This is a genomic window from Streptomyces sp. NPDC002577 (genome assembly GCF_053594815.1).
This window is the reverse complement of the sequence record NZ_JBSFWK010000001.1, coordinates 738,626-793,897: the sequence shown is the minus strand read 5'-3', so window position 1 is coordinate 793,897 and position 55,272 is coordinate 738,626. Positions and strand designations below refer to the sequence as shown.

55 protein-coding genes and 1 pseudogene (1 of these 56 running past the window's edge) are annotated in these 55,272 nt (G+C 70.6%); 26 read left to right on the top strand and 30 right to left on the bottom strand.

The genetic code is table 11. The features are described 5' to 3' along the window. Positions 1-519: 519 nt before the first annotated feature. On the bottom strand, positions 520-1,170 hold the full coding sequence (locus tag ACWD4J_RS03615; protein ID WP_451393580.1) for a DNA-3-methyladenine glycosylase: 651 nt from the start codon (positions 1,168-1,170) through the stop codon (positions 520-522). A 200-nt stretch (positions 1,171-1,370) separates the two neighbouring features. Here ACWD4J_RS03615 and ACWD4J_RS03610 point away from each other — a divergent pair, with 200 nt between their 5' ends. The 3 genes from ACWD4J_RS03610 to ACWD4J_RS03600 all read left to right on the top strand — a co-directional run bounded on the left by ACWD4J_RS03610 (position 1,371) and on the right by ACWD4J_RS03600 (position 3,480). Further along, positions 1,371-2,153, top strand: coding sequence for a sporulation protein (locus ACWD4J_RS03610; RefSeq protein ID WP_451393579.1), 783 nt, complete (start codon positions 1,371-1,373; stop codon positions 2,151-2,153). Between the two features lie 40 nt (positions 2,154-2,193). Further along, complete coding sequence (locus tag ACWD4J_RS03605) at positions 2,194-2,733, top strand: YbhB/YbcL family Raf kinase inhibitor-like protein (protein ID WP_451393578.1); 540 nt, start codon at positions 2,194-2,196, stop codon at positions 2,731-2,733. Positions 2,734-2,973: 240 nt separating this feature from the next. Then, on the top strand, positions 2,974-3,480 hold the full coding sequence (locus ACWD4J_RS03600; protein ID WP_451393577.1) for an HNH endonuclease: 507 nt from the start codon (positions 2,974-2,976) through the stop codon (positions 3,478-3,480). 83 nt (positions 3,481-3,563) lie between these two features. Here ACWD4J_RS03600 and ACWD4J_RS03595 read toward each other — a convergent pair whose 3' ends face one another. From ACWD4J_RS03595 to ACWD4J_RS03585, 3 genes and pseudogenes are all read right to left on the bottom strand, one after another. Next, positions 3,564-4,511: an SPFH domain-containing protein gene (locus tag ACWD4J_RS03595; RefSeq protein ID WP_451393576.1), complete on the bottom strand. Its 948-nt coding sequence runs from the start codon at positions 4,509-4,511 to the stop codon at positions 3,564-3,566. A gap of 175 nt (positions 4,512-4,686) precedes the next feature. Continuing rightward, positions 4,687-5,115: an NfeD family protein gene (locus tag ACWD4J_RS03590; RefSeq protein WP_451393575.1), complete on the bottom strand. Its 429-nt coding sequence runs from the start codon at positions 5,113-5,115 to the stop codon at positions 4,687-4,689. Positions 5,116-5,498: 383 nt separating this feature from the next. Beyond that, a pseudogene (locus tag ACWD4J_RS03585) lies at positions 5,499-6,023 on the bottom strand (ABC transporter ATP-binding protein); the annotation flags it as partial. Between the two features lie 121 nt (positions 6,024-6,144). Here ACWD4J_RS03585 and ACWD4J_RS03580 point away from each other — a divergent pair. Next, entirely contained in the window at positions 6,145-6,927 is a 783-nt protein-coding gene (locus ACWD4J_RS03580; protein WP_451393574.1) for a hypothetical protein, read from the top strand. Positions 6,928-6,988: 61 nt separating this feature from the next. On the opposite strand, the gene ACWD4J_RS03575 is transcribed toward ACWD4J_RS03580, so the two are convergent. From ACWD4J_RS03575 to ACWD4J_RS03560, 4 genes are all read right to left on the bottom strand, one after another. Next, positions 6,989-7,228: a chaplin family protein gene (locus ACWD4J_RS03575; protein WP_451393573.1), complete on the bottom strand. Its 240-nt coding sequence runs from the start codon at positions 7,226-7,228 to the stop codon at positions 6,989-6,991. Between the two features lie 230 nt (positions 7,229-7,458). Further along, positions 7,459-7,704 carry a chaplin gene (locus ACWD4J_RS03570; RefSeq protein WP_451393572.1) on the bottom strand — a complete coding sequence of 82 codons (246 nt, stop codon included), beginning with the start codon at positions 7,702-7,704 and terminating at the stop codon, positions 7,459-7,461. A gap of 196 nt (positions 7,705-7,900) precedes the next feature. Continuing rightward, complete coding sequence (locus ACWD4J_RS03565) at positions 7,901-8,542, bottom strand: response regulator (RefSeq protein ID WP_451393571.1); 642 nt, start codon at positions 8,540-8,542, stop codon at positions 7,901-7,903. Then, positions 8,535-9,680: a GAF domain-containing sensor histidine kinase gene (locus tag ACWD4J_RS03560; protein WP_451393570.1), complete on the bottom strand. Its 1,146-nt coding sequence runs from the start codon at positions 9,678-9,680 to the stop codon at positions 8,535-8,537. The genes ACWD4J_RS03565 and ACWD4J_RS03560 overlap by 8 nt, the downstream gene beginning before the upstream one ends. Before the next feature lie 213 nt (positions 9,681-9,893). Here ACWD4J_RS03560 and ACWD4J_RS03555 point away from each other — a divergent pair, with 213 nt between their 5' ends. The 3 genes from ACWD4J_RS03555 to ACWD4J_RS03545 all read left to right on the top strand — a co-directional run bounded on the left by ACWD4J_RS03555 (position 9,894) and on the right by ACWD4J_RS03545 (position 12,754). Continuing rightward, on the top strand, positions 9,894-10,619 hold the full coding sequence (locus ACWD4J_RS03555) for an SDR family NAD(P)-dependent oxidoreductase (protein WP_451393569.1): 726 nt from the start codon (positions 9,894-9,896) through the stop codon (positions 10,617-10,619). Positions 10,620-10,651: 32 nt separating this feature from the next. Continuing rightward, positions 10,652-11,722 carry an S-adenosylmethionine:tRNA ribosyltransferase-isomerase gene (locus tag ACWD4J_RS03550; protein WP_451393634.1) on the top strand — a complete coding sequence of 357 codons (1,071 nt, stop codon included), beginning with the start codon at positions 10,652-10,654 and terminating at the stop codon, positions 11,720-11,722. A 300-nt stretch (positions 11,723-12,022) separates the two neighbouring features. After that, on the top strand, positions 12,023-12,754 hold the full coding sequence (locus ACWD4J_RS03545) for a transglycosylase SLT domain-containing protein (RefSeq protein WP_451393568.1): 732 nt from the start codon (positions 12,023-12,025) through the stop codon (positions 12,752-12,754). Between the two features lie 119 nt (positions 12,755-12,873). Here ACWD4J_RS03545 and ACWD4J_RS03540 read toward each other — a convergent pair whose 3' ends face one another. Continuing rightward, positions 12,874-15,408: an FHA domain-containing protein gene (locus ACWD4J_RS03540; protein WP_451393567.1), complete on the bottom strand. Its 2,535-nt coding sequence runs from the start codon at positions 15,406-15,408 to the stop codon at positions 12,874-12,876. Between the two features lie 265 nt (positions 15,409-15,673). On the opposite strand from ACWD4J_RS03540, the gene ACWD4J_RS03535 reads away from it, so the two are divergent. Together ACWD4J_RS03535 and serB are read left to right on the top strand one after the other, a co-directional pair. After that, positions 15,674-17,518, top strand: a complete 1,845-nt coding sequence (locus tag ACWD4J_RS03535; RefSeq protein ID WP_451393633.1) for a streptophobe family protein — start codon at positions 15,674-15,676, stop codon at positions 17,516-17,518. Positions 17,519-17,632: 114 nt separating this feature from the next. Then, positions 17,633-18,838, top strand: a complete 1,206-nt coding sequence (gene serB, locus ACWD4J_RS03530; RefSeq protein WP_451393566.1) for a phosphoserine phosphatase SerB — start codon at positions 17,633-17,635, stop codon at positions 18,836-18,838. Between the two features lie 141 nt (positions 18,839-18,979). On the opposite strand, the gene ACWD4J_RS03525 is transcribed toward serB, so the two are convergent. The 4 genes from ACWD4J_RS03525 to ACWD4J_RS03510 form a co-directional block, all read right to left on the bottom strand. Next, positions 18,980-19,501 carry a SixA phosphatase family protein gene (locus ACWD4J_RS03525; protein ID WP_451393565.1) on the bottom strand — a complete coding sequence of 174 codons (522 nt, stop codon included), beginning with the start codon at positions 19,499-19,501 and terminating at the stop codon, positions 18,980-18,982. Between the two features lie 156 nt (positions 19,502-19,657). Next, positions 19,658-19,873: a hypothetical protein gene (locus ACWD4J_RS03520; protein ID WP_451393564.1), complete on the bottom strand. Its 216-nt coding sequence runs from the start codon at positions 19,871-19,873 to the stop codon at positions 19,658-19,660. 178 nt (positions 19,874-20,051) lie between these two features. Continuing rightward, positions 20,052-20,168, bottom strand: coding sequence for an SGM_5486 family transporter-associated protein (locus ACWD4J_RS03515; protein WP_451393563.1), 117 nt, complete (start codon positions 20,166-20,168; stop codon positions 20,052-20,054). A gap of 66 nt (positions 20,169-20,234) precedes the next feature. Further along, a complete protein-coding gene (locus ACWD4J_RS03510) occupies positions 20,235-21,566 on the bottom strand; it encodes a CynX/NimT family MFS transporter (protein ID WP_451393632.1) in 1,332 nt (443 codons plus the stop codon). A 214-nt stretch (positions 21,567-21,780) separates the two neighbouring features. Between ACWD4J_RS03510 and ACWD4J_RS03505 the strand changes: the two genes are divergently transcribed. Then, positions 21,781-22,521: a FadR/GntR family transcriptional regulator gene (locus ACWD4J_RS03505; protein WP_451393562.1), complete on the top strand. Its 741-nt coding sequence runs from the start codon at positions 21,781-21,783 to the stop codon at positions 22,519-22,521. Here ACWD4J_RS03505 and ACWD4J_RS03500 read toward each other — a convergent pair. The 3 genes from ACWD4J_RS03500 to fabG form a co-directional block, all read right to left on the bottom strand. Beyond that, positions 22,505-22,825, bottom strand: a complete 321-nt coding sequence (locus ACWD4J_RS03500; protein ID WP_451393631.1) for a hypothetical protein — start codon at positions 22,823-22,825, stop codon at positions 22,505-22,507. The genes ACWD4J_RS03505 and ACWD4J_RS03500 overlap by 17 nt on opposite strands. A gap of 410 nt (positions 22,826-23,235) precedes the next feature. Then, on the bottom strand, positions 23,236-24,003 hold the full coding sequence (gene fabI / locus ACWD4J_RS03495; RefSeq protein WP_451393561.1) for an enoyl-ACP reductase FabI: 768 nt from the start codon (positions 24,001-24,003) through the stop codon (positions 23,236-23,238). Between the two features lie 5 nt (positions 24,004-24,008). Then, entirely contained in the window at positions 24,009-24,728 is a 720-nt protein-coding gene (gene fabG / locus ACWD4J_RS03490; RefSeq protein ID WP_451393560.1) for a 3-oxoacyl-[acyl-carrier-protein] reductase, read from the bottom strand. Positions 24,729-25,027: 299 nt separating this feature from the next. On the opposite strand from fabG, the gene ACWD4J_RS03485 reads away from it, so the two are divergent. From ACWD4J_RS03485 to tyrS, 3 genes are all read left to right on the top strand, one after another. Further along, positions 25,028-26,551 (top strand): TldD/PmbA family protein, encoded by a 1,524-nt coding sequence (locus ACWD4J_RS03485; RefSeq protein ID WP_451393559.1) that lies wholly within the window; start codon positions 25,028-25,030, stop codon positions 26,549-26,551. After that, complete coding sequence (locus tag ACWD4J_RS03480) at positions 26,548-27,948, top strand: metallopeptidase TldD-related protein (RefSeq protein ID WP_451393558.1); 1,401 nt, start codon at positions 26,548-26,550, stop codon at positions 27,946-27,948. The genes ACWD4J_RS03485 and ACWD4J_RS03480 overlap by 4 nt, the downstream gene beginning before the upstream one ends. A 79-nt stretch (positions 27,949-28,027) precedes the next feature. Continuing rightward, positions 28,028-29,296, top strand: coding sequence for a tyrosine--tRNA ligase (tyrS, locus tag ACWD4J_RS03475; protein ID WP_451393557.1), 1,269 nt, complete (start codon positions 28,028-28,030; stop codon positions 29,294-29,296). Between the two features lie 100 nt (positions 29,297-29,396). Here tyrS and ACWD4J_RS03470 read toward each other — a convergent pair whose 3' ends face one another. Continuing rightward, positions 29,397-29,669 (bottom strand): GlsB/YeaQ/YmgE family stress response membrane protein, encoded by a 273-nt coding sequence (locus ACWD4J_RS03470; RefSeq protein WP_451393556.1) that lies wholly within the window; start codon positions 29,667-29,669, stop codon positions 29,397-29,399. 244 nt (positions 29,670-29,913) lie between these two features. Between ACWD4J_RS03470 and ACWD4J_RS03465 the strand changes: the two genes are divergently transcribed. Both ACWD4J_RS03465 and ACWD4J_RS03460 read left to right on the top strand, forming a co-directional pair. After that, positions 29,914-30,351 (top strand): DUF3099 domain-containing protein, encoded by a 438-nt coding sequence (locus tag ACWD4J_RS03465; protein WP_451393555.1) that lies wholly within the window; start codon positions 29,914-29,916, stop codon positions 30,349-30,351. Between the two features lie 208 nt (positions 30,352-30,559). After that, complete coding sequence (locus ACWD4J_RS03460) at positions 30,560-30,826, top strand: hypothetical protein (RefSeq protein WP_451393554.1); 267 nt, start codon at positions 30,560-30,562, stop codon at positions 30,824-30,826. A gap of 3 nt (positions 30,827-30,829) precedes the next feature. Here the strand turns inward: ACWD4J_RS03460 and moaA are convergent, their stop codons facing one another. From moaA to ACWD4J_RS03445, 3 genes are all read right to left on the bottom strand, one after another. Next, the gene (moaA, locus tag ACWD4J_RS03455) at positions 30,830-31,819 is read right to left on the bottom strand and encodes a GTP 3',8-cyclase MoaA (RefSeq protein WP_451393553.1); all 990 of its coding nucleotides are present in this window, start codon (positions 31,817-31,819) and stop codon (positions 30,830-30,832) included. A gap of 196 nt (positions 31,820-32,015) precedes the next feature. Next, on the bottom strand, positions 32,016-33,647 hold the full coding sequence (locus ACWD4J_RS03450; protein ID WP_451393552.1) for a solute symporter family protein: 1,632 nt from the start codon (positions 33,645-33,647) through the stop codon (positions 32,016-32,018). After that, positions 33,644-34,012, bottom strand: a complete 369-nt coding sequence (locus ACWD4J_RS03445) for a DUF485 domain-containing protein (protein WP_451393551.1) — start codon at positions 34,010-34,012, stop codon at positions 33,644-33,646. The genes ACWD4J_RS03450 and ACWD4J_RS03445 overlap by 4 nt, the downstream gene beginning before the upstream one ends. Before the next feature lie 356 nt (positions 34,013-34,368). On the opposite strand from ACWD4J_RS03445, the gene ACWD4J_RS03440 reads away from it, so the two are divergent. From ACWD4J_RS03440 to ACWD4J_RS03430, 3 genes are all read left to right on the top strand, one after another. Then, positions 34,369-35,922, top strand: coding sequence for a S8 family peptidase (locus ACWD4J_RS03440; protein WP_451393550.1), 1,554 nt, complete (start codon positions 34,369-34,371; stop codon positions 35,920-35,922). Positions 35,923-36,010: 88 nt separating this feature from the next. Beyond that, the gene (locus ACWD4J_RS03435) at positions 36,011-37,465 is read left to right on the top strand and encodes a CoA transferase (protein ID WP_451393549.1); all 1,455 of its coding nucleotides are present in this window, start codon (positions 36,011-36,013) and stop codon (positions 37,463-37,465) included. Positions 37,466-37,702: 237 nt separating this feature from the next. Next, entirely contained in the window at positions 37,703-38,671 is a 969-nt protein-coding gene (locus tag ACWD4J_RS03430) for a CopD family protein (protein WP_451393548.1), read from the top strand. A 50-nt stretch (positions 38,672-38,721) separates the two neighbouring features. Here the strand turns inward: ACWD4J_RS03430 and ACWD4J_RS03425 are convergent, their stop codons facing one another. The 7 genes from ACWD4J_RS03425 to ACWD4J_RS03395 form a co-directional block, all read right to left on the bottom strand. Further along, positions 38,722-39,765, bottom strand: a complete 1,044-nt coding sequence (locus ACWD4J_RS03425; protein ID WP_451393547.1) for a zinc-dependent alcohol dehydrogenase family protein — start codon at positions 39,763-39,765, stop codon at positions 38,722-38,724. 100 nt (positions 39,766-39,865) lie between these two features. Then, positions 39,866-40,564: a lysoplasmalogenase gene (locus tag ACWD4J_RS03420; protein WP_451393630.1), complete on the bottom strand. Its 699-nt coding sequence runs from the start codon at positions 40,562-40,564 to the stop codon at positions 39,866-39,868. A gap of 29 nt (positions 40,565-40,593) precedes the next feature. After that, positions 40,594-41,505 carry a sterol desaturase family protein gene (locus ACWD4J_RS03415; RefSeq protein WP_451393546.1) on the bottom strand — a complete coding sequence of 304 codons (912 nt, stop codon included), beginning with the start codon at positions 41,503-41,505 and terminating at the stop codon, positions 40,594-40,596. 296 nt (positions 41,506-41,801) lie between these two features. Continuing rightward, on the bottom strand, positions 41,802-43,064 hold the full coding sequence (locus ACWD4J_RS03410; protein ID WP_451393545.1) for an amidohydrolase family protein: 1,263 nt from the start codon (positions 43,062-43,064) through the stop codon (positions 41,802-41,804). Beyond that, positions 43,061-44,353, bottom strand: a complete 1,293-nt coding sequence (locus ACWD4J_RS03405; protein ID WP_451393544.1) for an amidohydrolase family protein — start codon at positions 44,351-44,353, stop codon at positions 43,061-43,063. Before ACWD4J_RS03405 ends, ACWD4J_RS03410 begins: the two co-directional genes overlap by 4 nt. A gap of 13 nt (positions 44,354-44,366) precedes the next feature. Next, positions 44,367-45,251 carry an SDR family NAD(P)-dependent oxidoreductase gene (locus tag ACWD4J_RS03400; protein ID WP_451393543.1) on the bottom strand — a complete coding sequence of 295 codons (885 nt, stop codon included), beginning with the start codon at positions 45,249-45,251 and terminating at the stop codon, positions 44,367-44,369. Further along, positions 45,251-46,060, bottom strand: a complete 810-nt coding sequence (locus ACWD4J_RS03395) for an acetoacetate decarboxylase family protein (RefSeq protein ID WP_451393542.1) — start codon at positions 46,058-46,060, stop codon at positions 45,251-45,253. The genes ACWD4J_RS03400 and ACWD4J_RS03395 overlap by 1 nt, the downstream gene beginning before the upstream one ends. 204 nt (positions 46,061-46,264) lie before the next feature. Here ACWD4J_RS03395 and ACWD4J_RS03390 point away from each other — a divergent pair, with 204 nt between their 5' ends. From ACWD4J_RS03390 to ACWD4J_RS03375, 4 genes are all read left to right on the top strand, one after another. After that, positions 46,265-46,891, top strand: coding sequence for a TetR/AcrR family transcriptional regulator (locus ACWD4J_RS03390; protein WP_451393541.1), 627 nt, complete (start codon positions 46,265-46,267; stop codon positions 46,889-46,891). A 239-nt stretch (positions 46,892-47,130) separates the two neighbouring features. Further along, complete coding sequence (locus tag ACWD4J_RS03385; protein WP_451393540.1) at positions 47,131-48,111, top strand: DEDDh family exonuclease; 981 nt, start codon at positions 47,131-47,133, stop codon at positions 48,109-48,111. 83 nt (positions 48,112-48,194) lie between these two features. Continuing rightward, positions 48,195-48,428 (top strand): hypothetical protein, encoded by a 234-nt coding sequence (locus ACWD4J_RS03380; protein WP_181659364.1) that lies wholly within the window; start codon positions 48,195-48,197, stop codon positions 48,426-48,428. Positions 48,429-48,577: 149 nt separating this feature from the next. Continuing rightward, on the top strand, positions 48,578-49,372 hold the full coding sequence (locus tag ACWD4J_RS03375) for an SURF1 family cytochrome oxidase biogenesis protein (protein ID WP_451393539.1): 795 nt from the start codon (positions 48,578-48,580) through the stop codon (positions 49,370-49,372). 177 nt (positions 49,373-49,549) lie between these two features. Here the strand turns inward: ACWD4J_RS03375 and ACWD4J_RS03370 are convergent, their stop codons facing one another. The 3 genes from ACWD4J_RS03370 to ACWD4J_RS03360 all read right to left on the bottom strand — a co-directional run bounded on the left by ACWD4J_RS03370 (position 49,550) and on the right by ACWD4J_RS03360 (position 52,281). Beyond that, positions 49,550-49,744: a YbdD/YjiX family protein gene (locus ACWD4J_RS03370; protein ID WP_451393538.1), complete on the bottom strand. Its 195-nt coding sequence runs from the start codon at positions 49,742-49,744 to the stop codon at positions 49,550-49,552. 11 nt (positions 49,745-49,755) lie between these two features. Next, positions 49,756-51,951 (bottom strand): carbon starvation CstA family protein, encoded by a 2,196-nt coding sequence (locus tag ACWD4J_RS03365; protein ID WP_451393537.1) that lies wholly within the window; start codon positions 51,949-51,951, stop codon positions 49,756-49,758. 108 nt (positions 51,952-52,059) lie between these two features. Continuing rightward, on the bottom strand, positions 52,060-52,281 hold the full coding sequence (locus ACWD4J_RS03360) for a DUF3311 domain-containing protein (RefSeq protein ID WP_451393536.1): 222 nt from the start codon (positions 52,279-52,281) through the stop codon (positions 52,060-52,062). A 168-nt stretch (positions 52,282-52,449) separates the two neighbouring features. On the opposite strand from ACWD4J_RS03360, the gene ACWD4J_RS03355 reads away from it, so the two are divergent. The 4 genes from ACWD4J_RS03355 to ACWD4J_RS03340 form a co-directional block, all read left to right on the top strand. Continuing rightward, positions 52,450-54,012: a sodium:solute symporter family protein gene (locus ACWD4J_RS03355; protein WP_451393535.1), complete on the top strand. Its 1,563-nt coding sequence runs from the start codon at positions 52,450-52,452 to the stop codon at positions 54,010-54,012. 143 nt (positions 54,013-54,155) lie between these two features. Then, positions 54,156-54,662, top strand: a complete 507-nt coding sequence (locus tag ACWD4J_RS03350; protein ID WP_451393629.1) for a SigE family RNA polymerase sigma factor — start codon at positions 54,156-54,158, stop codon at positions 54,660-54,662. Beyond that, positions 54,659-55,000 carry a hypothetical protein gene (locus ACWD4J_RS03345; RefSeq protein WP_451393534.1) on the top strand — a complete coding sequence of 114 codons (342 nt, stop codon included), beginning with the start codon at positions 54,659-54,661 and terminating at the stop codon, positions 54,998-55,000. The genes ACWD4J_RS03350 and ACWD4J_RS03345 overlap by 4 nt, the downstream gene beginning before the upstream one ends. 152 nt (positions 55,001-55,152) lie before the next feature. Further along, positions 55,153-55,272 carry the 5' portion of a glycoside hydrolase family 15 protein gene (locus ACWD4J_RS03340; protein WP_451393533.1) on the top strand. Its footprint extends 1,668 nt past the window's final position, so the window shows 120 of its 1,788 coding nt (coding positions 1-120); the start codon lies at positions 55,153-55,155; its stop codon lies off the right edge, out of view.

Below are 55,272 nucleotides of genomic sequence, written 5' to 3'. Positions count from 1 at the left end.
GAGACGGGGTATCAACATATCTGGCGTTGATTTTTGGCACGCTGTTGAGTTCTCAAGGAACGGACGCTTCCTTTGTACTCACCCGAGAGACTCTCTCAGGCTTTCCTCCGGGCGCTTCCCTTCGGTCTTGCGTTTCCGACTCTATCAGATCTTTCCGACCCGATTTCCTCGGTGCTTTCCAGGTTCTCGCTCTCGCGTTTCCCTTTCCGGCGTTTCCGACTCTATCAGACTCTTTCGGGCCTGATCCCCGGTCGGCGGGGCATCCCGCAAGCGGGATATTCACTCTTCGTCTTTTCGGCCTCGCGGCCTTTCGACATTCACTACGCTAGCTGATTCTCCCGGCTGCTCATAATCGAGCTTCACGAGTTCAGATTTCGGCATGCAAAAGGCACGCGAAATAAGCACCCGCTGATGGGGAGTCCTTGCTGAGTAGTGGGGTTTGGCCACTTCCGGCTGCTGACTGAACGCAGTACCCGGTTCAAGCGGCTCGGGCTACGTTACGCGTCCCCCAGGGGCGAGTCAAGTTCGGCGCCGGCGTGGCGTGTGGGCCCGATAGGGGCTGACCGTGGGGTCGTTGGCGATCCAGTAGCGCCAGGGGTGCGCCTCTCCGTCGCCTCCGTCGCCGGCCACTCCGGTGCGGGGACCATTGCGGATCTGGTCAGGACGGACCGGCGTACCCGTGAGGATGCTGAGCGGGGCGTCCCGGCCGGCGCATATGTCGCTGCCGTCGAGTGCTCGGTCGACACCGAGAGCCGTCGCCAGGCGAGCCGGACCTTTGGCCAGTTCCTTGTCGTTGCGGGCCGAGAGTCGGCGTCTGCGGGCGAGGTCGGCGCCCTCCGTGATCTCGCCGGCGCGGAGCAGGACCGCGCTCGCCCTGTCTTCGGGCCCGCACACCAGGTTCATGCAGTGCCACATGCCATAGGTGAAGTAGACGTACACATGGCCGGGCGGACCGAACATCACGTCGTTTCGGGGGGTGCGGCCGCGATACGCATGGGAGCCGGGGTCGTCCGGACCCGCGTACGCCTCGACCTCCGTGAGACGGAGTTCGATCGGGCCGTCCGGGGTGTTGCGCACGAGGATGCGGCCCAGGAGGTCCGGTGCGACCTGCAGGACGGGGCGGTCGAAGAACTCCCGGCTGAGGGGCGTACGGTCAGGGGCCGTGATCACGGCGTACGAGCGTAGTGCAACCGGTGTGCACGCGCGGGTGGCCATGGGCCCTTCTGCTTGCCAGGGTGTGGGCGCGGAACCGGCCGGGGGCCGACCGCGTTTCTAAGGATCAAGGATCAGAGGATCAAGGGCCCGAGGATCAGGGATCAGAGTGATCAGGGACGCGTCTGGCTGACGGGCGCGTCCTGGGGAGGAGAGATATGGGGTTCAAGAGGCTGCTGGCGAGCCTGGGAGCCGGTGGGGCGTCGGTGGAGACGGTCCTGACCGAGGCCAACGTGGTGCCGGGCGGTGTCGTCCAGGGCGAGGTCCGGATCCAGGGCGGATCCGTCGACCAGGAGATCGAGGGGCTCTCGGTCGGTCTTCAGGCCCGGGTCGAGGTCGAGGGGAACGACCAGGAGTACAAGCAGGACATCGAGTTCACCAAGGTTCGGCTCGGTGGTGCCTTCTCGCTGCAGGCAGGCGCGGTGCACGCGGTGCCGTTCGGGCTCGCGATCCCCTGGGAGACGCCGATCACCAGCTTCGCCGGGCGTCAGCTGCACGGCATGAACATCGGTGTGACGACCGAGCTGCAGATCGCGCGAGCCGTGGACTCCGGTGACCTGGACCCGATCAACGTGCATCCGCTGCCGGCGCAGCAGGCGATTCTGGACGCCTTCGGGCAGCTCGGGTTCCGGTTCAAGAACGCCGACATGGAGCGCGGTCACATCCGGGGTACGCGGCAGCAGCTGCCGTTCTACCAGGAGATCGAGTTCTTCCCGCCGGAGCAGTACCGCGGCCTGAACCAGGTCGAGTTGAGCTTCGTCGCGGACGACCGGGAGATGGACGTCATCCTGGAGATGGACAAGAAGCCCGGGCTCTTCAGCGAGGGCAGCGACTCGTACAAGGCGTTCAGGGTCGGGCTGCACGACTTCCAGGCGACCGACTGGGCGGCGTACCTCAATGAGTGGCTGTCCCAGGTCGGCAGCCGTCGTAACTGGTTCTAGGCTCGGAGCGGGAGACATCACCGATCCAGGAGGTTCCGACGTGACCGAGCTCAAGAGGGCACCGCTTCCGCATGACTTCCATCCGCCGGTGCCCTCGTTCACGGTCGTGAGCGATGACATCGAGCCGGGCGCGGTGCTGAAGGACGCTCAGGTCTACGCGGCCGGGAACACCTCGCCGCAGCTGCGGTGGGAGGGATTCCCGCCGGAGACCAAGAGCTTCGCCGTGACGTGCTTCGACCCGGACGCCCCGACGGGCAGCGGGTTCTGGCACTGGAGCGTGTTCGACATCCCGGCCTCCGTGACGGAGTTGCCCGTGGGTGCGGGCAGCGGCAAGTTCGAGGGGCTGCCCGAGGGCGCGATCCAGGTGCGCAACGACTACGGGACGAAGGACTTCGGGGGCGCCGCGCCGCCGCCCGGGGACCCGGCGCACCGGTATGTGTTCACCGTCTATGCGGTGGACCAGGAGAAGCTCGGTCCGGACTCCGACGCGTCGCCCGCCGTGGTCGGGTTCAATCTGCGTTTCCACACGCTGGCGCGTGCGCAGCTGATCGGTGAGTACGCATCGGGCGCCGAGGGATAGGCGTCCAGATATCCGCCGAGCATCGAACTGGATGTTCATGGAACGTTTGCCCGTCTCTGGTCTTGGAAGTGATCAGGGGCGGGCATTTTTGTTGCCGGGGGTCCCGGGGATCTGCGACGGAGTGGTGAGGTCGCATCGCCTCGGGAGGCACAGATATTGCGTTGTCCATCTCGGCGTGCCCGGCCAGAGTTGATCCCAGCCCGCCATGGGGGTGGGCCGGTGGCACGGGAGGTGGGCTGGATGCGGGACACGCTGGTACTGAACGCGAGCTTTGAGCCGCTGTCGACGGTGACGTTGAACCGAGCCGTCGTTCTGGTGCTCCAGGACAAGGCCGTTGTCGAGCAGGCCCACCCCGATCTCCGTATGCGGGCTGCCGCGGTGGATCTTCCCGTGCCGCGGGTGATCCGGTTGTGCAGGTATGTGAGGGTGCCGTTCCGAAGACAAGCACCGTGGTCGCGGCGCGGTGTTCTCGTACGGGACGGGCACAGGTGCGCGTACTGCGGGAAGCGGGCGACGACCGTGGACCATGTGGTGCCGCGGTCGCGGGGTGGCGCGGACAGCTGGCTGAACACGGTGGCCTCGTGCGCGGAGGACAACCACCGCAAGGCGGACCGTACGCCGGAGCAGGCGGGTATGCCGCTGCTGAGGGAGCCGTTCGAGCCGACGCCTGCCGATGCGATGCTGCTGGCGCTCGGGCACGACGACTTGGACGCCCTTCCTGAGTGGATGGCGCAGCCGGCTGCGTGACCGCACCGGTAGGACGACATGAAGGTGCCCCACCTCCTCTGGAGGTGGGGCACCTTCATGTCCTGGGGGGGCACCTTCGGGTGCTAGTCGATGCGCGGCTGCTCGCGGCGCTCGGTGCCGCTGCCATTGCCGCTGTGGCCGCCCGAACCCCCGTTCGCCGGGCCGAAGTTGCCGATGGCGCCGGACAGGCCCTTGAGGGCGTCGCCGATCTCGCTGGGGACGATCCAGAGCTTGTTGGCGTCGCCCTCGGCGATCTTCGGCAGCATCTGGAGGTACTGGTAGGAGAGCAGCTTCTGGTCGGGGTCGCCGGCGTGGATCGCCTCGAAGACCGTACGGACGGCCTGGGCCTCGCCCTCGGCGCGCAGGGCGGCAGCCTTGGCCTCACCCTCGGCGCGCAGGATCGCGGACTGCTTCTCACCCTCGGCGCGGAGGATCTCGGACTGCCGGACACCCTCGGCCTGGAGGATGGCGGCGCGCTTGTCACGGTCGGCGCGCATCTGCTTCTCCATCGAGTCCTGGATGGAGGTGGGCGGCTCGATGGCCTTGAGCTCGACGCGGTTGACGCGGATGCCCCACTTGCCGGTGGCCTCGTCGAGGACGCCGCGCAGGGCCGCGTTGATCTCCTCACGGGATGTGAGGGTCCGCTCGAGGTCCATGCCGCCGATGATGTTGCGCAGGGTGGTGACGGTGAGCTGCTCGATCGCCTGGATGTAGCTCGCCACTTCGTAGGTCGCGGCACGGGCGTCGGTCACCTGGTAGTAGATGACGGTGTCGATGTTGACGACCAGGTTGTCCTGGGTGATCACCGGCTGGGGCGGGAAGGGTACGACCTGCTCGCGGAGGTCGATGCGGTTGCGGATGGAGTCGATGAACGGGACGACGATGTTGAGTCCCGCGTTCAGCGTTCTCGTGTAGCGGCCGAAGCGCTCGACGATGGCGGCGCTCGCCTGTGGAATGACCTGGATCGTCTTGATCAGGGCGATGAAGACCAGCACCACCAGAATGATCAGGACGATGATGATCGGTTCCATCGTGGCTCCCCGTACCCTTCTTGACTCGTCATTTCCGTTGGATCCCGGGGGTGTTGGGACACCTCGGGCTCCTGGAGATCTTGCTGGTCGAGTCTGTCAGACCACCGCCTGCATCGGGAGGAGTTCGGTCGCATGACGTGACATCACCTACGAGATCATGCCCCGGATCCCCGCTTCACATGACGACGGCGGTGGCCCCGTCGATGTCCACGACATCCACCTCCTGGCCCGCCTCGTAGGCCTGTCCTGGGTCGAGTGCGCGTGCCGACCAGATCTCGCCGGCGAGTTTGATACGCCCTCCGGCCCCGTCCACTCGTTCGAGTACGACGGCTTGTCTGCCCTTCAGCGCCTCGACGCCCGTTGCCAATTGGGGGCGCTGGGCCAGGTGCCGGGCGGCGACCGGGCGTACGACGGCGATCAGAGCGACCGAGACGACGGCGAAGACGAGAACCTGGAGAACGATGCCGCCGTCGAGACTCGCGGTCACGGCGGCGGCGACGGCACCCACGGCAAGCATGCCGAATTCGGGCATCGCGGTCAGTACGAGCGGAATTCCCAGTGCAGCAGCGCCGATGAGCCACCACACCCACGCATCGATGTCCACATGGTCATGGTAAGACCGCGAGTCCGTCCGCGGACAGGGGTCCGATCCGGCCGCGCGGCCGGACGGCCCGGTCACGTCGGTCGGGCGGCCCGGTCGGGACGGTCAACGGAAGGGGGTCAGGACAGAGGCAGGCCCTGCGCCGTCCAGCGGTCGCCGTTCTGCTCGACGACCAGCGGAAGGCCGAAGCAGTGGGAGAGGTTGCGGGAGGTGAGCTCCAGCTCCAGCGGACCCGCGGCGATGACCTTGCCCTGGCGGATCATGAGGACGTGGGTGAAGCCGGGGGCGATCTCCTCGACGTGGTGCGTGACCATGATCATCGAGGGGGCGATGGGGTCCTTGGCCAGGCGGCCGAGGCGGCGTACGAGGTCCTCGCGGCCGCCGAGGTCCAGGCCCGCCGCCGGCTCGTCGAGGAGGAGCAGCTCAGGGTCGGTCATCAGGGCGCGGGCGATCAGGGTGCGCTTGCGCTCGCCCTCGGAGAGGGTGCCGAACTTGCGGTCCAGGTAGTCGCTCATGCCGAGGCGGTCGAGGAAGGCGCGGGCGCGCTGCTCGTCGACGTCCTCGTAGTCCTCGTGCCAGCCGGCGGTCATGCCGTAGGCCGCGGTGAGCACGGTCTGCAGGACGGTCTGGCGCTTGGGGAGCTTTTCGGCCATGGCGACGCCGGCCACGCCGATGCGCGGGCGGAGCTCGAAGACGTCCACCTTGCCGAGGGTCTCGCCGAGGATGGTGGCGGTGCCCTTGCTCGGGAAGAGGTAGCTGGACGCGACATTCAGGAGGGTCGTTTTCCCGGCACCGTTCGGGCCGAGGATCACCCAGCGCTCCCCCTCCTTGACCGACCAGGAGACCTGGTCCACCAGAGCCCGGCCCTCGCGGACCACGGATACGTCCTCCAGCTCCAGTACATCGCTCATGAGCGCACTGTCTCCCATTGCAGTCTCGGCTGTCGCGTGCGCCTGTGGGCGCAGCCCCCAGGGAAAACCTACGCCACCGGTCGCGCGCTCCGGCCGCTAGGCCGGTCCTTAGGCTGGGCGCATGCTCTCGGAACCACGCTCAGGACGGCTGGCCGCATGGGGAAACGCCCTTTTGGCCGGGTTTGCTGCACCCGACGATGCCGCGGAGGCCATCGTCGGCGATGATGCGATCCACCGGGTGGAGGGGCTCCCCGGGGAGACTGCTCCGGTCGGGTTGACGCTCGCGCTGGGGCGGTTGCGTGCCCTGGGGACGACGGGCCTGCGGGTCGCGTTGCCCGCGCCCGGGCATCCGCTGGGGTTGAGCGGCCCGCCCGAGTTCAACGCGCGGGCGCTGGAGGCGGAGGAGGCGGTCGTCTGCCAGGGCGCTGCGCTGGGGCTCGTGCCGGAGGTGCACGAGGTGGGGCCCGAGGGCGACGTCCATGTGGAGGTCGTCTGGCACTGCCTGCCCGTACGGGAGGCCCCACCGGCCGATGTGCCGTCGCTCGGTGAGGCCGAACGGGAACTGGCAGAGGCGTTGCGGGAGGCGACGGCGGTGCTGTCGCGGCTCGACGTCGCCGCGTCGGGCCCGGTCGCGGAGGCGGCGATCGACGCGTACCGGGCGCGGGCCGAGCAGGGCGGCGAGGTGCTCGCGCCGGGCTACCCGCCGAGGGCGGTGCGGGTCCTGGAACTGGCGCAGCGCGTGGGGCTGCTGATCTCGGTGGCGTACGAGAACGGGCAGGGCGGGGCCGTGAGCGCTTCGGAGATGGCGGCGCGGGCCGAGGCCCTGCGTCCTGTGGAACGCACCGCGCGCCGGGCGCAGGTCGCCGCCTACAACGCGTACGTGGAGGAGCGGGAGCGGGGGTAGACGCGAGGGGCCCCGCGAACCCGCTGAGGTTCGCGGGGCCCGAGACCCGAGACCGGGGGCGTCAGCTGTTCGACCCCGAGTTGTCGGAAGCCGGATTGCCCACACCGATCACGTTGACGGTGTTGCCGACGACATTGACAGGCACGTGGACCGGGACCTGAACGAGGTTGCCCGAGAGGATTCCGGGCGACCCGCTGGTCGTCCCGCCGGCGTTGGCGTCCGCGACCGCGGCGCCTGCGGAGGCGCCCGCGGCGATACCGGCGACGGCGAGGGTCAGGGCTGCCTTCTTGGCGATGTTCATGGGAAGCGTTCCTCCTGCTGAGCGTTCCGACCCCGTATCCACGGGGGCCGCATGCACTGGGGAACGGCACCGGTCGGGCCGATGGCACGGGGTGCACGGCCGATGTACCCATAAGGCGCACACATGGGCACGGATCAGACCAATGAGCAGATCATCCGATCCCGGGGAACGCGGACCGGCCCTCGGGGTACCCCGAGGGCCGGTGGTCGACGATGGACCCGAGGCGCTTGTCAGCCGTTGAACCCGGAGTTCCCGAAGGCCGGGTTCAGGGCACCGACGACGCTCACGGTGTTGCCGACCACGTTCACCGGGACGTGGACCGGCACCTGGATCAGGTTGCCGGAGCCGATGCCCGGCGAGTGGCTGGCGCTGCCGCCCGCGTACGCACCGTCGGTGGCCGAGGCCATACCAGCACCGGCGGCAACCAGACCCCCCGCCACCATCGTGACGGCCATGACCTTCTTCAGGTTCTTCACTTTCCTGGACCCTCCTAGCGATCACTGCGGCGAAGTGCCGCAGCACGCCTGGAGAACGGCCGGGGCCTCACACGGGATGCGCCATCAGAGGGGCATCTACACGACAGTATGAATCTCACTCCGGAACGGAACCTTCCGCGTCACCGCCCGCTCCGCGTGCCCTGTCAGCTGGAGTCAGGGCGATCAGCTGCGGAGATCAGCCGGTCACACCGTGTCGCACGGCCCACAGCGCGGCCTGGGTGCGGTCCGCGAGGTCGAGCTTCATCAGGATGTTCGACACGTGCGTCTTGACCGTCTTCTCGGAGAGGACGAGGGCGCGGGCGATCTCCCGGTTCGAGCGCCCGTCCGCGATCAGGCCCAGCACCTCGCGCTCGCGCTCGGTGAGCGAGCCGCCCCTCCCCTGCCCGCTGCCGGTCTCGTCCTGGGACAGCAGGGCACCGGCGACCTCCGGCTGCAGCAGCACATGGCCGGCGTGGACCGAGCGGATGGCTCCGGCGAGGGCGTCCGGGTCGATGTCCTTGTATACGTACCCGGCGGCGCCCGCCCGGAGAGCGGGGACGACCGTGCGCTGCTCGGTGAAGCTGGTGACGACGAGCACACGCGCGGGGTTGTCGAGCTCGCGGAGTTTACGCAGGGCGTCTATGCCGTCCATGCCGGGCATCTTGATGTCCATCAGGACGACGTCCGGCTTGAGCTCCTCGGCCAGGGCGATCCCTGCGGCGCCGTCGGCCGCCTCCCCCACGACCTCGATGTCGTCCTGCACCTCGAGGAAGGTACGCAGGCCGCGACGGACCACCTGGTGGTCGTCGACGAGCAGCACCCTGATCGGTTCAGCCACCGGGGACCTCCATCTCGATCGTGGTGCCCTTGCCGGGCGCCGACTCCACCGTCAGTGTGCCGCCGACGCCGCTTGCCCGGTCGCGCATGGACACGAGGCCGAGGTGGCGCCCCGCGCGTCGTATGGCCTTCGGGTCGAAGCCGCTGCCGTCGTCGGTGACGCGGAGCACCGCGCCGGGGCCGTGCTTGGCGAGGAGGACGTTCACGCGCCCGGCGCCGGAGTGGCGCAGCGCGTTGTGCAGGGCTTCCTGGGCGACCCGCAGCATGGCCTCCTCCTGTGCGGCGGGCAGGGCGCGCACCCCGCAGGCATCGAAGGCGACCCGCGCGGAGTGGGCGCGGTCGAGGACCTGGACCTGCGTGCGCAGCGTGGCGACCAGGCCGTCCTCGTCGAGGGCGGCCGGGCGCAGCTCGATGACGGCGGCGCGCAGTTCGTCCGCGGCCTCCGCCGCGAGCGCCGCCACGTGCTGCAGCTCGCCCTTGGCGCGTGACGGGTCGCGGTCGACGAGGGCGGTCGCGGCCTGGGCGGTCAGGCGCAGCGAGAAGAGCTTCTGGCTGACGGCGTCGTGCAGCTCATGGGCGAGGCGGGAGCGCTCCTCGGCGATGGTGAGCTCGCGGCTGCGCTCGTACAGCCGGGCGTTGGTGAGGGCGATGGCGGCGTGCTGGGCGAGGATCGACAGCAACTCCTCGTCCTCCTCGGTGAAGCCGCAGCCGCCTTCGGGTTTGGGGCACCTCTTGTTGGCGAGGAAGAGGGCGCCGATGGTCTCGTCACCGTCGCGGATGGGGAGGCCGAGGAAGTCGGACATGTCCGGGTGGGCGGCGGGCCAGCCCTCGAAACGGGGGTCGTTGCGTACGTCGGCGAGGCGCTGAGGCTTCGCCTCGTGCAGCATCGCCGCGAGGATGCCGTGCTGGCGCGGGAGCGGGCCGATGGCCCGCCACTGTGCGTCGCTGACTCCGTCGACCACGAACTGCGCGAAACCGCCGTGGTCGTCCGGGACGCCGAGCGCCGCGTACTCCGCGTCGAGCAGCTCGCGGGCCGAGGCGACGATCGTCTTGAGGACGTCGCGCACCTCGAGGTGCCTGCTCATGGCCAGCAGCGCGGAGCTCACCGCGTACAGGCCGGACCGGGGGCCGTGACTCATGGCTTCACCGTACCGGCGGGGTGTGGCACGGCGTATCGGTCCTGTGGCGGCGGCGGACTAGTGCGCGGGGCTTAGGGCGAAGGGCCCTCACGTTCCCCGGCCCGCGGACGAGGTGCCGGGAGCGGGTCCGTTCCTACGTTGAGGGCGGCCGGGGAGCCGGCCGGAGGCAGCCGCCGGTACGGCGGTGCCCGGTGCGATGAGGGGACGGATGTCATGCCGGTGGCGATCGTTACGGGTGCTTCGAGGGGTTTCGGGCGTGCGCTGGGTGCAGCCCTGGCGGAGCGGGGCTGGGATCTCGTACTGAGTGCGCGGTCCGCTGGGCCGCTGGAGAGGACGGCGCGGGAGGTGGGCGGGCATGGAGTCCGGGTGGTGGCCCTGGCGGGGGACGTCACGGACGGCGGACACCGTGCTGAGCTGGTGGCCGCCGCACGCGGGCTCGGCGGCCTCGATCTGCTCGTGAACAATGCGGGGATCCTGGGCGCGGAGCCGCTGGTACGCCTCGGCAGCCAGCCGCTGGACGGATTCAGGGCCGCGCTGGAGACCAATGTGGTGGCGCCTCTCGGGCTGCTGCAGGAGGCGCTGCCGCTGCTGCGTGCGGCGCCCGCCGGTGCCGTGATCAATCTGAGCTCCGACGCGGCGGTGGAGGCGTACCGGACGTGGGGTGCCTACGGAGCGACGAAGGCGGCCCTGGACCAGCTGTCGGCCGTACTGGCGGTGGAGGAGCCGGAGCTGCGGGTCTGGTGGGTCGATCCGGGCGGAATGCGTACGGACATGCTGGCCGCGGCGGAACCCGACGAGGATCTGTCGCAGACGCCCACGCCCGAGGAGATCGCTCCTGTCTTCCTGCGGCTGCTGGACGGGCGGCCGGCGAGTGGCCGGTACACCGCTTCCTCCCTTGTGGAGACACCCTCGGCCGTCGAGACACCCTCGGTGCGGTGACGGCCGTGGCTGCACGAACGACGACCGTGGCGATGGTGCCGGAGGAGCTGTCGGCGCGGGTGCCGGCCGAGCAGCGCGGGCCCGGACTCGACCGGGACGCGGTGCGGCTGCTGGTGTCGCGCGGCACGGAGGTGTCGCACCACGGCTTCGTGGATCTGCCGCGGCTGCTGCGCGCGGGCGATCTGCTCGTCGTCAACACGTCGCCGACGCTGGCCGCCGCCGTCGACGGTCGGATCGGGCACGCGCGCGTGGTGGTGCACTTCTCGACGCGGGGCGACGACGGCCGGTGGGCCGTGGAGCTGCGCGATCCGGACGGCAGGGGCACCACGCGCGCGCGTGCCGGCGGGCCCGCGGGAACAGTGGTGGAGCTGCCCGGGGGCGCGCACCTCGTATATGAGGAGCCGCTGAGCCCGGGGAGCGGGCGGCTGTGGTGGGCCCGGCTGCCGGGAGATGAGGTGCCCGCGCTGCTGCGGCGGCACGGCCGGCCCATCCGCTACTCCTATACGGAGCGGGACCAGCCGCTCTCCGCGTATCAGACGGTGTTCGCACTGCCGTCGGCCGACGGGTCGGGGAGCGCGGAGATGCCGAGCGCGGCCCGGCCCTTCACCGCGCGTCTGGTCGTGGAGCTGGTGAGCAGGGGCGTTCAATTCGCACCTATCACTTTGCACACGGGAGTCGCGTCGGCGGAGGTGCACGAACCGCCGTATCCGGAGCGGTTCACGGTGCCGGAGACCTCGGCCCGGCTCATCAACGCGGTGCGGCAGGCGGACGGGCGGGTCATCGCGGTCGGCACCACGGCCGTGCGCGCGGTGGAGTCGGCGACCGGCCCCGACGGGGTCGTCCGGGCGGCGTCGGGCTGGACGGACCTGGTGGTCACGCCGGAGCGCGGCGTGCGCGCGGTCGACGGCCTGCTGACCGGACTGCACGAGCCTCAGGCCTCTCACCTGCTGATGCTCGAGGCGATCGCCGGGCGGCGGGCGATCGGCCGTGGTTACGGGGAAGCACTGCACCACGGCTATCTGTGGCACGAGTTCGGCGACACCCACCTCCTGCTGCCCGAAATGTCCCACCACGGAGAGCGTCGCGGCGGAAGCGCTGAGTGAGAAACACATGGGCGCCATGTGAGCCCGCGCATAGGGCGCACATCACGTACGAAGAGGGGTAGTAGCGGGCGAAAACGCCCATCACTGGCGTAAGAGGGGTTTTACCGCGATCCGCCCGTTTCGTGATCCACTACCGCGGATCGTACGTCACACCTTTGCCCCGGGATTTTGCGGCCGCTAAGAATGGCTGCCGTCGCCTGGTGCCGCGGAAAAGCAACGGAGCTTACCCGCGGCGCTTGTGCCGGAAACCCGTCCCACCGGCCGAGAGCGACTCCAGCTACTCGAAGAGGTCCTACACCCATGTCGATCTTCCATGCCAAGTCCGGTGATCGCCGTCTGAAGAAGTCCCAGAAGTTCGCCCTCGCCGGTGTCGCCACGCTCGGTGCCGCGGCCATGGCCTTCACCGTCGTACCCGCCTCCCACGGCGAGGTCCAGGAAGCCCAGGCGGTCGCCGCGACGACCCCGGTCGGCCTGGTCGCCGCCGGCGCCACCAAGGACATCAAGGCGAGCGTCACCGACCAGCTGGCGAACGCCAACCTGAAGGCCCAGGACGCCGCCGCCCGCCTGAAGGCGCAGCAGGAGGCCGCCGCCAAGCAGAAGGCCGAGGCCGAGGCCAAGGCGGAGGCCCAGCAGGAGCGCAACATCGCCCCGGCCGTGAGCCGCTCGGCGGAGCGCACCGCGGTGGCCACCCCGATCGCGGTGAAGACCTACGCCAACAACCTCGACGGCTGGATCCGCCAGTCCCTCGACATCATGAAGAAGCACAAGATCCCGGGCACCTACAACGGGCTGTACCGCAACATCATGCGTGAGTCCTCGGGCAACCCGATGGCCATCAACAACTGGGACATCAACGCCATCAACGGTGTCCCGTCGAAGGGTCTGCTCCAGGTCATCCAGCCGACCTTCAACACGTACCACGTCTCCGGCACGTCCTGGGACATCTACAACCCGGTCGCCAACATCACCGCTGCGGCCAACTACGCGGCCCACCGTTACGGGTCGATCGACAACGTCTTCAGCGCCTACTGAGTCTCTTCGGGACCTCTGGGCCTCAGTAAGACGCTGAAGTAACGCCGAAGGGCGGCACCCCCGCGGGGTGCCGCCCTTCGCGTTGTGCGACCCGTGGTCCGGGCAGGTGCGGCAGGCACCTACTTGCGCATGACCTCCGGCTCGTGGCGGCGCAGGAAGCGGGCCACGAGGAAGCCGCACAGCACGCCGAGGGCGAGCAGCGCTCCCATGTCGACGAACCACTGGGACGCCGCGTGGTCCCACAGCGGGTCCGTGCTGCCCGGGTCGTCGGTGTTGGGGCTGACGAGGTTGAAGTCGAGCGTCGCGCCCGCGGCCGCCACCGCCCAGCGGGACGGCATCAGATACGAGAACTCGTTCACACCGGGACTGCCGTTCAGGATGAAGAGGCAGCCGGTGAAGACGACCTGGACGATCGCGAACATCACCAGCAGCGGCATGGTCTTCTCAGCCGTCTTCACCAATGCGGAGATGATCAGGCCGAACATCATCGAGGTGAAGCCGAGCGCCATGACCGGCAGAGACATCTCGAGGAGCGTCAGCTTGCCGAGGACCAGGCCCTCCTTGGGGATCTCGCGGGGCGTGAAGCCGATGCCGCCCACGATCGCGCCCTGGATCACGGTGATCATGCCGAGGACGATGACCTTGGACATCAGGTACGCCGATCGGGACAGGCCGGTGGCGCGCTCCCGCTCGTAGATCACGCGTTCCTTGATCAGCTCACGGACGGAGTTGGCGGCGCCGGCGAAGCAGGCGCCCACGGCGAGGATCAGCAGGACGGTGGTGGCCGTGCCGTTGGGGACGAGGGTGCCGTTGGCACGCGGCGGGTTGGGCAGCAGACCCTGGTCGGGGTCGATGAGCAGGCTGACCGTGCCGAGCACCGCCGGCAGGGCCAGCATCAGCGCCATGAAGCCCTTGTCGGACGCGATCACCGAGGTGTATCGGCGGACCAGGGTCCACAGCTGGGACCCCCAGCTCTGCGGCTTGGGCGGGCGGACGGCCTGGGGCGGCGGCGCCTGCATCGACTGCGGGGCGACGGCGTCGATGTCCGCGGCGTACATCTGGTAGTGCTGCGAGCCTTTCCAGCGGCCCGCCCAGTCATAGTCGCGGTAGTTCTCGAAGGCGGAGAAGACGTCGGCCCAGGTGTCGTAGCCGAAGAAGTTCAGCGCCTCCCCGGGCGGGCCGAAGTAGGCGACCGCGCCGCCCGGGGCCATCACCAGCAGCTTGTCGCAGAGCGCCAGCTCGGCGACGGAGTGCGTGACGACCAGGACCGTACGGCCGTCGTCGGCGAGGCCGCGCAGCAGCTGCATGACGTCGCGGTCCATGCCCGGGTCGAGACCGGAGGTCGGCTCGTCCAGGAAGATCAGGGACGGCTTGGTCAGCAGCTCCAGGGCGACCGAGACGCGCTTGCGCTGGCCGCCGGAGAGCGAGGTGACCTTCTTGTCCTTGTGGATGTCCAGCTTGAGCTCGCGCAGGACCTCGTCGATACGGGCCGAGCGCTCGGCCTGCGTGGTGTCCGCGGGGAAGCGCAGCTTGGCCGCGTACTTGAGGGCCTTCTGGACGGACAGCTCCTTGTGCAGGATGTCGTCCTGCGGGACGAGACCGATGCGCTGGCGCAGCTCGGCGAACTGCTTGTACAGGTTCCGGTTGTCGTAGAGGACGTCTCCCTGGTCGGCCGGGCGGTAACCGGTGAGCGCCTTCAGGAGCGTGGACTTGCCGGAGCCGGACGGGCCGATGACCGCGACGAGGGACTTCTCCGGGACGCCGAAGGAGACGTCCTTGAGGATCTGCCTGCCGCCGTCGACGGTGACGGTGAGATGGCGCGCGGAGAAGGAGATCTCACCGGTGTCGACGAACTCCTCGAGGCGGTCGCCGACGAGGCGGAACGTCGAGTGGCCGACACCGACGATGTCGTTCGGGCCGAGGAGTGCGGAGCCGCCCTTGGGGATCGGCTGGCCGTTGACGTATGTGCCGTTGTGGGAGCCGAGGTCGCGTATCTCGAAGCGGCCGTCGGGCGTCGCGTGGAACTCGGCGTGGTGGCGCGAGACCTGGAGGTCGGCGACGACCAGGTCGTTCTCGAGCGCACGGCCGATGCGCATCACGCGGCCGAGTGCCAGCCGGTGGAACGTGGTGGGGCTGCGGTCGCCGTAGACCGGTGGGGCGTCCGCGCCCCCGGCCCCCGGTCCCTGCTGGTGCGGGATCCCCGGGGCTGCCTGCTTCGGCTGCGGCCATGCCTGCTGGGGAGCCTGCTGCTGCGGAAACTGCTCCTGCGGGGCCTGCTGGGCCCAGCCCGGGCCGCCGGCCGGCGACTGCTGCGCGGGCTGCTGGGCCTGCTGCGGCGTCGCCATGGCGGCGGCACCCTGGACGTTCAGCCGCGGGCCGTCCGTCGGGTTGCCGAGGTGCACGGCAGAGCCCGGGCCTATCTCCATGTGGTGGATGCGCTGGCCCTGTACATAGGTGCCGTTCGTGCTGCCGTGGTCCTCGATGACCCAACTCCGGCCACCCCAGCTGATCGTGGCGTGACGCCAGGAGACGCGGGCGTCGTCGAACACGATGTCACCCTGCGGATCGCGCCCGAGGGTGCAGGGCCTGGACGAATCGAGCGTCCAGGTTTGTCCGTTCCGTTCCAGTACGAGTTCAGGCGCTCCATACCCCACTGATTGTCCCCCCGATTTCCCCGAGTTGCCCCGTCTATGGCGAGTCTAGGGATGTCTAACATCGTGAGGAACTATTCCAGGCTGAGCGGTCCGTCCGAAACCCGGCTCTTGTGAGGAGTGCGCATACCCCTCCCCGGTCGCCCGGTTGACGGGGCAGATACCGGCCCGGAGAGTGGTAAGCGCCTACGAGTGCACACGGATCATGATCATCCTGAGCGAACTGGGCATCGCTGTACAGATCGGCGGTACGGATCGGGGGGTCCTGATGGAGACCGGCGGGCGTAAGAGCGATGTCAACGGCCCCAGGGGAAGCGTGCGTTGGGCGGACGTGCTCCTCTCCGCGACAGCTGCCGTGAGCTGGGCCTTGATCGGTATGGCGGTCACAGCGGCACTCGGGCTGCATCTGCTGGGCGCCGATGCGGCGGGGTCGCTCGGGCCGATGACAGCTGCCGTGGTGGCGCTCGCCTCGGGCGGGTCGGTCACGCCGTCCGGGGACGTGTCGGCGTTCGGGCTGGAGGGCGCTCAGGCGGACACGGCCATCGATATCACGCCACTCGGCGTGGGTCTGGTGGGTGCGCTGCTGCTGGTGCATTTCTTTCTGCGGTCCTTGCGGGGAGCGGGGGTTGTGATCTCCCCCGCCGAACTCCTCGCGCGCGTGGGGACGGTCGCCGTGCTGTTCCTGGCGATGCTCGGCGGGCTCGCCTGGGCGGGTCATGACGTCATCACGATCGACGGCGGCGCGCTCGGTCTGGACGGACTGCCGGGCGGTGATCTGCCGGGTGATCCCGGTGGCACAGGTGACGGTCTGGGGCTCGGGGACATCGGCGGCCTCCTGCCGGACCGGCTCGGCGATCTCGCGAGCGCGAAGGCCTCGGTCGGTTTCACCGTGGACACGGCGCCCACGCTGCTCGGCGGCGCCGCCTGGGTGGTGGGCGTCCTGCTGATCGCACTGCTCGCCTCGCGCCGGACGCCGCTGCCGCGCGGCTGGGACGCCGTGCACCGTGTGGTGCGGCCGGCCGCGTCGGCGCTGGTCGACGTATTACTGGTGGCCGTCGCCGCGGGCCTCGCCGCGGCGGTGTTCGCGCTGATCGGCGACGACCACCCGCGGCGGATCGCGGGCGCCGCGCTGCTGGGTGCGCCGGGCGGCGTCTGGCTGGGCATCCCGCTGGGGCTGTTCGTGCCGTGGGACGGCCGGGCGACGGGTGAGCTGGCACGGCTTCTGCCGGATCCGCTGGACGAGCTGTTACGCGTCTCGGCCGACGAGCCGGTCACGCTGGGGCGTCTTGCCGAACTGCACGGCTCGGTGTGGCTGCTGGGGGTCGCGGCTGCGGCGATGATGCTGTTCGCGGGGGTGCTCACCGCTGTGCGCACGCCCCTCGCGGGTGGCGTGCGCATCCCTGACCCGGGCCATGTGGGGGCGGCGGGTGCGGTCGGCTCCTCGGCTGGTGCCAGCGGAGCCGGGGCCGGCGGCCGGGGCGGTACCGGCGGCCGGGCCGGTACGGGAACGGGTCCGGTACGCGACCGCGGTGGCCGAGGCGCCCTCGGGTTCGCCGGACGGTGCGCGCTGCGGCTCGGCGTCGTGACGGCACTGGGGCTGCCCCTCCTCGTATGGCTGACGGAGGTGTCCGTGGGCGCCTCCCTGTCGGTGCTCGGCTTCGACGCCTTCGGTGCCGGGATCGAACTGCACGGGAGGGCGGGGACGGCCGTGCTGCTGGGCGCGGCGTGGGGCGCGGGCGCCGGCGCGGCGGGAGCCCTGCTCGCGTACGCCACGAGCAAGGCGGGCACGCGCGCGGCACCTTTCGCCCTGGCCGGGTACGCCGGCTCGGGCGGCCCCCCGGACGGTACGTATCCACTCGCGTACAGCTCGGGTCCGTACAACCCCGGCAGCCCCTACCGCCCCTCCCACAACGAGACCAACCCCTACCTCCGGCCGCCCGACGACGTGTACGGCGCGCCCACCGTGATGGGGCCGATCACGCCGCCCCCTCCCCGGCCGACGCCGCGGCCCCGGGACGCGGGGTGGCCGCCGCCTCCCCCACCTCCGCCTCCTCCGTCGCCTCCCGAGGACGGCCCGCCGCCACCGGGACCGCCGGGGGGCCGCCGACGCTGAGAGCTGCCTGTTCACCTAGTGGGCACCCGGGCGTCGGCCCCTGTTCCAGCCCTCTGTCCGGTACGCGGACCACGGGCGCGGAAGGCACGGGGCGGCGGATACGGTGGTGACATCATGAGCGCTTCGCAGACCTCTGACATCCCCACTCTTCTGGTCAAGATCTTCGGCAAGGACCGGCCGGGGATCACCGCCGGCCTGTTCGACACCCTCGCCGCCTACTCGCTCGACGTCGTCGACATCGAGCAGGTGGTCACCCGTGGCCGCATCGTCCTGTGCGCGCTCGTGACCAAGCCGTCGGCCGCCCTCGAGGGCTCCCTACGGGCCACCGTCCACAGCTGGGCGGAGTCCATGAAACTGCAGGCGGAGATCATCTCCGGGATCGGTGACAACCGTCCCCGCGGCCTCGGGCGCTCGCACGTGACCGTGCTCGGGCATCCGCTCACCGCCGAGTCGACGGCCGTGATCGCCGCACGGATCACCTCGACGGGCGGCAACATCGACCGTATCTTCCGCCTGGCGAAGTACCCCGTGACAGCCGTCGAGTTGATGGTCTCCGGCGTGGAGACCGAGCCGCTGCGCACCGCGCTCGTGACCGAGGCCGCCGCGCTCGGCGTCGATATCGCGGTGGTGGCGGCGGGGCTGCACCGACGGGCGCAGCGCCTCGTCGTCATGGACGTCGACTCGACCCTCATCCAGGACGAGGTGATCGAGCTGTTCGCCGCCCACGCGGGCTGCGAGGACAAGGTCGCCGAGGTCACGGCAGCCGCGATGCGCGGTGAGCTCGACTTCGAGCAGTCGCTGCACGCGCGCGTGGCGCTCCTCGAGGGGCTCGACGCGTCGGTCGTGGACAAGGTACGCAGCGAGGTGCGGCTCACGCCCGGTGCCCGCACCCTGATCCGTACGCTCAAGCGGCTCGGCTACCAAGTCGGTGTGGTCTCCGGCGGATTCACGCAGGTCACGGACGACCTGAAGGAACGTCTCGGCCTCGACTTCGCCCAGGCCAACACGCTGGAGATAGTCGACGGGAAGCTCACGGGCCGCGTCACCGGCGAGATAGTGGACCGGGCGGGCAAGGCGCGGCTGCTCCGCCGGTTCGCCGCGGAGGCCGGGGTGCCGCTCGCCCAGACCGTGGCGATCGGCGACGGCGCCAACGACCTCGACATGCTGAACGCCGCCGGACTCGGCGTCGCCTTCAACGCCAAGCCGGTCGTACGCAAGGCCGCGCACACCGCGGTGAACGTGCCGTTCCTCGACACGGTGCTGTACCTGCTGGGCATCACGCGCGAAGAGGTCGAGGCCGCGGACATGCACGACGACTGACGCGATCAGCGACACGAGGACGGCGAACGGGGCCGGCACCGCTGTGGTGCCGGCCCCGTTCGCCGTCGTTGGGAGTGTCCGGGTAAGGGGGGTCCGGGTACGGGTACGCGCATGAGCGCGCGTCGCGAGGGACGAGAAGGGCTACGCCCCGCCCGGCGCCCAGTAGCCGACGAGCGTGCCCACGCCCGGTTCGACCGACTTCCACGGACCGGGGATCGAGAGCACCGCGAAGGCCGAGGTCGGGAAGCCGCGGCGGCTCATACGCTGCTGGGCGTCGCCCTCCGCCTGGCCGGCGAGGATCTCGGTGAGCCCCTGCACACCGGGGTTGTGGCCGATCAGGATGGCGTTATGCACGTCCTCGGGGATCTCGTTGAGCACGGCGATGAGCTCGCCCGGCGAGGCTTCGTAGACCCGCTCCTCGTAGACCGTCTTGGGCCGGTGCTGGAGCTCGTGCACGGCGAGCTTCCAGGTCTCGCGGGTCCTGGCCGCGGTCGAGCAGAGGGCGAGGTCGAAGGAGATGCCGGTGTCGGCCAGCTTTCGGCCTGCTACGGGGGCGTCCTTGCGGCCCCGCTCGGCGAGCGGCCGCTCGTGGTCGGACACCTGTGGCCAGTCGGCCTTCGCATGTCGGAAAAGGACAATCCTGCGGGGGTCTGCGACGCTCATGGGTCCCAGCTTCGCATGAAACAGGCCATGGAGCGCAGGGAGTTGACGCGGTCTCCCCGACGTGGTTGACGCCCTGCGGGCAGGTGGCCCAAGGGCTGATGCCGCACGGGTGCCTGTGCCTGGTCGGCGCCGGTCGACCGGTGTGACGCGGACGCCTCAGGGGACCTGCCTGAGGACCGCCTGCTGCATGCGCTCGAAGACATGGGTGATCGAGGGGTCGCCGCTCGCCGCCTGGGCGTCGGCCGGGTTGAGCACCAGCATCAGCAGGGCCGCGAAGGCGATCGCGGGGAGAACGACGGCCCACCAGGGCAGCCGGGGCACGGCGCCGCCCGTGCGTGCCGGATGGGGCCGGGAGTGCGCAGGGGCCGACATGCCGCCTCCATGGTCCTCGAGAAGTCCTTGCCGCGTCGTCGCGTCCACATCTCGAAGCTACGGAGTACGCACCCTTCAGCCCATCCGGTGATCCACCCACTTGACCCTGACACTGACCCCCTAGGGGGTGGTGGGGACAACCCCACCGAGTCCCGCGCCGGGTCACGGGAGCGGGGGCTCAGGGAGAGGCGATCGACGCGATGATGCCGATGATCACGGTGATGGCCAGCATGGCGCCGAACACGAGGAGCAGCTTCCTCTGGCCGTTCTGGGGATTGGGATCGAGCACAGGCATGCGGCAAGTGTCGCACCCGTGATACGGCGGGCTGCCGCCGGGGTGAGCGGGGACCACTCCGGCGGCTCAGGCCGCTACGCGCGCCTCGCACTCATCCTCGACCGTCCGGTTGCGGCCCGCCAGGACGCCCATGACGATCTGCGGGATCATCAGCGCCGCCATGAGTGCGAGGGGCAGGCCCCAGCCGCCGCTGTGCTGGTAGAGGACGCCCACGAGCAGCGGGCCCGGGATGGAGATCAGGTAGCCCGTGCTCTGGGCGAAGGCGGAGAGCCTCGCGACACCTGCCGACGTACGGGAGCGCATCCCGACCAGGGTGAGCGCCAGCGGGAAGGCGCAGTTGGAGATGCCGAGCAGGAGCGCCCAGGCCCAGGCGCCGCCGGCGGGCGCGAGGTAGAGGCCGGCGTATCCGGCGAGGCCGCAGAGTCCGATGGCGACCACGATGGGGCCCTGCTGGGGCAGCCGGGTGGCCACCCGTGGGATGACGACGGAGAGCGGTACGCCGATCGCCATGGTGGCGGCCAGCAGCAGACCGGCGGTGCCCGCCGACACCCCGGCGTCGCGGAAGATCTGCGCCATCCAGCCCATCGTGATGTACGCGGCCGTGGCCTGGAGCCCGAAGAAGACGGCGAGCGCCCAGGCGGTACGGCTACGGGCGATCCGGAGCCCGTCGGGTGCGCGGCCGGGCCCGTTCTCGGCCCCGCTCGGCACGCCGACGCCGGACGCGTCACCGGTTCCCGTCGCGCCGCCCGAGCGGAACGTACCGCCCGCTCCCGACTGATCACCGGTCCCGGTCCGCCCCGCTCCCCGGGCACCCACGAACGGGAGCCACGGCAGTACGGCGGCCACGGCCAGCACGGCCCAGACGGCGAGCCCCGGCTGCCAGCGGCCGCCCAGCGCGTCGGCGATCGGCACGGTGGCCGCGGCTGCGAGGGAGGTGCCGAGCGCGAGCGCCATCGAGTAGAGGCCGGTCATCGAGCCGACGCGGTCCGGGAACCAGCGCTTGACGATCACGGGCATCAGGATGTTGCTCACGGCGATGCCCATCAGGGCGAGGGCGCTCGCCGCGAGAAACCCGGCCGTGCCGCCGGCGTACGGCCGGACGGCGAGTCCCGCCGCGATCGCGGCCATACCGGCGCAGACCACCGCGACAGGGCCGAAGCGACGGGCGAGACGCGGGGCCATGACGCCGAAGACGGCGAAGCAGAGCGGCGGCACGGAGGTGAGCAGGCCGGCGACGGTGCCGCTCATACCGAGGCCGTCGCGTACCTCTTCGAGGAGGGCGCCGAGGCTCGTGATGGCCGGGCGGAGGTTGAGTGCGGACAGCACGAGGCCGAGGATCACAAGCCGCGTCGTCCACGCGCGCGTGGCCGGTCGTCCGGAAGCGGCACCTGCGGTCATGGAGGCACCGGTGGTCGTGTCCTCGGAGGCGTCAGCAGTGGCCACGGCCGCACCACGGACCCTGGTCGCACGTGCCGATGCCGGTGGGGTCGACGCCATCGTCGACATCGTCGGTGATTCCTCGCTAGCCATGCCGACCATCATAGAATCATGGGATGATTGACTGTCCACCCCTCGTCACGGCCGCCCGGCCGACTCCGCCCGAAGGACCGTCATGCCGTTGAGTCACGCACGCCGATCGGTGCTCTCGGAGCAGGTCATCGCCGCGCTGCGGAACCAGATCAGCTCGGGCGAGTGGCCTGTCGGTTCCCGTATCCCGACCGAGCCGGAGCTCGTCGAGCAGCTCGGCGTCGCCCGCAACACTGTCCGCGAGGCGGTGCGCGCGCTCGCGCACAACGGGCTGCTCGACATCCGCCAGGGGTCCGGAACCTATGTGGTGGCGACCAGCGAGCTGGCGGGCGTGATGCATCGTCGGTTCGCGGACGCCGACCCGCGGCACATCGCCGAGCTGCGCTCCACGCTGGAGTCCAGCGCGGCCCGGCTGGCCGCCGAGCGGCGCACCGAGCGGGACCTCAAACAGCTCGACGCGCTGCTGCTGCGCCGCGAGGAGGCGTGGGAGTCCGGCGATACGGAGGCCTTCGTGACGGCCGACGCGACGTTCCACATGGCGGTGGTGGCCGCTTCCCACAACGACGTGATGACCGCGATGTACGCGGATCTCGGCGAGGTGCTGCGCGACTGGCTGCGCGAGGACGTCGGCGAGAAGCTGACGCCCGAGAACCACATGGACCACACGCGGCTGGTGGATGCGATCCGCACGGGCGACGCGGAGGCGGCCGCTTCCGAGGCCGCCGGTTATCCGTTCCTGTGCCGCCCCGGTCGTCTCCGCGGCGGAAGCCGTACCGCCGACGACACATCCGACGGCCAGGAACGTCCCGTCACCGCTCGTGGCTGACCCACACCGAGCGGACCTCCTTCCAGCACCGCCCGGTGAGCCGGACCGTCATGGCGGGCTCGGCCACGACGGGGGCGCTGTCGCTGTCGAGGTCCCACCAGCGGTCGCACTCGATGTGCAGCGTCACCCGGTCGGTCTCGGCATTCGGGTTGTGGCAGTAGGCCGTCACCTGGGAGCCGTCGATGCTGGTGCGGCACTCCGATCCGAAGGCCTCCGGCACGGCTTTGTCGCCCTCCACGCGCGCGTGCTCGCGCGCGGATTCTTCCGAGCCGTTCGATGAGGCGAGGAACGGCAGGACGGCGATGAGGGCGAGAGCGGCGAGAACCGCCCCGGGGAGCGCGGCGTAGCCGCTCCAGCGGAGCCGGTGCCCGGACCCTCGGTGGAACACGCGCACAAGGGGTACCTCCTCGGCCGTACTGCGGCAGTCGGCGAGGCCGCCGCGGCTGCACCACAAGGGGGAATGCCTTTTTGGGAGAAACCTGGGGAACCTCCGGGAGAACTCGGACTTCTCGATATCTCGACTTCTCGTACTCCAGAGTGCGCGGTTTCGCGCCCCGGCCGCCCGTCGGGTGGGCCGAACAGGTGACGCCCCGCCCCCGCGCAGTGCGGGAGACGGGGCGCCGCCTATGTGTGAACTTGTGAACGCACGACCGTAGCCGCATCCTGAACCGCGAACATGGCCGCGACCTCGGCCGTACGAAGGTGCCGGGCCGCTCAGGCGCCGATCGCGTGCAGACCGCCGTCGACGTGGATGATCTCGCCGGTGGTCTTGGGGAACCAGTCCGACAGCAGGGCCACGACGCCGCGGCCGGCCGGCTCGGGGTCGGTGAGGTCCCACTCCAGGGGGGCGCGGGTGTCCCACACGGAGGCCAGCTCGCCGAAGCCCGGGATGGACTTGGCGGCCATGGAGCCGATCGGGCCGGCCGAGATCAGGTTGCAGCGGATGTTCTGCTTGCCGAGGTCGCGCGCCATGTAGCGGCTGGTGGCCTCGAGCGCCGCCTTGGCCGGGCCCATCCAGTCGTACTGCGGCCAGGCGTACTGCGCGTCGAAGGTGAGGCCGACGACCGAGCCGCCGTTCTGCATCAGCGGCAGACAGGCCATGGTCAGCGACTTCAGCGAGAACGCGGAGACGTGCATGGCCGTCGAGACCGACTCGAAGGGCGTGTTGAGGAAGTTGCCGCCGAGCGCGTCCTGCGGCGCGAAGCCGATGGAGTGGACGACACCGTCGAGGCCGCCGAGCTCCTCGCCCACGATGTCGGCGAGGCGGCCCAGGTGCTCGTCGTTGGTGACGTCGAGCTCGATGACCTTGGTGGGCTTGGGCAGCTTCCTGGCGATGCGCTCGGTGAGCGTGGGCCGCGGGAAGGCGGTGAGGATGATCTCGGCACCCTGCTCCTGGGCCAGCTTCGCGGCGTGGAAGGCGATGGAGGACTCCATCAGCACACCGGTGATCAGGACGCGCTTGCCGTCGAGGATTCCACTCATGGTGATCAGTGACCCATTCCCAGTCCGCCGTCAACCGGAATGACGGCTCCAGTGATGTACGAAGCGTCGTCGGAGGCGAGGAACCGCACCGCGGCGGCGATCTCCTCGGGCTGCGCGTACCGGGCGAGCGGCACCTGCGACAGGATGCCCTCGCGCTGCTCGTCGGAGAGCGCCTTGGTCATGTCGGTGTCGACGAAGCCGGGGGCGACGACGTTGAAGGTGATGTTGCGCGACCCGAGCTCACGGGCGAGGGAGCGCGCGAAGCCGACCAGGCCCGCCTTGGACGCGGCGTAGTTGGCCTGGCCGGCCGAGCCGAGCAGGCCCACGACGGAGGAGATCAGCACGACGCGGCCCTTCTTGGCGCGCAGCATGCCGCGGTTGGCGCGCTTGACGACCCGGAAGGTGCCGGTGAGGTTGGTGTCGAGGACGGAGGTGAAGTCGTCCTCGGACATGCGCATCAGCAGCTGGTCCTTGGTGACACCGGCGTTGGCGACGAGCACCTCGACGTTGCCGTGCTCGGCCTCGATCTCCTTGTAGGCCTGCTCCACCTGCTCGCTGTCGGTGATGTCGCACTTGACTGCCAGGCAGCCCAGTTCCGTCAGGGCGGCCGGCGGCTCACCCGAGCGGTACGTGATCGCGACCTTGTCGCCTGCCTCCGCGAAAGCGCGGGCGATGGCGAGGCCGATGCCCCGGTTTCCTCCGGTGACGAGAACCGAGCGGCTCAACGGATCACCCTTTCGATAGCGGGTCTGGTACCTCGAAAACCTATCGGTATCGACCCCCTCGCGGAGAATCGGCCACCCACAGTGGCTCGGGGTACACACTGTCGGGTCCCTACAGAATCGGCGCCGCGTCCCCACGGAATCACCCGGCGGAGGCACCCGCTCTCGGTCCGCCGCGGGCAGCGGGCCGAGAGCGGGGCCGAAGCCGGGCCGCGACCTGGGAAAGTCCAGCGCCCGGCGGCCGTGTGTCGTGCTTCACTTCGGACTGGCAAACGGAGGGTACGAGGGAAGGAAGGCCACCCGTGGCCCATGACATTGACCAGTCGTTCCTCGCGCTGCCGCTGAGGGCTCTCGCCGATGCGGCGCTCGCCCGGGCGCGGGCGCTCGGAGCGGAGCATGCGGACTTCCGCTTCGAGCGGGTGCGCAGCGCGTCGTGGCGACTGCGTGACGCGAAACCGTCGGGGTCGGCGGACAGCACGGATCTGGGCTATGCGGTCCGGGTGGTGCACGGCGGCACCTGGGGGTTCGCGTCGGGCGTGGATCTGACGATGGACGCCGCGGCCAAGGTGGCCGGCCAGGCCGTGGCGATGGCGAAGCTGTCGGCCCAGGTGATCGCGGCCGCAGGGTCCGACGAGCGGGTGGAGCTCGCCGGCGAGCCCGTGCACAGCGAGAAGACCTGGGTCTCCGCGTACGAGATCGACCCCTTCTCCGTACCGGACGAGGAGAAGACCGGGCTGCTCGGCGCCTGGAGCGAGCGGCTGCTGGCGTCCGACGCGGTTGCGCACGTCGACGCCTCGCTGCTCACCGTGCACGAGAACAAGTTCTACGCGGACACGGCGGGGACGGTCACGACGCAGCAGCGCGTGCGGCTGCATCCGCAGCTCACGGCGGTCGCGGTGGACGAGTCGAGCGGCGAGTTCGACTCGATGCGCACGCTGGCGCCGCCGGTCGGGCGCGGCTGGGAGTACCTGACGGGCACCGGCTGGGACTGGGACGGCGAGCTCGCCGAGATCCCCGAGCTGCTCGCCGAGAAGATGCGCGCGCCGAGCGTCGAGGCGGGCGTGTACGACCTGGTCGTCGACCCGTCCAATCTGTGGCTGACCATCCACGAGTCCATCGGGCACGCGACGGAGCTGGACCGGGCGCTCGGCTACGAGGCCGCCTACGCCGGGACGTCCTTCGCCACCTTCGACCAGCTCGGCAAGTTGAAGTACGGCTCCGAGATCATGAACGTGACGGGCGACCGAACCGCCGAGCACGGGCTCGCCACCGTCGGATACGACGACGAGGGCGTGGCCGCGCAGTCCTGGGACCTGGTGAAGGACGGCACGCTCGTCGGCTACCAGCTGGACCGGCGCATCGCGAAGCTGACCGGCTTCGAACGGTCCAACGGCTGCGCGTACGCCGACTCCCCCGGCCACGTGCCCGTGCAGCGGATGGCGAACGTGTCGCTGCAGCCGGATCCGGGAGGGCTGTCGACGGAGGATCTGATCGGCGGGGTCGACCGCGGGATCTACGTCGTCGGCGACCGGTCCTGGTCCATCGACATGCAGCGCTACAACTTCCAGTTCACCGGGCAGCGGTTCTTCAGGATCGAGAACGGGCGGCTCGCCGGGCAGCTCCGCGATGTCGCCTACCAGGCGACGACCACCGACTTCTGGGGCTCGATGGCCGCGGTCGGCGGCCCGCAGACGTATGTCCTGGGCGGCGCCTTCAACTGCGGCAAGGCCCAGCCGGGCCAGGTCGCGGCCGTCTCGCACGGCTGCCCGTCGGCCCTCTTCAAGGGCGTGAACATTCTGAACACGACGCAGGAGGCCGGTCGATGAGCACGACGACGCGTACGAACAAGCCGCACGAGGTCGTCGAGCGCGCCCTCGACCTGTCCCGCGCCGACGGCTGCGTCGTGATCGCCGACGAGTACTCGACCGCGAACCTGCGCTGGGCGGGGAACGCGCTGACGACGAACGGCGTCACGCGCGGCCGTGCCCTCACCGTCATCGCGACCGTGGACGGCAAGGAGGGGACGGCGTCGGGCGTCGTCTCACGGTCGGCCGTCACCGCGGACGAGCTCGAGCCGTTGGTGCGCGCCGCCGAGGCCGCAGCCCGGGCAGCGGGCCCCGCCGAGGACGCGCAGCCGCTCGTCGAGGGTGTCCCCGCCTCGCCGGACTTCACGGACGCGCCCGCCGAGACGTCGTCGGCGGTCTTCGCGGACTTCGCCCCGGCACTCGGCGAGGCCTTCGCGCGGGCCCGTGCGGGCGGCCGCGAGCTGTACGGGTTCGCCAACCACGAGCTCGTGTCCAGCTACCTCGGTACGTCGACGGGGCTGCGGCTGCGGCACGACCAGCCGAACGGGACGCTGGAGCTGAACGCCAAGTCGCCGGACCGCATCCGCTCGGCCTGGGCGGGCCGTTCCACCCGGGACTTCAAGGACGTCGACCCGGGCGCCATGGATGAGGAACTCGCCACACGACTGCGCTGGGCCGAACGGCGCCTGGACCTGCCCGCGGGCCGCTACGAGACGCTGCTGCCTCCGACCGCCGTGGCCGACCTGCTGATCTACCAGATGTGGTCGTCGTCGGGGCGGGACGCCGCCGAGGGGCGGACGGTCTTCAGCAAGCCGGGCGGCGGCACGCGACTCGGTGAGAAGCTGTCCGAGCTGCCGCTGACCCTGCGCAGCGACCCGAAGGAGCCAGGACTCGAATCCTCCCCCTTCGTCCTCGCGCACTCCTCCGGCGACGACGCCTCCGCCTTCGACAACGGGCTGCCGCTGTCCGCCACCGACTGGATCCGGGAGGGCACGCTGGCTCACCTCGTCACGACGAGGCACAGCGCGGGCCTCACCGGACTGCCGGTGGCACCGGGGATCGGCAATCTGATCCTGGACGGCGGCGGCGACCGCTCGCTGGAGGAGATGGTTGTTTCGACCGAACGCGGGCTGCTGCTGACCTGCCTCTGGTACATCCGCGAGGTCGACCCGGCCACGCTGCTGCTCACCGGACTGACCCGGGACGGCGTCTACCTCGTCGAGAACGGCGAGGTCACGGGCCAGGTGAACAACTTCCGGTTCAACGAGTCGCCGGTCGACCTGCTGGGCCGGGCGGTGGAAGCCGGCCGTACGGAAAAGACACTGCCGCGGGAATGGAGCGATTATTTCACCCGGGCCGCGATGCCCGCCCTGCGCGTGCCGGACTTCAACATGAGCTCGGTGAGTCAGGGCGTGTGACCCCCATAGACTTGCGGGGAGCGGGTCCACACCGTTCACACATTCCACCTGTTTGAACCGTTCAAGGAGACAAGCAACCGTGACGGACATCGTCGACGAGCTGAAGTGGCGGGGGCTTTTCGCCCTGTCCACTGACGAGGACGCTCTGCGCAAGGCGCTCGCGAACGGTCCCGTCACCTTCTATTGCGGTTTCGACCCGACGGCGCCGTCGTTGCACGTGGGGCACCTGGTGCAGGTGCTCACCGTGCGCCGGCTCCAGCAGGCCGGCCACCGGCCGCTGGCGCTGGTCGGCGGTGCCACGGGGCTGATCGGCGACCCGCGCCCGACCGCGGAGCGCACGCTGAACGACCCGGAGACGGTCGCCGGCTGGGTCGGCAAGCTGCGCTCCCAGATCGAGCCGTTCCTGTCCTTCGAGGGCGAGAACGCGGCCGTCATGGTCAACAACCTCGACTGGACCGCCGGTCTGTCCGCGATCGAGTTCCTGCGCGACATCGGCAAGCACTTCCGCGTCAACAAGATGCTGACCAAGGACTCCGTCGCCCGGCGCCTGGAGTCCGACCAGGGCATCAGCTACACGGAGTTCAGCTACCAGATCCTGCAGGGCATGGACTTCCTGCAGCTGTACCGGCGGTACGGCTGCACGCTCCAGCAGGGCGGCAGCGACCAGTGGGGCAACCTCACAGCGGGTCTGGACCTGATCCACAAGCTGGAGCCGCACGCCGGCGTGCACGCGCTGGCGACGCCGCTGATGACCAAGGCGGACGGCACCAAGTTCGGCAAGACCGAGGGCGGGGCCGTCTGGCTCGACCCGGAGATGACGACGCCGTACGCGTTCTACCAGTTCTGGCTGAACGTGGACGACCGGGACATCTCGACGTACATGCGGATCCTGTCCTTCAAGTCCCGCGAAGAGCTGGAGGAGCTGGAGAAGCAGACGGAGGAGCGTCCGCAGGCCCGGGCCGCCCAGCGTGCGCTGGCCGAGGAGCTGACGACGCTGGTGCACGGCGCCGACCAGACGGCGGCGGTCATCGCGGCGTCCAAGGCCCTCTTCGGCCAGGGTGAGCTGGGCGAGCTGGACGAGGCCACGCTGAGCGCGGCCCTCTCCGAGCTGCCGCAGGCGAAGGTCTCCGAGCTGGGCCCGGTCGTGGACCTGCTCGCGGACACCGGCCTGGTACCGAGCAAGTCCGCCGCCCGCCGCACCGTCAAGGAGGGCGGGGCCTACGTGAACAACGTCAAGGTCGTCGGCGAGGACGCCGTGGTGGCGTCCGAGGAGCTGCTGCACGGCCGCTGGCTGGTGCTGCGCCGGGGCAAGAAGAACCTGGCGGCCGTCGAGGTCACGGGGGGCTGACCAGCCGGAAGTCTCCCGGCCGGGTACGCCGAAGGGGGCGGTTCCGCCATCGTGCGGAGCCGCCCCCTTCGGCGTACCGGCTCGGCAGCCGGTACGCGCCTCACGCTTTCCGCCTCCCGCGGAGCGATACGTACACCATGTCTCCGAGCCCCACGATGACCAGCGCCGCGACGAGCTGCAGAGCATGCCGGCCCCAGTCGATGCCCCTGGTCTCGGCGATGCCGAAGGACGCGGCCAGCGCGTTGCCGATGACGCCGCCGATGATGCCGAAGACAGTGGTCAGCCACAGCGGGCTGTGCTGCTTGCCGGGCAGGATCGCCTTGGCCAGCAAACCGAGTACGAATCCCACGATGATCGCCCACAACCAGCCCATGACGCCTCCTCGTGCGGCTTGACGCGAGCCTGCACCCAGTCTCGGACGGTCGGCCATACGGCGCATGTCGGCGGCACCGTACGGCAGACGGCCCGGCGAACCCGCCCAGGCGGGACCGGGGCCCGGTGTCGAACCCGGCGCATCCGCGGCGTAACGTGGAGTGTGTTCGGACCGGGCTCCGGCCGGATCGGTCAGGTCCGGGCCGGGGGAGAGTCCTTACACAGCACTCAGGCGGTGGAACACGATGCGGAAGCAGAGCGGGGGCCAGGTCTTCCGGATCACAGCGGCCAGGCAGGGGCTCGCGGACGATGTGCGGGCGCGCCAGCGCCGGTATGTCATCTCGATGTCGATCCGTACGGTCTCGGTGATCCTCGCCGCAGTGCTGTGGAACGTGGAACGGCACGTCGCCATCGTGGCTCTTGTGCTCGGCCTTGTCCTCCCCTATATCGCCGTGGTGATCGCCAATGCGGGCCGCGAGAACGCCCCGTCGCTTCCTTCGTCCGTGATCCTCGCGCCACCCCGGCCGATGATCGCTCCGCCTCAGCAGGACGCCTCCGCGGGATCCACGGAATCCGTCCCGGAAGACGCCACCGATGCCGCCGGCACCGCGGGCGCCGCCTCCAGCAGTGTCGCCGGTGACACACACGGCCAGTCCGGTGACGCGGCGCGGGACCAGAGCTGATCACGGGAATTCCGCAAAGCCCAAGAAAAGCTCAGATCAATCATGACGATCCGGTGCCGGGCGCCGGGTCCTCCGTGACATACTTCCTACGCGCTCCGCATCCCCCGTCGGAGCGACAGACCGACGCCGGGCAGCTCCCCCCGTGGCTGCTCGGCGTCGCCTTTTGTGTGTGCCATGACCGTGTCAGCGACGCGTTAGGGTCGAGGTCGTGAACGCCCCCGACTTCTCCTTTCCGCTCCCCTCCACACCGGAGTCCCCGGAGTCCCCGATCTGTTCCGCAAAGGGCTGCCGCGCCGCCGCGGTATGGGTCCTGGCCTGGAACAACCCGAAGGTCCATACACCGGAGCGCCGCAAGACCTGGCTCGCGTGCGAGGAACACCGCGAGCATCTGTCGAAGTTCCTCGGGATACGCGGCTTCCTCAAGGACGTGGTGACGCTCGAGGAGTGGGAAGAGCCGGAGGAACAGGACGGCTGAGGCTCAGCCGCCGATCGCCGACATCGGCCGCTCCGGCTGGAGGAACGTGGGGTCGTCGAGCCCCGAGCCCGCCTTCTTGCCCCACATCGCCAGCTTCCATATGCGGGCGATCTCCTCGTCGGACGCGTCCGAGCGCAGTGCTCCCCGCAGGTCCGTCTCCTCGGTGGCGAACAGGCAGGTGCGCACCTGGCCGTCGGCGGTGAGCCGGGTGCGGTCGCAGGCCGCGCAGAACGGGCGGGTGACGGAGGCGATGACGCCGACGCGGTGCGGGCCGCCGTCGACGATCCACCGCTCGGCGGGTGCCGAACCGCGCTCCTCCGCCCCTTCGGGGGTGAGCTCGAAGCGCCTGCGCAGCGACTGCAGGATGTCGCCCGCGGTGATCATGCCCTCGCGCTTCCAGCCGTGCTGGGCGTCCAGCGGCATCTGCTCGATGAAGCGCAGCTCGTAGTCGTTCTCGATGGCCCAGGCGAGGAGCTCCGGGGCCTCGTCGTCGTTGAGCCCGGGCATCAGCACGGTGTTGACCTTGACCGGGTCGAGACCGGCCGCGCGGGCTGCTTCGAGGCCCGCCAGCACGTCGTGGTGGCGGTCGCGGCGGGTGAGGGTCTTGAAGACGTCCGGGCGGAGGGTGTCCAGTGAGACGTTGACCCGGTCGAGGCCCGCGTCCTTCAGCGCCTTCGCCGTGCGGCCGAGGCCGATGCCGTTCGTCGTGAGGGACATCTGGGGGCGCGGCTCCAGCCGGGCGACACGGTCGACGATGCCGACCAGACCAGGGCGCAGCAGCGGCTCGCCGCCGGTGAAACGGACCTCGGTGATGCCGAGCCGGGTGACGGCTATCCGGATGAGGCGGACGATCTCGTCGTCGGTGAGCAGAGTGGACTTCGACAGCCACTGAAGGCCCTCTTCGGGCATGCAATAGGCGCAGCGCAGATTGCACCGGTCGGTCAGCGACACGCGTAGGTCGGTGGCCACGCGGCCATAGGTGTCGATGAGCACGTCGGCCCCTCCCTGGTCCGGATCACTCAGTCACCTGCGAGCCTACGTGACGGGACCGACATCGACACCCGCCTGATCACCACGAGGAACGGCGCGGCCGCGTCGCGGAGACCCACCATGGGCTCCACGACGCGGCCGTACGCGCTCGGCTCCGCACGCGCGCGAGGTCGATCAGCGCAGTCGGCGGGGCACCGGCTCAGTGCGCCCCGGTGCCCGTCAGCGACCGCACCTCCAGCTCGGCGTACTTGGCGGAGTCCGCCGCCTCCTTGGACAGGACGGTGCCGAGCCAGCCGAGCAGGAAGCCCACCGGGATCGAGATGATGCCCGGGTTCTCCAGCGGGAACCAGTGGAAGTCGACGCCCTTGAACATCGACGTCTTCGGGTTGCCGGAGACGACCGGCGAGAACAGCACCAGGACGACGGCCGTGGTCAGACCGCCGTAGATCGACCACAGCGCGCCCTGGGTGGTGAACCGCTTCCAGAAGAGGCTGTAGAGGATCGTCGGCAGGTTGGCGGACGCGGCGACCGCGAACGCGAGGGCGACCAGGCCGGCCACGTTCAGGTCGCGGGCGAGCGCGCCCAGGCCGATGGAGACGACGCCGATCGCGACCGTCGCGTAGCGGGCAGCGTTGACCTCCTCCTTCTCGGTGGCCTGGCCCTTCCTGATGACGTTGGCGTAGATGTCGTGCGCGAACGACGAGGACGAGGCCAGGGTCAGCCCCGCGACGACCGCGAGGATCGTGGCGAACGCGACCGCGGAGATGGTGGCCAGCAGGACGGCGCCCCAGGTCGAGTCGACGCCGCCGAGGTGCAGGGCGAGCAGCGGCGCCGCCGTGTTGCCCGCCGGGTTGGAGGCGATGATCTCGTCCGGCTTGATGAGGGCGGCGGCGCCGAAGCCGAGCGCGATGGTCATCAGGTAGAAGCCGCCGATGATGCCGATCGCCCAGATCACGGACTTACGGGCGGCCTTGGCGGTCGGCACCGTGTAGAAGCGGATCAGGATGTGCGGCAGACCCGCGGTGCCGAGGACCAGCGCGATGCCCAGCGAGATGAAGTCCAGCTTGGACGTGGCCGTGGCACCGTACTTGAGTCCAGGCTCCAGGAACGCCGCGCCCTTGCCGCTGTTGTCGGCCGCCCTGCCGAGCAGTTCGGAGACGTTGAAGTTGAACTTGAGGAGCACCAGGAACGTGATGAGGATCGTGCCGGTGATGAGCAGCACGGCCTTCACCATCTGGACCCACGTGGTCCCCTTCATGCCGCCGATCGAGACGTACACGATCATCAGGACGCCGACGAGCGCGACGATGCCGACCTTGCCCGCGTCGCTGGTGATGCCGAGCAGCAGCGAGACGAGCACACCGGCGCCCGCCATCTGGGCGAGCAGGTAGAAGATCGAGACGACGATCGTGGAGGTGCCGGCGGCGGTGCGCACCGGGCGCTGGCGCATCCGGTAGGCGAGCACGTCGCCCATGGTGTAGCGGCCGGAGTTGCGCAGCGGCTCGGCGACCAGGAGCAGCGCCACCAGCCAGGCGACGAGGAAGCCGATCGAGTACAGGAACCCGTCGTAGCCGAAGAGGGCGATGGCGCCGGCGATGCCGAGGAACGAGGCGGCGGACATGTAGTCGCCGGAGACGGCGAGTCCGTTCTGGAAGCCGGTGAACTGGCGGCCGCCGGCGTAGAAGTCGGCGGCGTCCCTGGTCTGCCGTCCCGCCCACACGGTGATGACGAGGGTCGCGACGACGAAGCACGCGAACAGGGTGATGATCAGCGGCCGGTGCTCGCTCGCCTCACCCGCTGCGAGCTGGACCTGTGCGACTGCGGGGCTCATGCGCCGCCCTCCATCCGGGACTTGATGGCCTCGGCCTTCGGGTCGAGCTTGGCCGCGGCGTGGCGGGCGTACCACCAGGCGATCAGGAACGTGGTGAGGAACTGGGCGAGGCCCAGCACGAGGGCGACGTTGATGTTGCCGAAGAGCTTGGTGCCCATGAAGCCGCCCGCGTAGTTGGACAGCAGCACGTACACCAGGTACCAGGCGATGAACGCGATGGTGAGCGGGAAGGCGAAGGAGCGGTACGAGCGGCGCAGTTCGCCGAACTCCGCACTCTCCTGCACCTCGATGAAGTCCTCCGCCGAGGGTGTTGCGGAACTGGTTGCCGGGCCGTCCTTCGAAGGCGGCAGTGCATCGGTAGCCACGGAGTCTCCTCGCGATGCGGGTGCGGTGGTGGTCTGGGACTTGGTCGGGTTCTGAGTCGGGTACTGATCGGACATGTGCTGTTGTCTGACGTCGTGTGATGTGGATCACGAGGCCACGTGCGGATACATACCCATGGCCCGGAGCGTGACCCGGCCGGGAGCTCGATGGTGCTGACACCCCCCGTCCAACGTCACGGCGGCGCGCGCGGCTCGGTTCAACCGACTTCATTTCTTTCGAAAGTCGTTGCTGGCCAGGGACGACGGGGGATAGCTTCGCCCTGAACCATCGTCATGTACCTGCCCGAGCGCCATCTGTGTTCGGGCAGTTCACGTTTCCCGGATGATGTGGAGATCCCATGGCTCATCTGCGTTCCAGACGACCCGGACGCCCAGGCCGCCGAAGGACCGCTGCTCTCGCCGTGCCGATCGGCATCGCGCTCACGGCGTCCTTCGGGCTGATGCCGGGCGTCGCGACGGCCGTGACGTCCGCCCCTTCGACCGCCGCGGCCGCGGAGAGCCCGGCCTACGCGTACGTCGTCAACACCTCGACGGACCACGCGACGATCGAGTCGGTGAAGAAGGCGATCGCCAAGGCCGACGGCACGGTGGTCATCGCGTACGAGAAGATCGGCGTCATCGTCGTCCACTCGGCCAACCCGGACTTCGGCAAGCAGATGCGCGCGGTGCGCGGGGTGCAGTCGGCGGGGGCGACCCGGACGGCGCCGCTGACGGCGGCGGGGACCACGGAGGCCGGAGCCCCCCAGTACATATCGGCCGCCCAGGCCGCCAAGGCCGAGGCGCAGGCCGCGGGCTCGGATGCCGAGCCGCTCGAGGCCGAGCAGTGGGATCTGCGGGCGATCGGCGCCGACAAGGCCGCGAAGATCAACCCCGGCAGCAAGGACGTCACCGTCGCCGTGATCGACACCGGCGTCGACGACACCCACCCGGACATCGCCCCGAACTTCTCCGCCTCGCAGTCCGCGAACTGCGTGAGCGGCAAGCCCGACACGACGTACGGCGCCTGGCGGCCTGTGGACGCCGACCACTACCACGGCACGCATGTGGCGGGCGAGATCGCCGCGGCCCGCAACGGCGTCGGTGTCGCGGGCGTCGCACCCGGCGTCAAGGTCGCCGGCATCACGGTGGCCCAGCCGGACGAGAACCAGCTGTTCTTCCCGGAGAGCGTGGTCTGCGCCTTCGTGTTCGCCGCCGACCACGGCGTCGAGATCACCAACAACAGCTACTACGTGGACCCGTGGCTGTACAACTGCATGGACGACCCCGACCAGCGGGCCATCGTCGACGCGGTCAACCGGGCGCAGCTGTACGCCCAGAAGAAGGGCACGCTGAATGTGGCGGCCGCGGGCAACTCCAACGACGACCTCGCCTCGGACGCGATCGTCGACGACTCGAGTCCCGACGACTCGACCCCCGTCACCCGCACCATCGACCCGAGCGAGTGCTTCGACGTGCCGACGCAGCTGCCCGGCGTGGTCACCGTCAGCGCCGTGGGTGTCAAGAACCTCAAGTCGTACTACTCCACGTACGGCGAGGGCGTCATCGACATCGCCGCGCCGGGCGGCGACAAGTACCAGATTCCGGACACCCCGTCGGCGAACGGCCGCATCCTCTCCACGATGCCGAACGGCGAGTACGCCTATCTGCAGGGCACCTCGATGGCGTCGCCGCACGCGGCCGGTGTCGCCGCTCTGCTGAAGTCCACGCATCCGAACGCCACTCCGGCGCAGCTCCAGGCGCTGCTGAAGGCGCAGGCAGACAACCCGGGCTGCCCGGCCGAGCCGTACGACCCGGACGGCAACGGCACCGTGGACGCGACCTGCGAGGGCGGCGCGCGCGTGAACGGCTTCTACGGCTTCGGGGTCGTCGATGCTCTGAAGGCGGTCAAGTAGCGATCACATAGCAAGGTACCGAGGGCCGTTCGGTTGAGTTGATCACACCGGACGGCCCTCACTGGTGCCCGTACGGCATAGTGCGTGCATGACGCATTCGGATTTGGGTGACGTGGGCGGCTTGGGTGGTACGCGCGTGGCATGGGCCGCGCTCGGCGGGGATCCGGGGCTGCTCGACCGTGTCTCGCACGTCGTCCGCGAGGGGGCGCTGCCCGCGCGGCTTCCCGTCATCGAGCTCGCGCGCGCCTGTGTGGGAGCGTGTGGGCTGGCCGCCGCCGAGCTCACGGCGCGCCGCACGGGGCGGCCCGTGCCCGATGTGCGGGTCGACGACGGCGCTGTGGCCACGGCGTTCGTGAGCGAGCGGCATCTGCTCGTGGACGGCAGGGCCCCGGTCAACTTCGCGCCACTGTCCCGGTTCTGGCGTACGGCGGACGGCTGGGTGCGGACACACGCGAACTATCCGCATCACCGGGAGCGGTTGCTCGCCGCGCTGGGGCTGGCGGACGGCGAGGACGCGGTCGAGCGGGTGGCCGCGGCCCTGGCGGAGCGGCGCGCGATCGAGGTGGAGGACACGGTGTACCTTGCCGGGGGCCTCGCCGTCGCGCTGCGCACCCCCGAGGAGTGGGCCGCCCATCCGCAGGGCACCGCCGCGGCCGGGCAGCCGCTGCTCAGGCGGGAGTCGATCGGCGAGCCGGATACTTCCATGAGCCGCCGGCCGGGAGCCCGTCGGCTGCCGGAGCTGTCCGGCGATCCGCTGCTGCCCGCGGCCGGGCTGCGCGTCCTCGACCTCACCCGCGTCATCTCGGGCCCGGTGGCGACTCGCACCCTCGGCCTGCTGGGTGCCGACGTGCTGCGCGTGGACTCTCCCCAGCTGCCCGAACTCCCCGACCAGCACGCCGACACCGGCTTCGGCAAGCGCTCCACCACGCTCGATCTGACCGCGCACGCCGACCGCCGCACCTTCGAGGACCTGCTCGCCGAGGCCGATGTCGTCGTCACCGGCTACCGGCCCGGCGCGCTGGACCGGCTCGAGCTCTCTCCCGAGGCGCTGGCCGAGCGGCGGCCGGGCATCGTGGTCGCGCAGGTGTCGGCCTGGGGTGACTACGGGCCATGGGGCGAGCGGCGGGGCTTCGACAGCCTGGTGCAGGTCGCCACCGGCATCGCGGCTCTGGAGGGGTCCACCGAACGGCCGGGGGCGCTGCCCGCCCAGGCGCTGGACCACGGCACCGGCTATCTGCTGGCCGCGGCGGTGCTCCGCTCCGTCACCGAGCAACTGGACGGTGCCGGCGCGACGTCCGTCCGGCTGGCCCTCACGCAGACCGCGCAGTGGCTGGTGCACCGGCTCGCCGACGATGCGGGGCAGTGGACCGCCGCGGACGCTGCCGCGTACGACGCGGAGAACCCCGCGCAGTGGCTCGCCGTCACGCAGAGCCCGCTGGGGCGGCTGCGGCACGCGCTGCCGCCGGTCTCCTTCCGCGGCGGACCGGACAACTGGGCGCAGGCGCCGAGCTGTTGGGGCGAGGACGCTCCCAAGTGGGGCTGAACTGCCGCCTGCAGGCTGCCGGGGCGAGGCGACATCTGTACGTGGTAATCCGTACCGTACTGACCGTCGTATAACCGGAATGCCGTTGAACCAGTTGTCCTAGTGGAGTTGCCCCGGTCTGCGGCGACTGGCGAAGCTCTTGCAGTGAGCTCCATACGACCGGACGCCGGCCCGAACGGCGAAAGACCTGTCCGAGAGGCGCCCGCGCCCGCCTCTTCCCCTGCTCCCGCTGCTCCCGTGCGGCGGGAGACCGCAGGGCGGGCCGTCGCGGTGCTCGTCCTGGTGACCGCCGCGGCGCTGGTGCCGCTGCTCGGGCCGTCGGCCGCCCTGCACGGCACCGGGGAGGCCGCGGCACCCGGTGCCGGAGGGATCGGACTGCTCCGTATGGTCCTGTTCGCCGCGCTGTGTGTGCAGGTGGGCGAGGCGTTCGGGGGATGGCTGGCCCGGCGGGTGCCGGGAGCACCACTGGAGTCGTCACCGCGCAGTTGGGCGCCCTTCGCGGCGGGTGCGGGGTGCGTGGCGGCGCTGGGGCTCGCCTCAGTCGTGTCCACCGGGAACCTGGTGCCGCACCGGCTGTCCGAGATGGACATCGGCGGGCTGTACCAGACACGTGACGGTGCGGTCGCGCTGCTGGAGTTCAACGCGTTCCTCGTCGCCGGACTGTGCGCACGCTCGCGCCGGCCCTCGACGCAGTTGCTGCCGCTCGCCGCGGTCATCATCGCCGAGGCCCTGCGCGCGCACCCCACGACGGAGGACACCCCGCTCGTCGGCTCGGGCCTGACCCTCGTCCATCTGACGTGCGCGGCCCTGTGGGCGGGTGGGCTGCTGCACGTGCTGCGCCGCACACGGCTGTGGCGTCGGACGGCACCCGCGGCAGGCACCGCGCTTCTCGGGCTGTACGCGCGCGTGGCGATCGTTCTGCTAGCCGCCATCACGGCGACGGGGCTGTGGAGCACACTGCGGCGGATGCCGCCCTCCACGGTCCTCGACCAGCTGGTGACGACGGCCTACGGGCGCACCCTCCTGGCGAAGGTGCTCCTCGTGGCCGTCGTCTCCGCTCTCGCGCTGACCGCCAGACGCCGCCTGAGGCGGTCCGCCGACCGGTGCGGCGCGTACGTCCCCGCGCGCGTGGAGGTGGCCGTACTCGGCCTGGTCGTGGCCGTGTCGGCGCTGCTCACGGCATTGCCGCTGCCGATCCGCTGGTAGTGCCCGGCGGTGGCACCACCTGGTTCACGGCGGTGTCACCCCATGGGTTGTCACAGAGCGACGAGAACCTTGAGCGCGGCGCGCTCGTCCATCGCCTTGTAGCCGCCCGGCACGCCCTCCAGGCCGACGGTGAGATCGAAGACCGGCGACGGGTCGATGGTGCCGTCGAGGACGTCGGGCAGCAGCTCGGGGATGTACGCGCGCACGGGCGCGACGCCGCCGCGCAGGGCGATGTTCCGGTCGAACATCACGCTCAGGTCCAGGCCCGTACCGCTGCCGTGCGGAACGCCGACGAACCCGATGGCGCCGCCGTCCCGGGCGATGTTCACGGCCGTCCGCATGGACTGCTCGGTGCCCACCGCCTCGACGACCGCGTGCGCGCCCTGGCCGCGGGTGAGTTCGCGCACCGCCTCCACGGCCGCGTCGCCGCGCTCGGCGACGACGTCCGTGGCGCCGAAGCGGCGCGCGATGTCCGTACGGTCCTGGTGGCGGCCCAGCGCGATGACGCGCTCGGCACCGAGCCGCTTGGCGGCCAGCACGGCGCAGAGGCCGACCGCGCCGTCCCCGACCACGGCGACGGTGGCGCCGGGCCTGGCGCCCGCGCCCAGCGCGGCGTGGTGGCCGGTCCCCATCACATCGGAGAGCGTGAGGAGAGCCGACAGCAGACGTTCGTCCGACGCGGCGTCCGAGGGCAGCTGGACGAGGGTGCCGTCCGCGTACGGCACGCGCACGGCCTCGCCCTGTCCGCCGTCGTAACCGACGGAACCCCAGAATCCGCCGTGTTCGCAGGACGTCGTCAGGCCCTCCTGGCAGTAGTCGCAGACGCCGTCGGACCACATGAACGGCGCCACGACGAGGTCCCCGCGCCTGACGCGGGTCACCTCCGCCCCGGCGTCCTCCACGATGCCGAGGAACTCGTGTCCGATCCGCTGACCGGCCTCGCGAGCGGCCTCGCCGCGGTACGCCCACAGATCGCTGCCGCAGATGCAGGCGCGCAGCACCCGGACGACGGCGTCGGTGGGCAGCTGCACCACGGGCTCGGGCACATCCTCCACGCGCATGTCGTACGGGGCGTGGATGGTGGTGGCGCGCATGTCCGGTTCCTCTGACTCTTCACGATCTACCTGATCAAGGGGTGGCTGATCAGGACGTTTCCGATCAGCTTATGTCTGATCAGGGGCTGATGTTGCTGGTTCACCGTACGCCGGTGCCAGGGCGGGCCGCCTGCCGTGGACGTGGAGCGCGGCGTGCTGCGTGGGCGTGGAGCACCGCGCGGGTGAGCAGGTACTGCGCCACGAGATAGGTGCCCATGATCCATAGATCGGGGCGCGGGAGCTGCGGCCACTCGGCGACACCGGTCGCGATGAGTGTGTCGGACAGGAGGAAGAGCGCTCCCCCGATGCCGGCCGTGAGCCCGAGCCGGCCGGCACCGTACGCCATGGCCGTCAGCAGCAGGCTGTACCCGGCGACGGGCCCGCGCAGTTCGTTCGGCAGGTCACGCCACAGCAGTGCGACGGTGCACGCGAGCACGACGCCGTACGCGAGCGGCACCCAGGCGGCACGCGCGCGTGCGCTGAAGGGCACATGCCGTCCGAACGGCACGAGCCTCTCGGCAGACGCGAGCCTCCCGAAGAGCACCAGGTAGCAGCCGTGCCCGGCGGCGAACGCCGCCATCCCGGCGAGGAACGCCGGATCGGCCTCGGACAGCAACAGCGTGTCGCCGGCCCACCCGCACAACAGCGCCCCGACCAGGAGCCGTGGCGCGCCGCGCGCGGCCGCATGGGCCGCGAGCAACGGCATGAGGAGCGGCTTGACGGCGGTGTGGGCCGTGTCGGCCCCGGCGGTCAGGGCGACGAGATCGGCGACCGCCGCGAGTGCGAAGGCCCACAGCATCGCGTGGGCAGCCCGCTCACGGCGGCCGTTCACGCAGCGCCCTCCCCGGCCGCCTGCCGCTCACACGTGCCCTCTCCGGCCGTCCGGCGCCCGGCCCCGGACGGCACGGGCCCCGCCGGCTGCCACCCCGGACCGCGGAACACGTGTCCCGCACGCTCACGCCAACTGCCCGCCGCGCGGAGGTCCTTGGCGATGGCGACGTACTCGTGCGTGGCCACGCGCAGCGGGTTGTAGGTCGCGATGTTCTTGGTCAGTCCGTAGACGGGCCGCTCGGTCTCCGGCACGAAGCTGCCGAACAGCCGGTCCCAGACGATCAGGATGCCGCCGAAGTTGCGGTCCAGGTAGCCGCCCTGGGAGGCGTGGTGGACGCGGTGGTGCGACGGCGTGTTGAAGACGAACTCGACGGCGTGGGGCAGCTTGCCGATGCGTTCGGTGTGGATCCAGAACTGGTACACGAGGCTCACCGACGAGCAGAACGCGAGCGCCGCCGGGTGCACGCCGAGCGCGATCAGCGGCAGGTAGAACGGCCAGACCGTCCACGTCGTCCAGGGCTGCCGGAGCGCGGTCGTGAGGTTGAACCTCCGGCTGGAGTGGTGGACGACGTGGCAGGCCCACAGGACCCGCACGACGTGGTGGCCGCGGTGCGACCAGTAGTAGAAGAAGTCCTGCCCGAGCAGCATCAGCGGGACCGTCCACCACAGCACGGGCACCCGCAGGGGCGTGAGCTCGTACACCGCCGTGTAGATCGCGACGATCGGGATCTTCCACAGGAAGTCGAAGACAAGGCTGCCGAGCCCCATCGTGACACTGGTGGCGGCGTCCTTGGCCGCGTATCCCGCGGCGTCCTCGTCGGGATGGAGACGGACGCTCACCATCTCGACGACGGTGAGCAGGACGAAGGCCGGTATGGACCACAGCACGACATCGGGCAGGTTCGGCATGGAGGCACCGTAGAGGCCGGAGTGTGTGGCGGCCAGACCTCGTTACCGACAAGTATTACCGGCGGTACGGCCCCACTTCTTGGCGGCTTCAGCCATTGATCTCCAGGCCGTTCTCGGGGTCGGCCTTCCGGCGCGGAAGAGTTCGGGATGGTCACCCGGTGTCGCCGAGTGCACCCTTACGTGGCCTCGCCGTGCGGAGAACCGCTACTGGGCGTAGCGTCACCTGCGGGTGCCTGATCGCTCACCCGGGAGCCTCTGCCCTCGGGTGAGCGATCGGCCATGCGCACACCGCACCATCACCAGACGCGGACCGATCCCCCGGTCGCGAACACCGGGCTGGTGGCGTCGGCAGGCGGTTCCTTCAGCGGTTCGGCCAGCTCGCCCACGGTCGGGCCGGCCCTCTCCGCGATCGGCCGGAGGAGGTCCAGGTCGAAGCCGTAGACGCGGGCCGCGTTGCCGCCCACCATCGCCGCGATCTCGTCGCGCGGAAGACCCGCGTACGCGAACCGCAGGCCCTCCCGGGAGTACGGAAACGTCCCTTCGTCGTGCGGGTAGTCGCTGCCCCACATGATCTTGTCGAGGCCGATGCGGTCGCGCAGCGGTACCTCGTGGGGCCGCATGAAGCTCGCGCCCACGAAGCAGTTCTCCCGCCAGACCTCGCTCGGGCCCTTGCCCATAGATTCGGCGAGGCCCGCACCGAACTTGGACTCCGCGGTGGACGCGCGCGTGGCCGCCGCGACCAGCCGCCCGTGGTAGTAGTCCAGCATGTCGAGCACGCCCGGGATCCAGCCCGAGCCCTGCTCGGTGAGGACCAGTCTCAGCTCCGGATGACGGCGGAACGCCCCGCCGAACACCAGGTGCCACAGCGCCCGGTGTGAGAACCACGTCGTCTCGACCATGAAGACGGCGCGCGCGGCCGGTTCGTCGCCGAGCGGCGGGGATGCGGAGCCCGCGTGGTGGTTGACGGGCACGCCGAGCTCGGCGCAGACCGCCCAGATCGGGTCGTACGCCTCGGAGTACAGCTCGGGCAGGCCCGATCCCGGAGGGGTGCCGGGCAGGAGCAGACCGCCCTTGAGACCCGCGTCCGCCGCCCAGCGGATCTCCTTCACCGCCTCGTCGACGTCGCCCAGAAGGATCTGGAAGACGCCTGCGCGGCGGCCGGGCGCGGCCGCGCAGAAGTCGGCGAGCCAGCGGTTGTGGGCCCGCAAGCCCGCCCAGCGCTGCTCGAACTCCTCTGTGGTCGGCGCGGGGGCCGTCAGCGCGGCGGACGGGAAGAACGGCGGGATGGTGTTGGGATAGACGACCTCGGCGACGATGCCGTCCCGCTCCAGCTCGGCCAGGCGCAGGTCCGAGTCCCAGTTCCGGTCGGCGGAGTCGGCGAGCAGGTCCTCGTACGGATTGACGTAGCCGGCCGCCCAGGCGTCGAACGCGTCGTGGTGCCGGGACTCCAGGTACGGCTTGTAGTCGAGGAGGTCGGCGCCCGCGTGGCAGTCGGCGGAGATGACCGTGTAGCGGTCGGTCCTGGCCGTCACGGGGTCTCGGTCGGTCGTGGTCGTCACGGGGTCACCCCCAGGGCCGGGAAGTCGTGGTCGGTCAGCCAGTGGCGGCCGACCTCGCGCGAACGCGCCCAGGACGCCTCGACGGCCGTCTGGTCGGCCGACTGGCCCAGTTCGGCCGGTGTCGGTCCGATGCGGCGGGCCAGCGGGGTCAGCTTCTGGACGTCGAAGCCGAACACCTCCGCCGCGGCCAGGCCGAGGATCCGGCGGGTCTCCGCCACGGGGATGTCGTGGAAGGTTTTCGCGAGCCACGCGCGCGTGTCGGGCCAGGTGCCCTCGGGGTGCGGGAAATCGCTGCCCCAGAGGATGTTGTCGACGCCGATCTCGTAGCGCTGGGCGAGTTCACGGCGCTTGGTGTTGGTGGCGCAGACGAAGACCTGCCGGTCCAGGTACTCGTGCGGGGGCCGCTTCAGCTCGGCGAACGGGGAGAGCTTCTTGCCGCCGTGCGCGCCGAGGTAGAGGCGGTCCATGAACCACAGCAGGTTAGGCAGCCACCAGCAGCCCGACTCGGCGACACCGAACCTCAGCCGGGGGTGCCGCTCGAAGACTCCCGACCAGAGCAGGAACCACAGCGGCCGGGCGGGCCACCAGGTCACCTCGCTCACGAAGATGCCCAGATGGTCGCCGTACTCGTGGCGCGGCGCCGCTCCCGAGTGGGTGACCACCGGCATCCCGCACTCGGCGGCCGCGGCCCACACGGGGTCGTAACGCCGGTCGTGGTAGGGCTCCTTGTCGACCCACATGGAGGGGATCATGAGGGCGCCGAGTCCGGAATCCTTGGCGCGGTGGATCTCGGCCACGACCTTGCCGGGGTCGGCTGTGACCGGCAGCAGGGCGACACCGCAGTGCCGGTCCGGGTTCTCGGAGACGAAGTCGGCGAGCCAGCGGTTGTGGGCCAGCGCGCCCGCCATGCCCAGCTCGGGGTCCTGGTCGCCGGAGAGACCGAGGCCCACGCCGAAGGGCGCGGCGGTCTGGCTGTCGACGGCGTCGGCATCCGGGAAGACCACCTCCGCCGCCACCCCGTCGCCGTCGAGCTCCTTGAGCCGCTGGGCGGTGTCCCAACCGCCACGCAGCCCTTCCTCGTTGTCCTGGAACCACTTGTTCGCGAACGCCTCGTTGCGTATGCCGAGGCGTGTCATCTCCTCGCGGCGCGCGTCCCGCCCCGCGAGGAAGTCGTCGAAGTCCCGGTGGAAGCGGGCGTCCAGATAGGGCCGGTACTCCTCGGTGGGGAGCCCGGCGTGGCAGTCGGAGGAGATGATCAGGTACGGGTCGTTCCCGTGCGGGTCCGTCATGGCGGCTCCCTCGTCAGTCCAGGATGAAGCTCTCGAGATACGACGGGGCGGCGCGGTCGAGCATCGACTGCGACCTCGCCCGGATCTGCCGGTCGCTGTGCTCGCTCGGCGGCAGCAGCCAGAAGCGGTCATCCCTGATGCCGTCGGCCACCAGGTCCGCGACCTCCTCCACCGGCGTGAACTGCACCTCGTGCCCCGCTTCCCGCATCGCCGCCTCCCACTGGTCGAGGCTTCGGTACGGGGTCCTGCGGGGCTTCTCCTTCGCGTACCGGGCGGGCCTGTTGCGGTGCGACTCCCACAGGCCGGTGCGCAGCATGTGCGGGCCGGGGAAGAGCACCGAGGCCCCCACGCGCGCGTGCTCCGCCTTCAGATGGGCGTACAGCGACTCGGTCATCGTCACGACGGCCGCCTTGGTGACCGCGTACACGGATGCGGTGGGCAGCGGGGCGATGCCGCCGTCGCCCGACGAGGTGTTGACGACGTGTCCCGGCTCGCCCGCCGCCAGCATGCGGGGCACGAACGCCTGGATGCCGTGGAAGACGCCCCACACGTTGACGGCGAAGGCCCACTTCCAGTCGTTCGGGTCGTGCTCCCACATCCGGCCCTCGGCACCCGAGCCGACGCCCGCGTTGTTGCACAGCACGTGGACGGCGCCGAAGGCGTCGTACGCCGCGTCCGCCAGGGCCATCACCTGCTCGCGCTCGCCGACGTCGACCACGCGCGCGTGCACCTGCGCCCCGTCCTCGCGCAGCCCGGCGGCCGCCTTCTCGAGGGCGCTCTCCTCGACGTCCGCGAGGACCACCTTGAGGCCGTCCGCCGCGAAGCGCCGCGCCATGGCCAGCCCGATACCGCTCGCCGCGCCCGTGACGACGGCGACCTGTCCTGCCCGCAGCTCCATCAGGCACTCCCCCGTCCCGGCCCGTCCGGCGGGCCGTCCAGGACGTGCGCCGGATCGTCGTAGCGCTGATGGATGTACGGCAGCAGCGCCTGCGCGCTCACCCGCTCGGCGACCCTGCCCTTCTGGTCGCTGGTCTTCTCGCCGATGGTGATCTCGACGAGCCGGCGGACGGGAAGATCGGCGACGGGGTCGTACATCGATTCGCGCAGCACGACGTCGCCGCTGATCTGCTCCAGCTTGCGCACCTTCTCGTTGCGCAGGCAGTGCACCAGCACCGGATCGCCCTCGAGGCCCGAGCCGTCGACCGCGGGAAGGAACTTGAAGTAGAAGTCGGTCTTCTGGGCGGGCTCCGGAACCGGCAGCGCCCCGCTCACCGCGCCGCGCACCTCGACGAACGCGATGCCGTGCCGCGCCAGCGACGCCCGTACGACGAGGCCGTCCCGCTCGACCGTCACCTCGCCCAGCTTCTTCGGCTCGCCGAAGACCTCCCGGCCGCCGACGAGGGCCCGCTCGTGGGTCATCGGCATGACCAGCGGATACCAGCCCTCGACGCCGTCGTGCGCGGCGGCGACGGCCACCGATCCGGCGCCCAGCGGATAGCCCGGCAGCTCGACCTTGCTGATGTTCGCCCGCACCAGGGGGCGCCCGGTGGGCTTGAGCGGCGGCGGCAGCACGGCCGCCACCGCGTCCGGGTCGCTCTCCCAGACGGCCACCACGCCGGTTGACCAGATGTCGGGCAGTGCGGAGTTCGCGGTGCGCGCGGCGGCGATCTCCGCCTCGGTCCGCGCGCCGTACCGTACGCGTGCCATGTGGTACCACCCTTTCGTCGACTCTGACGTGCCGGGGGCCCGGCGGCTCGGCCGCTGATGTCACCGCTCGCCGGCGGCGGTCCGGCAGCGACCTGTAACACAGTTACAGCGGACGCCGATGAAGGTAAAGAGGCGTGCACGGCGACGACTTGGCCGGCGAGCGCCCAGGGGACTCAGGGGCGTTCAGGGGACTTGGGGGCACTCATGGCGAGACCGTCACTCAGCCGCGACGAGGTCCTGGACGCCGCCGCGAAGCTGGTGAAACAGCAGGGCCCGGCGGCTCTGACGATGCGCAAGCTCGCGGCCGAACTCGGCACGGCGGTCACCTCGATCTACTGGCACGTGGGCAACCGCGAGTCCCTCCTCGACGCCCTCGTCGAGCGCACCGTCGCCGACCTCGGCGAGCTGCGCCCCACCGGGCGTACCCCGGCGCAGCGCATCGCCTCCGTGGCCCGCGCACTGCGCTGCCGGCTGCGCGACCATCCGCATCTCGTGGCGATGGTGCACGAACGCGGCCTGACCGAGCAGATGTTCCTGCCCGCCCAGGAGGCGCTGGCGCGGGAGGTGCATGCGGCGGGCCTGCACGGGGCGCGCGCCGCCGAGGTGGTACGGGCCGTGCAGTTCCACGTCGTGGGCCACGTCCTGGTCGAGCGCAACCGCGAGCGCGCACCCGTGCAGCGACCCGGCGAGGAGGAGCTGTGGAGCGCGCGCACGGCGGACGGCGATCCGGCGCTGGCCCGCGCATTGGCCGCGACCGTCGACACGGAGAAGCTGTTCGCCATGTCCGTACGGGCACTGGTGACGGGGCTGCTCGAAGCACGGCCCCGCTGAGCCGCCAGCCGCAGACCCGCAGACCCGCAGAGCGACGACTGCAGCGGCCGTCAGTTCGACCGCCATCCCGGCCGCCACCTCAGTCGCCACCTCGGCCGCCAACTCGTACAAATGGGGCGGACCAGAGAGCGCGGTACCCAACCCGGTCTGTCAACAGACCGATGGGACATACCCCGTCGAGAGCTGCCGGTCACGGCCCGTACGAGCACTGTCGGTCGGGGCCCGTATCCTCAGTGACCATGCTCGAAGACCTCACGACCGCAGCGCCCGCGGGTCCATGGCCGGCCGCGTATCCCAAGGGGTACGCGGTCGTCGACGTGGAGACCACCGGCCTCGCCCGGGACGACCGGATAATCTCGGCCGCCGTCTACCGGCTGGATGAGCGCGGCGAGGTCGAGGACCACTGGTACACGACGGTCAACCCCGAGCGCGACCCGGGACCGGTGTGGATCCACGGCCTGACGAGTGACGCGTTGTCGGACTCGCCGCTCTTCACGGACATCGCCGAGGAGTTCGCGGACCGGCTCGCCGACCGTGTCCTCGTCGCGCACAACGCCGCCTTCGACTGGTCGATGATCGCCCGGGAGTACGCGCGTACGAAGCGCACCGCTCCGGTGCGTCAGCGCCTGTGCACCATCGCGCTCTCCAAGGAGCTGGGGCTGCCCCTGCCCAACTACAAGCTGGAGACGCTGGCCGCGCACTTCGGCGTCGTACAGCAGCGCGCACACCATGCGCTGGACGACGCGCGCGTGCTCGCCGAGGCGTTCCGGCCGAGCCTGCACGCCGCCGCGCGTGACGGGGTGCGGTTGCCGCTACTGGAGTGCCGGCCCCTCACCGAGTGGTCGGACGGCCCGGCCACCCCGCGGATCGGCCGTCAGCCCTCCTATGGCGGTGGCAGTTGGCGGCCCTCGCGGAAGCGGCCGCCGTGCCCTTATCCCAACCCGGGCCGGTACGAACCGGGCAATCCCCTCAAACAAGGCATGCGTGTGGCGTTCTCGGGCGACACATCCGTCGAGCGCGAACTGCTCGAGGACCGCGCGGTCGAGGCCGGACTGCATGTCGCGACGAGCCTGTCCCGGCTCACCAGCCTGCTCGTCACGAACGACCCGGACTCCGGCACCTCCAAGACCGCGAAGGCGAAGCAGTTCGGCACGCCGGTCGTGGACGAGGCCGCCTTCGGGCAGCTCCTCCATGACGTGGCCCCGGCGTCAGAGGGGTGATGGCAGGGGCGACCGGGTGATTGCCCGACGACTCGCCCACGGATGGCTCGCAGCTGCCGCCGCGGCACCCCACCCTGTGGCGCATGGCACGTTGTGAGGTCTGCGGAAACGACTACGGCATGTCGTTCGAGGTGCACGCGCAGGGCGCGGTGCACGTCTTCGACTGCTTCGCGTGCGCCATCCACCGCATGGCGCCCCTGTGTGAACACTGCCGGGTCCAGATCATCGGCCAGGGAGTCGAGGTCGACGGCCACTGGTTCTGCGGGGCCCACTGCTCCCGCGCGGAGGGGAAGGTGGGAATCGTCGACAAGGTTTGAACGGCGAACGCGAACGACGAGGTGTGAGCACCGGGAACGCACCGGGACGCAGAGAGCGCACTGGTACGCGGAGAGCGCACCGGGGTACGCGGCCCCCTACGGGAGACCCACCCGTAGGGGGCCGATCGGTGCCAGGTACCGTCAATGGGGTGTACCGCTTCCTGTTGTCCCGGCAGTGGGTGATCCTCACCCTCGTGACCCTGGCGCTCATCCCCACGATGGTCGAACTGGGCTTCTGGCAGCTGCACCGGCACGAGCACCGTGTCGCGCAGAACAAGTTGATCTCCGACGCGCTCTCCGCGAAGCCTGAGCCGGTGGAGCAGCTCACCTCGCCGGGGCACACCGTGCCCCACTCCGAGCTGTACCGGCGCGTGACGGCGACCGGGACGTACGACACCGCGCACGAGGTCGTCGTGCGGCGCCGCACCAACTCCGACGACGAGGTCGGCTTCCACGTCCTGACCCCCTTGGTCCTCGAGGACGGCCGGGTGCTCCTGGTCAACCGCGGCTGGATCCCCGCGAACGGGCCGCAGACCGCCTTCCCGAAGATCCCCGCCCCCGCGAAGGGCGAGGTCACCGTCACCGGTCGGCTCATGGCCGACGAGACGACCGCCGAGAGCGGCATCAAGAACATCAAGGGGCTGCCCGACCGGCAGATCATGCTGATCAGCAGCAGGCAGCAGGCGCTGAGCCTCGGTGGCAGGCAGGTGCTGGGCGGCTACATCGAGCAGGTGACGCCCGAGCCCAAGGGCGACAGCCCCGAGCTGATTCCGGAGCCCGATCACAGCAGCATCGGGCCGCACATGGCGTATGCCGTTCAGTGGTGGTTGTTTGCCGCCGGCGTGCCGGTCGGGTGGGTGGTTCTTGTTCGCCGGGAGCGGCGGGATCGGGCCGAGGCGGCCGCCTCTCAGGCGGCGGAGGCGCCGGCGCCCGCCACCGTGTAGCCGCTGGGGCTTCGCCCCCAGACCCCCTTGTCGTCCTTCGGGCTCGTCCTGAAACGCCGGACGGGCTGAAATCGGCTCGTACTCAAATGCCGGACGGGCCGACTTCAGCGGCCGCCCGACCTACCCCGCCAGTACGTCGTCGAGTTCGGAGCGGATCAGCGGGGATGGTCTGCCGGCTCAGCAGCAGCGGCTGTGCGCGTGCCGCTCCAGGTGCCGTGTGCGCAGCACCTCGTACTCGCGGCGGGTCGGCAGCGGGGCGTGCGGGTGGGCCCTGCCGTGGCGCTCGCAGTAGCGGTCGTACTCCGCCTCGCCGGTCAGCTCCCGCAGGTACCAGCGGACGGCCCCGGCGAGCCTCCGGACACGGCCGCTCACGAACCGGCCGCTCATGAACCGACCACTGACGATCCGGCCCCCACGACCGCCGGTTCCTCGGCACGCCGGCCGGGCGCGTCGATGCGGGACTCGACGTACGGCGCCTCGGTCGTCGGCAGCGGTGCGGCGGAGCGTACGGCGCGTGCGCACACCACGGCGGCGTTGACGACGACCACGGCGACAAGGAGCAGGAACAGGGCGATCAGCACGCCGTCGACGGTGGAGTTGGTGACCACGGTGTGCATCTCGTCGAGGGTCTTGGCGGGCGGCAGGACCTGCCCGGCGTCGATGCCGTCGACGTACTTGGCCCGCTGGGCGAAGAAGCCGACGCGCGGGTCGTCGGAGAAGATCTTCTGCCAGCCGGCGCTGAAGGTGATCGCGACCACCCAGGCCAGCGGAATGCCGGTGACCCAGGCCCAGCGCAGCCGCCCGGACTTGACGAGCACGGTGGTGCAGACGGTGAGGGCGATCGCGGCGAGCAGCTGGTTGGCGATGCCGAAGAGCGGGAACAGCTGGTTGATTCCGCCCAGCGGGTCGGTGGCGCCGCTGTAGAGGAAGTAGCCCCAGGCGGCCACGACGAGCGCGCTGCACAGCCAGATGCCCGGCTTCCAGTTGACCCGGCCGACCGGCTTCCAGACGTTGCCGAGCATGTCCTGGAGCATGAAGCGGCCGACCCGGGTGCCCGCGTCCACCGTGGTCAGGATGAACAGCGCCTCGAACATGATCGCGAAGTGGTACCAGAAGGCCTTCATCGCCGTACCGCCGAAGACGCCGGAGAAGATCTCCGACATACCGACGGCGAGGGTCGGCGCCCCGCCGGACCGGGCGATCAGGGTCTGCTCCTCCACGGCCTTCGCGGCGGCGGTCAGCTGGTCGGGAGTGATCGTGAAGCCGAGGCCCGCCACGGCGTGCGAGGCCGACTCGGCCGTGGTGCCGAGGAGTGCGGCGGGCGCGTTCATCGCGTAGTACAGGCCCGGCTCGAGGGTGGCCGCGGCGATCAGCGCCATGATCGCGACGAACGACTCCATCAGCATCGCGCCGTAGCCGATCAGCCGGACCTGGGACTCCTTCTGGATGAGCTTCGGCGTGGTCCCGGAGGCGACGAGGGCGTGAAAGCCGGAGAGCGCGCCGCAGGCGATGGTGATGAACAGGAACGGGAACAGCGAGCCGGCGAAGACCGGACCGGTACCGGAAGACGCGAAGCCGCTGACCGACGGGGCGTGCAGGACCGGGGCGGCCACGATCACTCCGATCGCGAGCAGCGCGATCGTGCCGATCTTCATGAAGGTGGAGAGGTAGTCGCGGGGCGCGAGCAGCATCCACACCGGGAGGACGGAGGCGACGAAGCCGTAGCCGGCCAGGCAGAAGACGAGGGCCGTCGGGCTCAGCGTGAACGTGCCGGCCAGCGAGGAGTCCTGGATCCAGCTGCCGCCGATGATGGCGAGCAGCAGCAGGACCACGCCGATCACGCTGGTCTCGACGACCCTGCCCGGTCGCAGGATGTGCAGCCAGAAGCCCATGAACAGGGCGATGGGGATGGTCATGGCCACCGAGAAGGTGCCCCACGGGGAGTGGGCGAGGGCGTTGACGACGACCAGCGCCAGCACACCGAGCAGGATGATCATGATGGCGAACACGGCGGTCAGGGCCGCCGCACCGCCCGCCCTGCCGATCTCCTCGCGCGCCATCTGCCCCAGCGACTTGCCGTCGCGCCGCATGGACAGGAAGAGCACCACCATGTCCTGCACAGCCCCGGCGAAGATCACTCCGGCGACGATCCACAGGGTGCCGGGCAGATAGCCCATCTGGGCCGCGAGCACCGGCCCGACCAGCGGCCCGGCCCCGGCGATCGCGGCGAAGTGGTGGCCGAGCAGGACCCGGCGGTCGGTCGGCTGGAAGTCCACACCGTCCTCGAGCCGCTCGGCGGGAGTGGCCCGCCGGTCGTCCGGCCTCAGTACGCGCCGGGTGATGAAGCGTGCGTAGAAGCGGTAGGCGATGGCATACGAACCGAGGGCCGCCACCAGCAGCCAGACGGCGGAGATCTTCTCGCCCCGGGCGAGTGCGAGTACCCCCCAGCCGATCGCGCCGGCGATGGCCACGGCGGTCCACAGCAGGACCGATCGCGGGGTCATACGGGCACGCGGGGACGGGGAAAGCTGCCCGGGGGACTCCGGGTGACCGGATTCGGGCATGGCGGACACAGGCATGGCGGCTCCTCACCGTGGCGGTGTGTGGGGTGGTACGAGACGACCGGGACGCGCCCGGAATCGAGGACTTGGACTCGCCCGGAGTCGAGGACGTGGACGCGTCAGGAATCAGGGACGGCGGCGTGCGGTCCTGGTCAGTGCATGTGCGGCGAGCAGGCAGAGGCCGCACCCCGGTATCCAGGCAAGCTGGTACCAGTAGAAGAACGGCATCCCCGCGAGCCGCGGGCTCGCACCGGCGTACCAGGGGACCCACAGCAGCCCCGCGGCGGGAGCGAGCAGCAGGACGACCGCGGCGACGCTTCGCATCCGGTCGTGACCGGTCCGTGGCATGACCTGCACTCCTCTCCCGTCCGCTGTGGGTCTGTGCAAGAGTTGCGCACCCCGTCGAAGCCGTTGACAGCGAATTTTCCAGAAGATTTCCGCCGGTTTCCTGTCATCGGAACGGACCTCCCGCGCAACTTCACCCCGAGGGTCCAGGCACACCAAGGACGGTGACCCATGGCCGACGGCGCCATGACCGCGACGTTCCTCGCCGTGATCGGCGGGGCGTCGCTGCTCGCCGTCACGGCCCGGCGCCTGAATCCCAGCGACCGGCTGCCGTCGCTCGAGGGCTGGGCGCTGGCCGACCGGGGGCTCGGACCCGTGTGGACCTGGCTGCTCCTCGGCGGCACGATCTTCACCGCGTACACCTTCACCGCCGTGCCGGGCCTCGCGTACGGCAACGGCGCACCCGCCTTCTTCGCGGTGCCCTACACGGTGATCGTCTGCCCGCTCGCCTTCCTCCTGCTGCCCCGGCTGTGGGACGTGGCCCGCCGCCACCGCTATGTGACGGCGGCCGACTTCGTCCGGGGCCGGTACGGTTCGCCACCGCTGGCGCTGGTGGTGGCGCTGACCGGGATCCTCGCGACGATGCCGTATCTGGCGCTGCAGCTCCTCGGCATACGTGCGGTGCTGACCGCCGGGGGCGTGTATCCGCGCGGCGCCGCGGGTGACGCGGTGATGGTCGGGCTCTTCGCCGGGCTCGCGGTGGCCACCTACCGGCAGGGCCTGCGCGCGCCCGCGGTCATCTCCGCCCTGAAGGCGGTGGCGGTGTTCACGTCGGTCACGGTCGTGTGCTGGCTGGTCCTGAACCGGCTCGGCGGCCCGGGAGCGGTCTTCGACACCGCGGCGCACCGGCTCGCCGAGGCGGGCGCGACCGGGAATCCGCTGCTCCTGTCCCCAGGGCAGCAGCCCGCCTACGCCACCCTCGCCCTGGGCTCCGCGCTGGCCCTGCTGATGTACCCGCACGTGCTGACCGCCGGTTTCGCCGCCTCAGGACCCGACACCCTGCGCAAGGTCTCCATGGCACTGCCGGCCTGGACGGCGCTCCTCGCTCTCTTCGGCCTGCTCGGCATCGCGGCCGTGGCGGCGGGCGTACGCGCCCCGAAGGGCGGCGCCGAGGCGGCCGTGCCGATGCTCGTCGACCGGCTCATGCCGGCTCCGCTCGCCGGTCTGGTGTTCGCCGCCATCACCGTGGGTGCGCTGGTCCCCGCCGCCGTGATGTCGATAGCGGCCGCGACCTCGTTCGTACGGAACGTCTACGTCGAGTACGTCCACCCCACCGCCACGCCCAAGCGGCAGGTGCGGATCGCCAAGGCGGTCTCGCTCACCGCGAAGGTGGGCGCAGTGGCCTTCGTGTTCGGCCTGCGCGACCAGGACGCCATCAATCTCCAACTGCTGGGCGGCGTATGGATCCTGCAGATCTTCCCCGCCGTGGCCGTCGGACTGTTCACCGGCCGGCTGCACCCCCGGGCCCTGCTCGCGGGGTGGGCGGTGGGCATGGCGTCCGGCACCGTGATGGTGGTGCGCGAGGGGTTCTCGTCCGTCGTGCCGTTCGGCCCCGCCGAGCAGCCGCTGGAGATTTACGCCGGGCTGGTGGCCCTGCTTCTCAACCTGACCGTCGCCGTGGTCGCCTCCACGGCGTTCGAACGCCTCGGCGTCCCTCGCGGCGCCGACGCAACCGACCTGCCGTCCCGCCTGATCCTCAGGCGACGCCCCGAGACGGGAGCGAGCAACCCGTGAGAACGAGACAGGACACCCAGGTGAAACCGGCGCGGCCGGCCACGGCCACGAACGCGTCGGCCGCGGAGAGCGCGTCGGCCAGGGAGGCCGCAGCGGCCGAGCACGCGGCACCCCCGCCCGCCCCGCCCGCGACGGCCGCGACGGTGAGCGATCCGGCCGACATCGAGCGGGAGGCCGCCCTCGCCGACCTGTTCGACACGCATTACGCAGCGATGCTGCGCCTCGCCGTCCTGCTCGGCGCCGACGACCCCGAGAACGTGGTGGCGGAGGCCTACTACCAGATCTACCGGAAGTGGCGGCGGCTGCGGGACGCCGCGGCCGCCGAGGCCTATCTGCGCTCCACGGTGTGCAATCTGACCCGTATGCGCATACGCCACCTCCAGGTCGCCCGCAAGCACACGGAGGCACCGCCGACGAACGTCGTCGCCTCGGCGGAGAGCACGGCCCTCCTCCACGACGACCAGCGTGTGCTGATCGACGCACTCCAGCAGTTGCCCGCCCGGCAGCGCGAAGCGCTCGTCCTGCGCCACTGGCTCGGTCTCAAGGAGAGCGAGATCGCCGCCGCGATGGGGATCTCCTGCGGCTCCGTCAAGACGCACACCGCGCGCGGCATCGCCGCCCTGACCCAGGCGATGGAGGCTCGGCGATGAACGACACCACTCCGGACAGGACGGAACAGGACGCGACGGAACAGGACAGGACCGAACGCGAGCTGCGCGCGGCCCTGGAGGCGCTGGCCGGTGGCGTGCAGGCCGCCCCCGACGCCTATCGCACGGCTCGCGGTGACTGGCTGCGCCGCGAGCGCCGGCGGCGTCTCGTCCTCGCCGTGCTGATCACCGTCGTCTTCGCTCTGGCGACGCTGATCGGCCTGTGGGTCCTCAACCAGGCCCCCTCCGACCCCGGTGTCATCTTCTCCGGCACCCGCACGGCCGCCCACGCGGCTGTCGGCTCCGGCTCCGGCTCCGGCTCCGGCTCCGGCTCCGGCTGACACGATGTCAGCCGGGACCCGGTCCCATCCCCGGGCGAGGCCCGCTGCCCCCCGCGGCCGGTGACCCGGCGGGGCCCGGTGCCGCCGGACCGGGTCACCCACCCAGAGTCCGGTCCGGGTTGGCAACGGTCCCCACCGGGAACCCGCCAGACGTGCATCGACCCATCGAGGACTACGCGCTGATCGGCGACCACCAGACGACCGCCCTCGTGAGCAGGGACGGCTCCATCGACTGGCTGTGTCTGCCCCGCTTCGACTCGCCCGCCTGTTTC

Excerpts from the sequence above, each read along its gene's own strand:
- ACWD4J_RS03610 (WP_451393579.1), top strand. The coding sequence starts at position 1,371 with ATGGGGTTCAAGAGGCTGCTGGCGAGCCTGGGAGCCGGTGGGGCGTCG.
- ACWD4J_RS03600 (WP_451393577.1), top strand. The coding sequence starts at position 2,974 with ATGCGGGACACGCTGGTACTGAACGCGAGCTTTGAGCCGCTGTCGACG.
- ACWD4J_RS03595 (WP_451393576.1), bottom strand. The coding sequence starts at position 4,511 with ATGGAACCGATCATCATCGTCCTGATCATTCTGGTGGTGCTGGTCTTC.
- ACWD4J_RS03580 (WP_451393574.1), top strand. The coding sequence starts at position 6,145 with ATGCTCTCGGAACCACGCTCAGGACGGCTGGCCGCATGGGGAAACGCC.
- ACWD4J_RS03575 (WP_451393573.1), bottom strand. The coding sequence starts at position 7,228 with ATGAACATCGCCAAGAAGGCAGCCCTGACCCTCGCCGTCGCCGGTATC.
- ACWD4J_RS03560 (WP_451393570.1), bottom strand. The coding sequence starts at position 9,680 with ATGAGTCACGGCCCCCGGTCCGGCCTGTACGCGGTGAGCTCCGCGCTG.
- ACWD4J_RS03555 (WP_451393569.1), top strand. The coding sequence starts at position 9,894 with ATGCCGGTGGCGATCGTTACGGGTGCTTCGAGGGGTTTCGGGCGTGCG.
- ACWD4J_RS03550 (WP_451393634.1), top strand. The coding sequence starts at position 10,652 with ATGGTGCCGGAGGAGCTGTCGGCGCGGGTGCCGGCCGAGCAGCGCGGG.
- ACWD4J_RS03545 (WP_451393568.1), top strand. The coding sequence starts at position 12,023 with ATGTCGATCTTCCATGCCAAGTCCGGTGATCGCCGTCTGAAGAAGTCC.
- ACWD4J_RS03535 (WP_451393633.1), top strand. The coding sequence starts at position 15,674 with ATGGAGACCGGCGGGCGTAAGAGCGATGTCAACGGCCCCAGGGGAAGC.
- serB (WP_451393566.1), top strand. The coding sequence starts at position 17,633 with ATGAGCGCTTCGCAGACCTCTGACATCCCCACTCTTCTGGTCAAGATC.
- ACWD4J_RS03525 (WP_451393565.1), bottom strand. The coding sequence starts at position 19,501 with ATGAGCGTCGCAGACCCCCGCAGGATTGTCCTTTTCCGACATGCGAAG.
- ACWD4J_RS03520 (WP_451393564.1), bottom strand. The coding sequence starts at position 19,873 with ATGTCGGCCCCTGCGCACTCCCGGCCCCATCCGGCACGCACGGGCGGC.
- ACWD4J_RS03515 (WP_451393563.1), bottom strand. The coding sequence starts at position 20,168 with ATGCCTGTGCTCGATCCCAATCCCCAGAACGGCCAGAGGAAGCTGCTC.
- ACWD4J_RS03510 (WP_451393632.1), bottom strand. The coding sequence starts at position 21,566 with ATGACCGCAGGTGCCGCTTCCGGACGACCGGCCACGCGCGCGTGGACG.
- ACWD4J_RS03505 (WP_451393562.1), top strand. The coding sequence starts at position 21,781 with ATGCCGTTGAGTCACGCACGCCGATCGGTGCTCTCGGAGCAGGTCATC.
- fabI (WP_451393561.1), bottom strand. The coding sequence starts at position 24,003 with ATGAGTGGAATCCTCGACGGCAAGCGCGTCCTGATCACCGGTGTGCTG.
- ACWD4J_RS03480 (WP_451393558.1), top strand. The coding sequence starts at position 26,548 with ATGAGCACGACGACGCGTACGAACAAGCCGCACGAGGTCGTCGAGCGC.
- ACWD4J_RS03470 (WP_451393556.1), bottom strand. The coding sequence starts at position 29,669 with ATGGGCTGGTTGTGGGCGATCATCGTGGGATTCGTACTCGGTTTGCTG.
- ACWD4J_RS03465 (WP_451393555.1), top strand. The coding sequence starts at position 29,914 with ATGCGGAAGCAGAGCGGGGGCCAGGTCTTCCGGATCACAGCGGCCAGG.
- ACWD4J_RS03450 (WP_451393552.1), bottom strand. The coding sequence starts at position 33,647 with ATGAGCCCCGCAGTCGCACAGGTCCAGCTCGCAGCGGGTGAGGCGAGC.
- ACWD4J_RS03440 (WP_451393550.1), top strand. The coding sequence starts at position 34,369 with ATGGCTCATCTGCGTTCCAGACGACCCGGACGCCCAGGCCGCCGAAGG.
- ACWD4J_RS03435 (WP_451393549.1), top strand. The coding sequence starts at position 36,011 with ATGACGCATTCGGATTTGGGTGACGTGGGCGGCTTGGGTGGTACGCGC.
- ACWD4J_RS03425 (WP_451393547.1), bottom strand. The coding sequence starts at position 39,765 with ATGCGCGCCACCACCATCCACGCCCCGTACGACATGCGCGTGGAGGAT.
- ACWD4J_RS03420 (WP_451393630.1), bottom strand. The coding sequence starts at position 40,564 with ATGCTGTGGGCCTTCGCACTCGCGGCGGTCGCCGATCTCGTCGCCCTG.
- ACWD4J_RS03415 (WP_451393546.1), bottom strand. The coding sequence starts at position 41,505 with ATGCCGAACCTGCCCGATGTCGTGCTGTGGTCCATACCGGCCTTCGTC.
- ACWD4J_RS03405 (WP_451393544.1), bottom strand. The coding sequence starts at position 44,353 with ATGACGGACCCGCACGGGAACGACCCGTACCTGATCATCTCCTCCGAC.
- ACWD4J_RS03400 (WP_451393543.1), bottom strand. The coding sequence starts at position 45,251 with ATGGAGCTGCGGGCAGGACAGGTCGCCGTCGTCACGGGCGCGGCGAGC.
- ACWD4J_RS03395 (WP_451393542.1), bottom strand. The coding sequence starts at position 46,060 with ATGGCACGCGTACGGTACGGCGCGCGGACCGAGGCGGAGATCGCCGCC.
- ACWD4J_RS03390 (WP_451393541.1), top strand. The coding sequence starts at position 46,265 with ATGGCGAGACCGTCACTCAGCCGCGACGAGGTCCTGGACGCCGCCGCG.
- ACWD4J_RS03385 (WP_451393540.1), top strand. The coding sequence starts at position 47,131 with ATGCTCGAAGACCTCACGACCGCAGCGCCCGCGGGTCCATGGCCGGCC.
- ACWD4J_RS03380 (WP_181659364.1), top strand. The coding sequence starts at position 48,195 with ATGGCACGTTGTGAGGTCTGCGGAAACGACTACGGCATGTCGTTCGAG.
- ACWD4J_RS03365 (WP_451393537.1), bottom strand. The coding sequence starts at position 51,951 with ATGCCTGTGTCCGCCATGCCCGAATCCGGTCACCCGGAGTCCCCCGGG.
- ACWD4J_RS03360 (WP_451393536.1), bottom strand. The coding sequence starts at position 52,281 with ATGCCACGGACCGGTCACGACCGGATGCGAAGCGTCGCCGCGGTCGTC.
- ACWD4J_RS03355 (WP_451393535.1), top strand. The coding sequence starts at position 52,450 with ATGGCCGACGGCGCCATGACCGCGACGTTCCTCGCCGTGATCGGCGGG.
- ACWD4J_RS03345 (WP_451393534.1), top strand. The coding sequence starts at position 54,659 with ATGAACGACACCACTCCGGACAGGACGGAACAGGACGCGACGGAACAG.